Raw genomic sequence first — 57,671 nt, forward strand, 5'->3', positions numbered from 1 at the left:
CCAAAGCAATTTTACGGGATGGCCCTTTGACCTCTTCATGAACATCTTCCTGCTTCTCGGCCACATCCTTGACAAGCACAGCCAGACGGCGCGGTGATGCATAGCTTAGGACGGCACCATGTGTAATTACTGAATCATCCAGCCATTTGCCCAATCGTTCCGCCAACTGCTCCATCGCCCCACGGATAAAACGGGCAGGCATTTCCTCTAAACCGATCTCAAACAATAAATCTTTAGACATGTGCAGCGCCCCCTTTCTCAAGCATTGGGAATCCCAATTTCTCGCGTTCCTCCAAATAAGTTGCCGCAACTTGACGGGCTAGATTACGAATCCGGGTGATGTAACCGGTCCGCTCCGTTACGCTGATTGCCCCTCTGGCATCAAGCAAGTTGAACGCATGCGAGCATTTCAGCACATAATCATATGCCGGGAATACAAGATGCTGATCCATCGCTTTGTTCGCTTCCTGCTCATACATGTTGAACAAGGTGAATAGCATTTTTACGTCCGAGATTTCAAACGTATATTTCGAATGTTCAAATTCGGCCTGGTGGAATACATCTCCATAGCTCGTTCCATCCACCCACTCCAGATCGAACACATTTTCTTTATCCTGGATATATGAAGCAAGCCGCTCCATACCATAAGTAATCTCCACTGCTACAGGATTAGCTTCAATTCCGCCAACCTGCTGGAAATAAGTAAATTGTGTAATTTCCATGCCGTCCAGCCAAACTTCCCAACCAAGCCCCCAAGCGCCAAGGCCCGGATGCTCCCAGTTATCCTCTACAAAGCGAATATCATGCTCCAGCGGATTGATTCCAAGACGCTTCAGGCTTTCCAAATAAATTTCCTGAATATTGTCAGGGGAGGGCTTGATGATGACTTGGAACTGGTGATGCTGATACAGACGGTTCGGATTCTCGCCATATCGTCCGTCCGCCGGACGACGGGATGGCTCTACATAAGCGACTCTCCATGGCTCTGGTCCAATTGAGCGAAGGAAGGTCATCGGATTAAGCGTCCCCGCTCCCTTCTCCACATCATACGGCTGCACGACAATGCAATCTTGCTCCGACCAGAACTGCTGCAGGGTCAGAATCATTTGTTGGAAATTCATGAACCACAACTCCTTTGTTTGTTAAATGCGAAAATATCGGCTGAACAGAACATTATGCCCGGTTGCAAGCTTTGCAGCTTATCCCGATGATCTATTATTCAGCTTCACTCCCGGCGTCCGGAAGAGTACGCAAAAAAGCTCTCTTCCTCCACGCCTGTAACCAGACGTAGGGACGAGAGCTATAGCTTTCCCGCGGTTCCACCCTACTTGATTTGCCAACTTTTTTGAATATTTATCAAAAAGAAAGTTTAGCAAATCCGCTTTTCACGAACAATTCTTCATGCTCCCGGGCTGCCATTTCATGGACTAATCCGACCGGGCTTACACCTTCCCCGGCTCGCTTCATGCAGATGTAGACTCCATTACTTGTCCCGCTCAACACATGAATCTCCATATAGAGATTGCTCAAAAAAGTCACTTTTGATCCTGCGCTTCGATGCTGACCAACCGACCTTTTTAAACTCGTACTAACTGGAGAAATTCTAGTAAATTATAAATAATTACAGATAGAATGTCAAATATTATACTTGTTCAGTTGATCCAGCACCTGCAGCGATTTTAGCTTGAGCCCCAGTTGAATATCTATAAAAGAACGCATCAATTCCTTCAGTTCTTGCCTGGTGTTATCCTTTACACTAATGCTGCCCAGCCTTCTCATATCCATTCTTTCAAACAAAGTCAGCAATTTATAAGTCCCCGCTGTAATTTCCCGCGCCGCTGGATCGTGATGACGGCATCTTCGACATAGTTTGCCTCCCAGCCGCGGACTCATGAAGGTGGATTCATCCTCAGCCCCACAATTGACACAAGCGCTGAAGGAAGGTCCGTATCCCGCGGCCTGAAGAACCTTAATTTCATATAGATGGAGAACGATCTGCGGATCTTTTCCAGTCGACAACGCATCCAGACAGGCCTTCAGTTGTGTGAACCAGAAACGCCCGATTTCTTCATCCTGCAGCGTACGGTCCAGCAATTCACAAGCATAGGAAGCATAGGCCGCCAGGAACAGATCCTCACGCAAAGAAAAGTGAGATTCAATAATCTCACCTTGATTCAGCGTTCCCAAGCCGCCATTTTGACGGAAGAACACATATTCTCCATAAGTAAAAGGCTGCACCATGGCGGCCAAGCGGCTCTTCATCTTCTTAGCTCCGCGCGCAATAACGCCGATTTTTCCATTATTTTCGGTGCAGAGTGTGACGATTTTATTCCCTTCGCCATAATCCATACTGCGGATGACGATTCCTTCTACTCTATACAACATACCTGTTCCCCCAACCGCTCCGGCTCCATAACAGCGTTATTCAGCCGCCGCTTCTTCCTCCTCGAGGCTCAGTTCCTCAATGGTACTGGCTTCCTCACCTATACTTCCACCAGACTCTTTATACAATAAATAAGCATCGACATCTCCCGTCATTGCAAAATACTTCCACGAAAAATCTCGCATTCGTATTCATCCTCTCTTCGGAAACGACGTCTGTATCTACAAAGAATAGGATGTGCTAGATGACATGATCTATGCGTTGCAATTCCTCCCAGCTTAGAGGAAGTTCAAGCAACCCGATTTTGATTACGATGTAATACTGTTGAACTACTCGACATCGAATCTTGAATTCAGCCGGGTCTTCCGGTGCTCACGTACACACTGCGTACGCTCCGCTCCTCTTCCCCTTCACCCGAGTGCCTATTTTACAATGTTTGACTTACGCCAACCGCAAACCCCCAGTTAAGCATCTTTATGGAAGCCGAGATCTTTAAGAACCCGATCCTGGTTTCGCCAGTCTTTCTTCACTTTGACCCAGAGCTCAAGGAAAATCTTCGAGCCAAGCAGGCGTTCAATATCCATTCTTGCCCGTTTGCCAACTTCCTTCAGCATTGAGCCTTGTTTACCGATAATGATCCCTTTCTGTGAATCACGCTCAACAAATATCACAGCCCCTACATAAACAACCCCGTTATCTTGCACACGCATATCTTCAATCGTCACTGCAATGGAATGCGGAACTTCTTCCCGGGTCATATGCAAAATTTTCTCGCGAATCAGTTCAGCACATACAAACTGCTCCGGATGGTCCGTAATTTGATCTTCAGGATAATATTGCGGTCCTTCTGGCAGGTATTTGCCGAGCTGTTCAAGCAGCGTATTCACGTTATTGCCCAGCATCGCCGAAACAGGCACGATTTCAGCAAAGTTGTGCAGCTTGCTATATTCCTCAATCAACGGAAGCAGAACCTCCGGCTCTACACGATCAATCTTGTTCAGCACCAGAATAACGGGTGTTGACAAGCCCTTAAGCTTCTCGATAATAAAGCGATCTCCCCCGCCTAGACCTTCTGCCGCATCGACCAGGAACAGGACGGCCTCCACTTCGCCAAGCGTATTTAACGCTGTTGTATTCATGAAATCTCCAAGCTTCGATTGACGCTTATGAATGCCTGGTGTATCAAGAAATACAATTTGCATTTCATCGGTCGTATAGACTCCGTGAATTTTATTCCGCGTCGTCTGCGGTTTATCGGACATAATCGCGATTTTTTGGCCAATCACCTGGTTCATCAGTGTGGATTTACCGACGTTAGGACGGCCGACAATAGCTACAAACCCCGATTTGAATTTAGATTTAGTCATATATGCAACCCTTTCATTATCCTTTAATCCTGAATTCGCTCCAAAACCTTCAGGAGGTTATTCAACATTCCATCAATTCATAAGTTGCCTCATTCCCCATGCTGCCATGCAGCCCATCAACGGGGAGGCTCAACTCATTCCTAGCCAGCTCATTACAGGCTGATAGAATAATAGTACCGCAACCAGCACAGAGATTATCGCTGCAACCAGCACCGCTGCGGCTGCCGCATCCTTGGCAATCTTGGCCAGCTTGTGCCAGTCCGGGCTGATCAGATCAACCGTCTTCTCAATCGCCGTATTCAGCAGCTCCGTACAGATCACTAGCGCAATCATAACAAGCAATAGAGCGATATCCCTTAACGTGAGTTGAAAAAACAACGCAGCCAGCACCACTAAGATGCCGGCCAGTACGTGAATGCGCAAATTTCGTTCTGTTCGTAAAGAATGGATGATCCCCTCAAATGCACAGCCGAATACATCGCTCCATTTACGCTTTGATCTCATTAGCGGAGCAGTCCTACTTGCGAAAGTGCTGCCTCTTGTTTGCCCATCATTTCCGCTTCGCTAGCTTCATCCTGATGGTCATAGCCAAGCAGATGCAAGAAGCCGTGCACAAACAAGAAGCCAATTTCCCGATGAAGAGAATGACCGTAGTCTTCGCTCTGCTGCTGAGCACGTTCTACAGAGATAATGATGTCGCCAAGCACGTCTGTCATTGCCTCTAGCTGATCCGCTTCTTCATCATCCACTTCATAGACGATCTCCAGCTCATCATCAAGGGATTCCTGCATCGCAAAGGACAATACATCCGTTGGCCGATCTATCCCGCGATAGGTCCGGTTCAGTTCATGAATATTCTCGTCATCGACAAAGGTCAGGGCAACCTCGCCTTCCGTTACCCCTTCGGCTTCGCCTGCTTTTTGCAGCAATTTATCCAATAAAGCAATCAAATCGTCGCTAATGGCCAGCTTGTCCTGCTCGTTGCTCCATTCTAACTTAAGCCCCATTTCCTTCCTGCCCCCTGTTGTTCTCTTCTTCCGCCGCTTTTGTCTTCTTCATCTGCTCCGGATATTCGATCCGGGAATGGAAGATCCCCATCACCGTTTCCTTCAGCGTCTTGGCAATGACATCAAGCTCACGCATCGTCAAATCGCATTCATTGAACTGGTGATCGTCCAGACGGCTCTTAATAATCTTCTCAATCATCGTCTCTACCTGTTCCACCGTAGGCTTGCGCAGCGAACGAACAGCCGCTTCAACACTATCCGCAATTCCTACTACGGCCGCTTCTTTGGATTGAGCCTTAGGACCATGATAACGGAAGTCCTCCTCCGTGAATTCAGGCTTAACACCTTGCTCTTCAGCCAAAGTCAGCGCCTTATGATAGAAATAATGCAGGCAGGTCGTTCCATGATGCTGCTCAGCAATATCACGAATCGGCTTAGGCAGCTTGTATTCCTTCAACATCTCGACCCCATCTGTCGTATGAGCAATAATGATCGACTTGCTCAGTTTCGGATCGATGAAGTCATGTGGATTCTCCATATTGTTCTGATTCTCAATAAAATAGCTTGGGCGTTTCGTCTTGCCGATATCGTGATAATAAGAACCCACGCGGCATAAAAGCCCGTTCGCGCCGATCGCCTCGGCTGCCGCTTCCGATAGATTGCCAACCATGACGCTATGATGGTAGGTTCCCGGCGTCTCAATCAGCAGCTTGCGCAGCAAAGGATGGTTCGGGTTAGACAACTCTACCAGCTTAAGCGCAGACAATATGCCAAAGGTAACCTCGAAGAAAGGCATCAGGCCGATGACAAGAATCGTTGTCAGCAGGCCTCCGGCAACAGCAAAGCCAATCGTATACAGCGTGCTGGATTCGGTCCAGCTGTTATTGTCTAACAGGATCAATGTGAAAGCCGAGAATGACCCGAATAGACAGATCATTATGCCCGCCTTCAGCAGCGTCGATCGCTGGCTGGCTCGATGTATCGCAAAGATCGCCGCAAAGGAAATTACGATCGTAAAGAAACCAAAGTTGAAGTCGAAAATTTGCCCTTTATGCACATTCAAAATTACGCTGGCCAGGGCACTGAACAAAATAGTGCAAATATAGGCAAGCTGTAAATCAAGCAACAATGTAATCAGCATAGCTCCGACAGCAACCGGAGCAAGAAAACCTACGTAAATCCGCTGTTCATTTTGCAAAATAGCAGCTAAATGCATCGAGATGATCGTAATCACAATGATCATGAGCAGCATAACAAACTGAGAATTATTATATTTGAAGCGGCTGGCCCCTTCCGATTGACGGATATACATAATCAGCCCCAGTGCAAGCACAGAAGAGAGCATGACGAGAGCGAATTGCGGCCAATAGTTAACCTCATTTTTAAGCAAGCCGTTCTTCTCAAGCAAATTGTACATTTCTTCTGTGATCTTCTGCCCCTTGGCTACGAGTACATCCCCCTGCTTGATAAAGACCGTTGGGGTATTCTCCCGTGCCTCTACCTTGGCAGCCTTGGTGGCTTCCTCATCATAGAACTTGTTAGGGGTAATCACAAGACGAGCCAGCTCCTGCACAACTTCGCGAGATACCCGTTTGCTCAAGGAGCTCGTGCTGACCATCTCCGCTACCTTCGCCCTGGCTGTCTGCGCATCAACGATCTGGTCGGTCATCAGCCGTGAGACGATCTCTGCGGCTACCGGCTTCATCTCATTAACATCTTCGAGCGTCAAACGCGGTATTTTAATAAAGGTCTCTTCTGAAATTTGATATTGCTGCTCATTAATCCGCTCCGTAGCCTCTTGGAACAGCGTGGCCGTATAGTCGCTCGAATTACGATTATTCTTAATGAAGTTCTGTATGTAATCCTTAACCCGCTGTGGCAGTTCATCATGGTAAATCTGCTTCTTATCTTCAGTCGAAACCTGATCATCCTGATTCAAACGGGCGATTCGGTCCAGAATTTGCCCGATAAGAATCTCGTTGCGCATGGGAAGAATCGTATAGACTTGTCCGACCTTCTCGGCCGCTTCCTCCTGAGCCTTCAGCGTCGCTTTGGTGTCCGGAATTTCCATCGGAGCTAGAATCTCTTTATCACTGGGCAAGCCAACCGCAATATCGTAGGTTTCTGGCAATAGCTTGGACGCCATGCTCACATACAGGATTACAATCAAGAGAACATACAAAATATAGCGCACAGTAGCGCTATATTTCCATCCTGCAGCCTTCGATTGGAACTTGCTCTTTTTTTGCATTTCATTTGAGGTCATAGAGACAGCCCTCCTATACTAGGCCTGATTTTCAGCGGCACGATCATAAGCAACAATAATCTTCTGAACCAGCGAGTGGCGCACCACATCCGACTCCACAAAATCAACAAATCCGATCTCATCAATATTATTCAGAATGGTTCTCGCCTCAATCAGCCCGGATTTCTTGCCTCGCGGAAGATCAATCTGAGTCACATCGCCTGTAATGACCATCTTTGAGCCAAAACCAAGCCGAGTCAGAAACATCTTCATCTGTTCTGGCGTCGTATTTTGGGCCTCGTCCAATATAATAAAAGAATCATCCAGCGTACGACCACGCATATAGGCAAGAGGAGCGATCTCAATCAGTCCCCGTTCCAACGCTTTTGCTGTCTGATCCGGCCCCATGACGTCGTATAACGCATCATACAGCGGACGCAAATAAGGGTCTACCTTCTCCTGTAAATCCCCTGGCAGGAAGCCCAGATTCTCCCCAGCTTCGACCGCAGGACGAGTCAGGATAATACGCTTAACCGAGCCTTCCTTCAGCGCCGAGATGGCCAGTACAACGGCAAGATAGGTTTTGCCTGTGCCCGCCGGGCCGATACCGAATACAATATCGTTCTTCTTGATCGTTGTGACATAATGCTTCTGTCCGATCGTCTTGACGCGTATTGGCTTCCCACGGAAGGTTACAGCGATCTCTCCCTTATATAAATCAAGCAATTGATCAGCCCGGAAATCCTGCGCCAGATCAATCGCATAGAGCACATCTCTTTCGGTCAATATATATCCATTGCGGATAAGTTCAAGCAATACCTCGAATAGCTGTTCAAGCCGTTCAACATCGCCGTTTTGACCGCGGACAGATATTTCCGATTCTCTTAGAACAATGTTTGCTGTAAATCTTTTCTCGATCAACTTCAGGAATGCATCTTGAGGGCCGAATAGTGACAAACCTTCAGACGCATTTTGAAGCGCTATTTTGACACTGACAAGTTGTTCTGACAAATTAGCCTCATTCTCCTTGCTATTGTACGATGGGTAGTTCTTTTGCTATATCCTGATCTACTTCAAAATGCACTTTCATATAAACTTTACCATTCTCAGTCTTCTCATGCAAAATTTTTTGCGATAAAACTACACTTTTTGTCCCGTACTTGCTCATAATATCGCGTTTTGCCGCCTCTATTCCATCATTTTTGGCCTTTTCCTCAGAAATCGCCAATTCAATAAAAGTCGTCTCCATAATCTCCTCGCTCATCCAGCCGATGGGCAGCTTGAAGCTTCTCCAGGTCAGCGGGTCTATTCTCGTCATCGTGTTGGATTTCTCAAAATCGACCTTCCCATATCCGGTAAGCTGAATCGCTGTTTTGCCAAAATATAAATATCCGCGTTCTTTTTTCTCTCCGGTATAAACCTTCTGCTTGCGCAGCAACGGTACTTCGATATTGTATTCATGCCAGACAATACCTCTGACCTCTCCCTTGGCGACAATTCTCTTGCCCCCCTGTTCACCGGAGATAAGAACTTGCCCTTTACGAACGCGGTCATTTTTTCTTACTTCCGGATTGCCCCTCTCCGCATAAATGCGTGTGACAACCGCATCCGACGTGCTGACAAAACTGCGCGGGTTCATCAACTCCTGCTCTTTCGGCTTTGACGCCTCCACGATCTGGATCCTGATCTTTGTTCCTGTGCGCGAGACGCCAACCCAGGATACCCCCGGCAGCTTGCGGGCCAGATCCTTGGAGAGCTCGTCCTGTCTGGGCAGCCGATAAATCCATTGGAAAGGATATACTCCCTCGCTACGAGCAGCAAGCAGGACATCCTCCTTTGGAATTTTGCCATTGCCCTCCACTTCAATATCCCATACCAGAGAAGATAATGCTAGTACAACGCCGATAAAAAGAGCAAATCCGAAGACGAACCATTTGCGTTTCCATAATCTGACCATCATAAAAGGAATGCCTGAGCGCCGCTTCACTCTAAGACGACAGCCTGTCCGCTTCAGAAGCGGACGCAGCTTGAAGAAGTCCGCCAGCTGGATGTTCATCTCCATTGTCCCATCCGGGAGCGGCTTCAGATCCCACACCTGCATCTCTTTCTTCGTTAGCTCATTGACGAGAAGTTCAATCGATTTACCGCGGACGACAATCGTGACTACGCCGCGCAGCTTGGCAAAGACGGGTGATTTCACAGCTTACTCCTCCGTTCCGCGATATTTAATCCCTTCGATTTTCCCTTCGATGACGATTTCCTGTGGCAATATTTCCTTTATGACAAGTCCACTCCCCTCGACCTCAAGAGAACCGTGGCTTAACTCCAATTGAAGCTGTTCCGGAGAGAAGAACACTACCCCGCGATGATTCTCTATGTACAACTGCTTACCTCCGATCAAGGTGAGCCTTGGCAAATTAAAAACAAGATCTCCTGGCAAGTCGAGCGCTTCGACCGTCCATTTGCGAAATTTGCGGACAAACCGGCTCATATGAGGCAATCCTCCTTCCCCTACTGTACAAAATATGCGGGGAGGTGGTGATTTATGAAAACACAAGAAAAAACACCTTCTACGATGTAGAAGGTGTTTACCTCTATTAGCTATTGCAGAGACTGTTGCACTGCCTGATTAACAAGCTTACCGTCAGCCCGGCCTTTGACCTTGGGCATCAGCGCGCTCATCACTTTCCCCATATCAGCTTTTGAAGAAGCACCGGTTTCCTGGATGGTCTGCTGTACAATGACTTTAATTTCTTCTTCAGTTAACTGCTTGGGAAGGTATACGGCAATGATCTCAACTTCCGCTCTGGCACTCGCGGCAAGATCTTCGCGACCTGCTTTTTCAAATTCTTGGAGGGCATCTTTGCGCTGTTTGATCTCACGACTTAGGATATCAAGCACTTCATTATCGTCCAAAGTTCTTTTCAAATCTATCTCAAGATTTTTAATCGTAGAACGTACCATTCGTATGGTGGAGAGTTTGAACTTGTCTTGACTCTTCATCGCTTGCTTCATATCTTCGTTCAATCGCTCGCTAAGATTCATGGTAGCTAATTCCTCCTAAAACTTTCTCTTACGAGCAGCCTCGGACTTTTTCTTGCGCTTTACGCTTGGCTTTTCATAATGCTTGCGTTTCTTCACCTCAGCCAATACGCCATCTTTAGCAATGGAACGTTTAAAGCGACGAAGTGCAGCATCAATTGTCTCGTTTTTGCGAACTTTAGTTTCAGACACCAGTTTTCCCTCCCTCCGACCAGACCGTCCAAGAGCATAACAACACGGTTCATCAAGCTACATTATAGGGGAAAAATAAAGAAGGTGTCAACCTGACACCCTGTTTTCCTATTCATTATTTATTACTTTTTTACCTATGCACACCGATCAGCATGAGGCAAAAACGGCGGTATACCTTAGTTTTTCCACAATTTCAGGCAATTAGACATTCACAAAATTCGTCAATTTGCATGTGAATCCGAAGTTTGTGCAAGCGCCCCCAGCTTCGCTCCGCCTAGCAGGTGATAGTGAATATGATATACAGCCTGTCCGCTATCAGGACCGCAGTTATTGATCAATCTGTAGCCAGTCTCTGCAACACCAAGCTCCTTGGCCATCTGCTGTGCAATGCGATGCAATTCACCAATCATGGCATAATCTTCTGAGCCGACATCGTTCATCGTAGCGATATGCTTCTTCGGAATGATCAGTACATGGACCGGCGCTGCAGGCTGGATATCATGAAATACGAGAAATGTATCGTCTTCATACACTTTTTTCGAAGGGATCTTCCCCTCTACAATGCTACAAAACAAACAATTTTCCATTTTACATTATCCTCCTTCAAAGTAGTGTTCAAGCATGTTCCCTCTAACTTCCTTATAATAGGGCAGTTTAAAAAGACCGCTTGCGATTACGAAGTGAATTAAAGAAGCCACTCGGTAACAAATCCTAAATTCAGCCGGGTCCAGGTAAATAACACGAAGTCACGTTTCCCGGAAACATCTCCGGTGCTCCCGTACCCATTCAAGCAAAGGCTTCCGGGATCGTTTTATCCAAATAACGTGCTGCTCCGCTCCTCACCCTAGTTACGTCCAACTGAAGCGTTTGGTAGAAACGCACATCGGTTATCATACGCTTAAGTCCTGAAAACCGATCTTTCTGAACACATACCTTAATGATACCGAAAAAAGGCAAAAAAAAGAAGCACCCTGTTTCCTCTCAAATAAGGAAACGAATCTACGGACGTATTGGAATCAAAAATGAGCATTTCTGCCACCAATACGTCCGCCGGGGTGCATCTATAAGATGTCGGCTAACTGTAGTATAACAGCCACTTGAAGCTGTATCTGTGATATACGTCACGTTTTATTTTGTAATCAAAAATTATACGAAGTTCCTAATGTCATTCATCCGTTTGAACTTATACGAAGCGAGCAGGAAAAAGACAACGATGAATCCGCCCAGTACTAGCAGATTGAACCCTATGCTCGTGAAGCTGCCGCCTTCTTGCAGCTGGCTGATCGTTTGCAATACCCAGTGCTGAGGGAGAAAATCAGCGATACGCCGTAAGAATGCCGGCATAATATCAATCGGGAAGAAGCATCCGGCAAGCAGGCAGCTCGGTGTTACAATCAGATTCTGCAGAGCCCCGGACATTCCGCTGCTCTTGGAGAAGGCAACGATGGACAACGAGATGCCCACTGAGATAAGAGCGAATAAGGCAAGCAGCCCTACCAGTTGATACAGCGGTATTCCCGTTTCGAACTTGAACACATACCTGATGCACATCACGGTGAATCCAATCTGGATCAGCATGACTATAAAATTGACGATGATATTGGAAATGACATAGGTTCTGGGAGTGATCGGCGAAGACATTATCCGGAAATAGGTACGATCCTCTCGTCCTTTCAAAATCAGCTCAGATAGATTAATAGCCGACATCATCATGAACATGATCAAGAATCCAATCGATTGCGAGGACATCGCAACGGTTGCTGATTTATCGTTCAACGTATTTGCAGTTAAATGGAAGCCCTGGCTCTGATAGTCTTCATAGAGTTGTTGGTATCGGCTTGGATCACCGCCAGAAATTTGCCCGACCGCTGCAAAATTATCAATATAAATATACAGCATCGCTTTCATGTAAGCCGTCACCTGAGCACCCTTCAACGATTGAATGGTGATATGTGCAGGTTCTCCGGCCAATACACTATCTGAATAACCCTTCTGCAGAATCAGACCGCTATCGAGCTTGCCAGCAGCAAGCTGCTTTTGCATTTCGGCCTCCGTCACATTTTTGACTTCAACTTGATCGAGACCCTGTAGAAAAGAGATGGTATTCGCAGCTATCTCTGCCCCATCCTCATTAACTACACCGACATGCAGGCCTCCCTGCCCGTTCCCCGAATAGATTAACAGAGAGAACAGAATGCCAGCCAAGGGCAAACCGAGATACAGAATCAGATTGCTGCGTTTGCGGAAAGTCGTACGCAGCAACGTAATAACGAGCCAGCTAATATCTTTTAGCATAATTATAGTCCCTCCCTACGCCGCATCATGAGCGCCGCAATCGCCAGCATTACAGCCGCGAGTCCGATATTAAGCGCAAACACCGGCCACATCTCCCAAATCTCATTCCTATAGACGATGCCTGTCAGCGCATTATTCGTCCAGCGAACCGGGGATAATCGAATAATGAATGACATAATCTTGGTCATCTCAATCCCTGCTTCATCGAACGGAAAATAGGCCCCTCCGAAGACAGCTCCAAGCTGTGTTACCAACAGAAGTATGGCGCGACTGGCTGTATCCTTAAAGGTATAGCTAACAGCCAGCCCTAGGCTGACAGCCATTATAACCTCAGATAACAACAGGAGGATGACAGCAGGCAAATGATCGCCCCAATAGGCCCCGAAGGCCAATTTGCTAAAGAAGATAATAATCAGAACGCAAAGCATATTCACAACGAGATTGCCAAGGACTTTGCCGATGAAAATTTCTCCTTTATTAATCGGGGCTGCCACGAGCCGAAATGCGGTTCCTTCTCTGACCTCCGCAGCAATCAGCTGACCGGCTGACATCGCCCCCCACAGGGCAACCATCGCGGTCATGGCCATAGCATAATAATCCAGTGCGCCAGGCTTGCGGTCAGGAACCAGCGAAGTCTCCTGGATGTAATCCTGCGCTGCGGAACTGGAACTGACGACACCTATTTTGTCAGGCTCCAGCTTGGCAATCGTACTGACCACCTTGTATTTCTCTGTGAACGCAGTCAGCGTGCCCTGCAAAATTTGATGCTCCAATGTAATGAAGCTGTTGCTGTATAGTTCAATGCCGTCCTTTGTCAGTTCCACATAGTCGGCATAACGGCCCTCCCTTACCTCCTCCTGACCATTCATGCCCGCCTTCAGGTCCTCGAACAGAATCCCTGATTTGGCTGTCTCTGCGGAGAAGGCTGCGAAGCTGCGTGTTAGAGCCTCATTCTCTCCCATGTCCTTAACTAGGACGTGGATTTTATCGATCGATGCTGAGCCGCCCTCAAAAGCATTGCTGAGCGCAAATCCCAAAACCATCATCAGCACAATTGGAAATGCCAGCATAAATATAAGCGTCCAGCGGTCGCGCATATCCTGCAAAAATTCTTTATACGCAATGCGTAAAATGTTCATTGATTTCCCTTCCCCCTTTCGTTAGCTCGCCTTCATGCTTCTTAGTCCCGGAGTGTCCGTCCGGTCAGCGTCAGAAACACCGTCTCCAGATTGGGTTCCTGCTCCTCCACCGAGCGGATATCCGCATCATGATCGATCAATTCCTTCAGAATCAGACCGAGATTATCCACTTCCAGATCGCAGAAGACCCGTACTGTCTGTTCCATCAATTCGACACTTCTTACCCCTGGAATTCTGCGCAGCGTATCAGTGAGGTTGGCGCTGCATTTCTTGAGCTCGATCCGAATCTCTTTAACATCCGTTATGGTCGCTACCAGCTGCTCCTTTGTTCCCTCTGCAATGACTTTACCGTGATCGATAATAGCAACCCGGGTGCAGATCTCTTCGACTTCCTCCATATAATGGCTGGTGTAAATGATTGTACAGCCCATCTCATTCAGCTTGCGTACCGAATTTAAAATATAATTTCGGGAGTGCGGGTCGATTCCGACCGTCGGCTCATCCATAATGATCAGCTTGGGGCGATGTGCGATCGCACAGGCGATATTGAGACGCCGTTTCATCCCGCCGGAGAAGTTCTTCGGATAGCTTTTAATCTTGTCTTCCAGCCCGACGAACTTAAGGGCTTCAAGCGTCCGCTCCTTGAGCTCTGCTCCACGCAATCCGTATAAGCCGGCAAAGAAGCTGACATTCTCATAGGCGGTCATATCCTTGTAAATCGCTAGATCCTGGGGCACGATGCCCAGATTCATCTTGGCGTAGCGGCCATGCTTCATAATGTCCCGCTCCAAAATCCGGATCTCTCCGCTGCTCGGACGCAGCAGGGAAGCCACCAGATTAATCGTTGTACTCTTGCCCGCCCCGTTTGCTCCGAGGAATCCGAATATCTCGCCTTCCCGAACCGCCAGCGACATATTATCAACAGCTATGAACTCACCGAATTTCTTGGTCAATTCGCGAATTTCCAGTACATTCATCCCAGACACTCTCCATTTCGATTCATCATTTCTCATCCGCTTAATGATCCTATTGTAGAGAAAAAGGATGCCCTTATGTCAGTGCATAAGTTCATCCTTTGCATATTAGAAATTTCATGTTTTTAGAGATTGTCCAAAAAGTACGCTTTGGATAAAAAAACCGATCTATCCCCCTCATAAAGGAACAAAAGCGATCCGAAGGCAGTTTTCTTACGATATAGAATCTCATCAGCTACGCTGACAACAAATCATTCTATATCAAGCACGAAGCGAAGGGAATCAAGCAGTACTCGGCATCGAATCTTGAATTCAGCCGGTCGTAGGCGAACTTACAAGTCGCGGTTTCTGCGGGAACAGGCGGTCAGATAGCCCACGTACTCCATACAAGCCAATGCTTCATAGTAATGTTTCCCGCGGGAACATCTTCGGTGCTCATCGTACCTATTGCGGGCGGATGCTTTCGAGGTCGTTTTCTAAGTAAACGTGTTGCTCCACTCCTCAATCCCCAGCTTCATTTGGATATGTACACTTTGGTGCTGAAAGTCAGACTTTTGAACTTATGTTTTCAGGTAACCGGGGATGGGGTGAATATTTTCATGCACACACTCTAACGAAACTACAGATCGTTATTTCCCCATAAAGAGCCACAAACTAAATCTAACGAAACACCATATCGTTATTCGAGAGAAATTCACCCTTTTTGCCGGAAATTCGCCTAAATAACGATACCCTGTTTCGTTACAATTTTGATCTGCCCTTTTCGGTCCATATAACGATATCCAGTTTCGTTAGAGTTGGAGAGGTAGCACTAGCACTCTGCCACTTTACTATTGGTTCGCGTTGGTTTGTGCCTATCCCTTCGCTGCTGGCAAAAACCGCTATATGAGAAAATTCGCCCTAGTTCTCCCCGGTATGCAAAATGAAAGTCTGACTCTTTGGATTCATATTTTCAGTGAGCCTCCCGGGGATGGGGTGAATATTTTCATGTGCACACTCTAACGAAACTACAGATCGCTATTTCCCCATAAAAAGCCACAAACTAAATCTAACGAAACACCATATCGTTATTCGAGAGAAATTCACTCTTTTTGCCGGAAATTCGCCTAAATAACGATACCCTGTTTCGTTACAATTTTGATCCGCCCTTTTCGGTCCATATAACGATATCCAGTTTCGTTAGAGTTGGAGAGGTAGCACTAGCACTTTGCCATTGGTTCCCGTTGGTTAGTGCCTATCACTTCACTACTGGCGAAAACCGCTATATGAGAAAATTAGCCCTAGTTCTCCCCGGTATGCAAAATGAAAGTCTGACTCTTTGGATTCATATTTTCAGTGAACCTCCCGGGGATGGGGTGAATATTTTCATGTGCACACTCTAACGAAACTACAGATCGCTATTTCCCCATAAAAAGCGACGAAATAAATCTAACGAAACACCATATCGTTATTCGAGAGAAATTCACTCTTTTTGCCGGAAATTCGCCTAAATAACGATACCCTGTTTCGTTACAATTTTGATCCGCCCTTTTCGATCCATATAACGATATCCAGTTTCGTTAGAGTTGGAGAGGTAGCACTAGCACTCTGCCACTTTGCCATTGGTTCCCGTTGGTTAGTGCCTATCACTTCACTACTGGCGAAAACCGCTATATGAGAAAATTAGCCCTAGTTCTCCCCGGTAAGCGGAATAAGCGTTGTGACGCTGAAGCCCTTGGTTCCATCGGCAATGATTGTACCGCCTACCGAGGCCGTCCGTTCTTCCATGCCAATCAATCCGAGGCCCTTCACAATTTTCTCTTTACCGCGCCCATTGTCGTTCACAACAACTTTGATCATCTTTCCCAATACGCGAACTTCAACATGAACCGTTGTTGCACCGGCATATTTGGCTGTATTCGTCAATGCTTCTGTCACATTCTCCTGAATGATCTTCCAGTGAAGAGGTGTAATCAGCTCAAGTTGGCCCCCATGTACAACCGAAGTTGCCAGGCTGGAATGACTGCCGAACGCCTCTACTAACGTCTTCAGCCGCTGGATTCCCAGTTGCTGTAGCGCTGGTTTCATGTTTTTCAGCGTATGTCGGATCTGTTCGATCGCCTCTTTGGAGATGCCGATAGCATTCTGCAGCAAAGTCTCAGCGGACTCAGGGTCAGTCTGCAAAATACGTTTGGCCGCCTCCATTTGAATAAGCGCCCCTGTCATCGAGTGGCCCACTCCGTCATGGATTTCTTGGGACAAACGGTTGCGCTCCTCCAGCTTATAGGTATACTCCGATACGCGAATGAACTCTTCATTCTCATGCAGCTTTCTTCGAAGCTGGTCTTGCGAATGCCGCATCTGATCGAGCTGTTCCTCCTGCTTCCTGGCCTTGTTACGCGCTTCACTGATCAGCAGGTAGTTCATCATACTCAGTACAGCTAAAAGACCATACAGCATAAGCAGAGAGCCGCTGATAAGCCATAGCGGTACGAACAGCAAAAGATAATACCATTTCTGCCGCTGATCATCATACGACGCCAATTCAAAGACGCTAAATGGGTATAGCAGCAAAAAATAAGGATTAATATAAAACGCGCAAACTAGTGTATAAGCCATTCCAATCCCGATCACAGCCTGTGTAGCATAACGGTTGCGAATAATCTGAGCTGATAGATCGATCGCAATATAGACCAGAAAATAGAATACCAGCCATCTCGAAGGCTGATCATTCATAAAATACGCCCCAGAAACAACGAATAATAAGACAACCAGCTTATTACCCATATTCCATAGCTCCATCTCTCTAACGTATCCTTCCCGTTAAATAATAGATAGCGATTTGGGTGCGGTGCTCAAGCCCGGTTTTATTCAATAGCGAAGTAATATAATTGGCGACCGTTCCTTCCGAAATGAACAGCTCTTTGGAAATCTCTTTATTGGACAATCCTCTGGCGATGCTGGACATGACCTCTAGTTCACGCTCGGTGAAAAGACTGACATCAATCGGCGGTTCAACCACGACGGGCGTATGATCGCCAAGATTCAGCTTCAGTTTGTCAAGAATGACATTTTGCAAAACGTTGTGACCATGATGGATGCTCTTAATCGCATCACGAATCCGCTCGGGATCGTTGTTTTTCAATAAATAGCCCTTAGCGCCAAAACGAATAGCATCCGTAATATACTCATCGTCGTCAAAGGTAGTCAGAATAAGCGGCTTCGTCTTTGTCGTCTCCGTAAGCAGACGCGTCGCCTCGACGCCATTCATATTCGGCATACGCACATCAAGCAGCGCCACATCCACTTCGTTGGCCTGGCAGAATTCCAACGCCTCGCGGCCGTCCTCTACCGTGGCTAATACTTCGAATTCCTCGAAAGAATTGAGGATTATGCGCATGCCCTCTCTAATAAATGAATTATCATCCGCGATTAATACTTTTATTTTCATACACCGACCCCTTCCAAGCTGCCCTTCTCCTTCACTTGCTCCGTCATATTCTGTGACTACATTCTCTCCACGACAACCTTAGAACCTTCACCGCCGCTCTCCGCCGGTATAACCACAAGCTTGCGCACCAATCGCGCCCGCAGCTCGGCCACATGTGTAATGATTCCGACCGATAGGTGATCATGATGGAGATGCTCCAGCGAAGTGATTACCGTATCCAGTAATTCAGGGTCGAGTGTGCCAAATCCTTCATCCAGGAAAAAGAATTGCAGCGGATATTTGCCGCGAAGCTGAATTTGTGCAGACAACGCCAACGCTAACGCCAACGAGGTCAGGAAGGTCTCACCACCGGACAGCGTCCCTACCGGCCGCTTCACCCCACCATTTGCATCGTCGCAAATGACAAAACCTCCGCCCGAATCTGTCTCCAGAGAATAACGCTGCTTCGTTAGCGAGCGGAGACGCTGGGAGGCTGCATGGCTAACATTCATCAACTGTTCTTCAGCCACATATTCAACGAAGGTGTTGCCGCGAAGCGTTGTTTGCAGTTTGGCCATTAATCCAGCCTGATGCTCAAGCTCCACTCGTCTCCCCTCAAGCTCCTTCCAGCGCACATGCCGCGAAGCCAAATCCTCCAGATCGCGCTCCGAACGCGCCTGACCTTGCAAAGCCGCCTCATCCTGCTGCTTGGCCAGGGACAACGCAAGCTGATAGGTCTCCCATTCTGCCTGATCAACCATCCGTCCATTCATCCTGACGTCCAGTTCCTTCAGGCGGATCTCGTGTTCAAGCTGCTCATCTCTGTGTAACTTAATCCGCTGCGCGCTCGCTTCCGACTGTTCCGCGCTCATTAACGCTTCCGCCGCTTCCTGCTCTGTGGCAAATGGCGATGCAGCCAATTGCTCCGAGCCGCGTGCCGCCCAATATTGCTCCTGCTCCCGGGCAGATACCGCGGCCTGATTCGCTGAAGCAGCAAGCGTCCCTGCTTCATTGCTATGCGCAGAAGTCTCCAATTGCAGCTTGCGTGTATGCTCAGCGGTTTGGCGCAGGGACTCCAGGGAAGTCTCCACTTCAAGCAGCAGTTGGTCTACTTGCTCTGAGCCAATCCAGGTATTCAGCCGCTCCTGCTTCTCTTGCAGCAAAGCCTTTTTCCCTTGCTCCTGCGTCTCTGCCTGCAGCAGCTGTTTGTCAAGCTCCACGCTCTCCTGCACTAAACCGGCAATGCGAGCTGTTCTCTCTTCAATATAAGGAACGCTAACAGCAAGCCTCTCTCTGACATCTGCGAGCTGGCGGTCTTTCGCCTGGATTTGCTCCTGCAGTTGTCCTACGGAATCGAGCGACAATTGTGGATAAGCTTGCTGCCATGCCTCCAGCGTTGTAGTTAATTCCTCAAGGAGCGCTGCGCTCCTTGAACTCGATTGCTCCAGCAATCCGATAGCGGCAGCCGACTCCGATTGCGCGGAACTATGCTGCGGCAGCAGTGCTGTCAGTTCAGCCTTTGCCTTCCGGACATCTCGCTGCAGCTGCTGTAGAAGGCTGCGCAATTGCCCTTGCTTTGCCCCTATTTCAACGATCGACTGCTGAAGCACGTCAAGTGATGCCAAAGCATCGGATTGCTCCAGCTTTTGCCCGGGCTCTCCCTCTTCACTCCGTGCGGATGGCATAGAGGCAGCGGTCTCCTGACGAGCCGTACCTGTCGCTTCGATTATTTCCAGCTCTTCCGCAGCCTGGTTCTTCGCTCCACTGCTGTCTACTCCGAGCTGTTCAATCAGGCTATTCCCCGTGTCCAAATCACGTGACAGCTCATATTGCAGTTCCTGTACTCGTCCCAGCAGCTCGCCAATCTGCGTCAATTCCGCTGCTTCATCTGCGAACGCTTCCTCTGTTAGAACCATACCGGGATGATGCTCCGAGCCGCATACAGGGCACGGTGCTCCTTCTTGCAGCTGCTCCGCCAAACGCAGGGACCAAATATGCAGCTCACGTTCTTTCAGCGATGCCTTCAGCTTCGCCTCAAATTGAGTCAAAAACTGCCGACAAGAGGCTGCTTCCACGCTAAGCTGCTGTAAATGATCGATCTGCTCTGAAGCCTCTTTCGCCAGATCGTGACACCCGATCTCAATCAACTGCTTTGCCTGCACCAGTTCCTGCAGGCGAAGGGCGGCTTGCTCTGCTCTGACACGGTACGCTGCTTCTTCCTGAGCTGCGGCAGCTTGCTGCTGCTGCAATCTGGCGATTTCCTGCGCACTGTGATATGCAGCCTGTATGCGCTCCCGCTCATCAGGCGCCACTTCGTAGCCCGCGCGCTGTTGCTCTAACTCGCGCTGGCGCTGCTGCGCTTTGGCCAGAAGCTGCTCCTCCTTCGCCTGCTCCGTCGCCAACTGTTCCCGCTTACGAGCCGCTGCTTCGCGTGATGCCTGCAGCTGCTTCAGCACGGCAAGCAGCACATCGCACTCCGCTTGCAGGCGCTTGGCCTGCTCCAGCTCGCTCAGCCGCAGCAGCAGCGCCGGCTCCNGCCCAGGCCCTGCTGCTCCGCCTCCAGCTCCTTTAAGGTCTGGTCGGTCTCCTTGACCTTGCGGCTGAGCTTCTGTACAAGCAGGTCTCCATACTGCTCCAGATGGAACAGACGCTGCAGCATCTGGCGGCGGTCAGCCCCTTTCAAAGACAGAAACTCGGCGAATTTCCCTTGGGGGAGTACAACCGCGCGTGTAAAATCATCCATTTTTAAACCGATTTTCTCTTCTACAACCCGGGTAACATCCGCCAATTTATCGGCGATTACCCGGTCTCCAACATCACTGATCTCCACAAAGCGGCTAAGCGTATTGCTGATCGACAGCTCGTTTTGCCGTTTGAAGCGCCGCTCTACCCGGTACCGCTCTACTCCTTGTGCGGATACCAGCTCGAAAGTGAACGAGACAAACAGGCTGTCCTTAGCCTGATTCATAATTCCTTGCGTCCCGCCCGAAGCTCGTCCAACCTTGCCGTACATCGCCAATGTAATGGCATCCAGAAGCGTTGATTTGCCACTGCCGGTCGGGCCAAAAATCCCGAACAAGCCCGTATCGCACAGTTCGGTAAAATCAATCTCCTGCATCTCGCGGTAGCTCTGCAGCCCCGCCAATTTTAGGGCAATCGGCTTCATGCTTGCTCCACCTCCTCGCTATCCTGTTGCTCATCCTCGGCGATGAGCGACAGGAACAGATCGACCAGCTCCGCCTCCGGCTCAGCCCCGCCGCTCTGCCGCTGGTAGAAGCGGCGGAACAGCTCATCCACCGGCATCCCCGCGCGCGAGAAGGTCTGCTCTTCCGTGTCGCGACCCGGATATACCGGACGGATATGTATGATCCCTTCACGCGCTTTGCGAAGCGCCTGGATATCACCCAGCGACATCGCTTCCGTCAAGTTGATCTCAAGATCGATGAACGCATTGGCATCCCTGCCTTCTTCCAGCCAGCGCCGTACTTCGTCCAGTCCGCCGCGGCAGGCCCATCGCACGAGAGGTCGCCCGCTCGTCAAATACAATTCTTGTATTATCGGCTCCTCGCCCGGAGCAATATCCAGCAGCATTACCGATTTGGCTTGCCCCGCTTCCGAGAAGCTGTATGCCAGCGGCGAGCCACTGTAGCGCATCAAACTGCCCGCTTTGACCGCCTGTGGGCGATGCAGATGTCCAAGCGCCGTATACTGCGCTCCAACATCAAGGGCAGAAGGGTCCACCGTATAAGCGCCTCCGACCTGAATCGGTCTCTCGGAATCACTCTCCAGACCACCCAGAACATAAATATGGCTCATCGCCAAATTGACGGTATCCGGACGATAAGCCCCGGCAAGCTGCCTCATTAATTTGCCAACCTTCGCGCTATATGCGAGGCGCAGCTCTGCCTCATCGCTCTCACCGGCCAACAGCTCGGACAGACGCGACTCTGAGGGATATGGCAGGGCGGCGATTGCAGCGATCTCCCCCGTGCGCGGCACCTGTATTTTGACCGCTTCGACGGCCGGCAAACCTACCAAATGGATGCCGCGCCGAGATACTAAAGGCGAGACAGAGGCGACCCGCTCCGGTTGGTCATGGTTGCCGGCGATCACAACGAGCTGCCTTCCATTCTCAGCAAGCCGGGCAGCCGCATCATAGAACAGGGATTCCGCCGCTGCCGGCGGGTTAACACTATCATAGACATCCCCCGCCATCAGTATGACATCGACCTGCTCCGCCTCCGAGATCGCCACCAGCTCGTCCAGAAACTGCTCCTGCTCCGGCAAACGGCTTCTGCCCTCAAGCGTACGTCCCAAGTGCCAATCCCCCGTATGCAAAATACGCACTTATCCATCTCCCCTTCCAACTCTATTACTCTATGAAACTAACAATATTAACGAAATTAGCAGAACTAACGAAACTGGAACACGCTATTTCCACAAAAACAAGACCATTTCACATTTAACGAAACTACGTATCGTTATCTAGACGAAATCCTTGCTTTCTTCCCACTTTTCGAGTCAATAGCGATACCAGGTTTCGTTAGAGTTTTTAGAAGCTTCTATTGACCCTAATAGCGATATCCTGTTTCGCTAGAGTTTGTTTAAGCAACTATTGACCCAAATGACGATACCCTGTTTCGCTAGAGTTTGTTCAAGACCCTACTGACCCTAATAGCGATACCAGGTTTCGTTAGAGTTTGTTTTTTAAGCACCTACTGACCCTGATAGCGATACTCTGTTTCGTTAAAGTTTGTTCAAGCAACTATTGACCCACATAACAATACACCGTCTCGTAAAAGCTTGTTGGAGTCTCTACTAACCCACATAACGATCCCCTGTTTTGTTAAACCTCTGCCTTTGCGCTAAACAACCCCTATGTCCCTCTAAATCTCGAATTAAACAGCGAGATTTACGAATCGGTGTTTCCTGGCGTCCAAACACAATTCCGATTCAAAATGATAGGGGGGCTAGGTAATGGCTGCAGCAATGCCAACCTAAACAGCCTAACCCACTGTAGTCCATTCCCCAAGCTATGCCATTAAAGCCATCAAGGCTATCAAAGCTGAATCACGTCGCCGCTATCGAGGAAATAGAGCCATTTCTCTTCCACCGGGACACCCGTAATATCTTCAATTGCCCTGGCGTACAGGTCCAATTGGAAACGGTAGGACTCCGCCAATGCCTTTACTCCGCCGCGATGCTCCAGCACTTTGTCGCTCTTGTAATCCAGCAAATATTGCTTGCCGTCCGCGTAAAATAAACAGTCAACAACCCCTTGAATCAGAACTGTCTCGCCGTCCAGTCCAGCAAGCGCATATAGCCTATCGGGATCGGACGTTTTATCAGCCTCAGCCGCGCTATCCGCTGAATTTACACTACCGTCAATCAAGCTAGTAGAAGCTATATCCACTATATTTCCGCTAGTTTCGGATAGCGTTGCTGACCCGGCAAACAGCTCAGCTAAAGGTGCCAGAGTTGGATACGCCTCGGCAGCTGACAATCCGTAGCTAAACGGCAGCTCGCGCTTGATCCAGTCCGCACGGTCCAGCAATTTCCCAATCGGGCTATTCCAGAATTCAGCAATGCGAGCTGTATCGATCTCCGCTGCCTGTTCCACCGTCATGATCTTCTTCTCAATTAGTGACTGTAGAAGCTCAGCAACAACTGCCTCGCCCCTTCCTTTGTCAAAGGGCAGGTGCTGCATGACCGTATGATACGCTGTTCCGCGTTCCGTTGCCGTCAATTTGGCCTGCTCCATGAAGCGAGGTCTACGCAGATGCAATTTAAATTCTACCTGCTCCGCACTTTGGGACATTTCCTGCTTCATCTCAGCTGTGGCAAACAAGCTGACCGCACTTTCTTCTTCGGTACGGTGCAATGATTTCATCTCAGTCACCGATGTCTTGGCAGAGATTCTTGTAGCCGCAGTGTGCGGGTATACCCAATTCAACCGGGACTTGATCAGAGTATCAAGCTCATCTCGTCCAAATTCCGCTGCTGCATGTTCACCTTCATCAGCCGGTAGACTATTCAACCCAAATTCCTCGAGAGCTCCCCCCATTCCGGCTGCCGCAGCTTCAATCCGAGCAGCCGGTACGGCTACCTCCTGTGCACTTACCAGTTCAATTGCCCAAGCCGATCTGCTGTCAACAAGAGCTGTGCTCATCAGCTCCGGCAGTCCTCCAAACCTGCGCAGCTCAGCAGCCGCAGCATGACGAATTAACGCCGGTCCAATCCAGTCAAGATAGCAACGGCCTCGTACAAGCACATAATCCGGCAACCGCTCATCCTGTACCTCAAGCACTCCGCCCCAATTCTGGGCGGACTTGACCAAATCCTTGACTGATGAGACAAGAATCAGCTTCTCTTTCGGCCGTGTCAGGGCTACATAGAGCACACGCATCTCTTCTGCCAGCAGTTCCATCTGTGCCCGTCTGCGGATTGCCAAATTGGGCAGTGTTGGATAACTGACTCTGAGCTCACTATCAATATATTTCGGGCCGAAGCCCATCTCTTTATGAATCAGAAAAGGGGCGTTCAAATCCTGGCGATTGAACATTCTGGAGAGTCCGGCCACGAATACAACCGGGAACTCTAATCCTTTACTCTTATGAATCGTCATGATGCTGACCGCATCCTCTTGCCCCTCAGCCGAAGCGGCAGCACCCAAGTCTCCTCCATTATCCTTAAGCCGCTGAATATAGCGAAGGAAGCGGAACAAACCTCGGGATGATGTCGCCGATTCATACTGAGTAGCACGATCATACAGCGCCCGCAAATTAGACTGCCTTTGCGACCCTCCCGGCAAGCCACCTACCCAATCCAAATAACCGGTATCGCGGAAAATCCCCCAGATTAAATCGCTAAGTTCGCCTTCACGGGCACGGTTTCGCCACCCGCTAAGCTGACTTAAAAAACGCTGCAACCTCACACCCAGTGTCAATGAGCTTCCATCTGCAGTCGAACAGGTCTCATTAGCGCGGTCAACCCCAGCTGCACTCACTTCACCCGCTACAATTGCATTCTCTCCCGGGCGAAGATTTGCTGCTGTACCCTCATCCTCCGCCATTACCCATCTGCTTTTCGAATCGTGAGCGGCCAGTTCCGTTTCTCCGGAATGACCTGCTTCGCTCTGAGCAGCGCTCAGAACAGCTTCATAGAAATGGCCGCGCTCGGCTGCAAGGCGTATCTCAGCCAATTCTTCTTCCGAGAAGCCATATAACGGCGAGCGGAGTACAGCAGCCAGCGGTATATCCTGAAGCGGATTGTCGATCACCTGAAGCAACGACAGCATCGTATCGACTTCAGAAGCCTGGAAGTACCCCTGGCTCAACTCTGCCGCGGCCGGTATGCCCTCACGCCGCAGCTCTTCGATCATGACCGGCGCCCAAGACAGTGTCGATCTGAGCAAAATCGTCATATCCCGGTAGGCAACCGGACGCATGGCACGCAACTGCTTATCGTAGATTTGCAGGGGAGGGCGGCCGCCTTCGCCAAGCAGCTTGCGGATTCGTTCTGCAATCGCCCGCGCCTCCAGCTGCACAGCCTCAAGCTCGATGGCTTCCTCCGTCTCACTGCTACCCTCTACGCCATCAGCGCTATCCGCTTCAGTCATAGAAGCCAAGCTATCCTTGCTGCGATCAATCAAGAGCAGCTCAGGACGATATTCATCTCCGTTTTGTTCGCTGTCAGGGAAACCCTCGCCATAAACAAGCTCGGCCCGTTCGTCGTATTCGATCTCCATCGCGCTTTCGTTCATCATCTGTCTGAACAGCATGTTAACCGCATGAACAACTTCCCGGCGGCTGCGGAAGTTCCGGGCCAGGTCGATTCTCAATCCTTGCTCACCGATCTCGTCCCCGTAGCTGCGGTACTTCTGCAGGAATAACCCGGGTTCCGCTAGCCGGAACCGATAGATGCTCTGCTTCACATCGCCGACCATAAAGCGATTGCCGGGAGCAGTCCGGGCGATCAGGGAGATAATATCCTCCTGAACGGTATTCGTATCCTGATATTCATCAAGCAGCACTTCATCATATTGGGCCTGATATTCAAGAGCCGCCGCAGATGGTTGTAAATTTCCCGGAGTTGAGTCCGGATGCCGCAGAATCTGCAGGCAATAATGCTCCAAGTCTGCAAAATCAAGCCAGCCCCTGGCCGTCTTGTCCGTACGATAGCGAGCACCAAACTCGGCAATTAACTCGGCAAGCTCCCTCATTAGAGGCGCAGCTTGATGCAATTCGTCCAGATAAGCCTCTGGGGTTCGTCCAAATAACTGAGTCTGCAGTTCACTGACCAGCTTCTTCGCTTCCTCGCGCAGCGTTTTGGCCCGCTCCTGCAGCAAAGGGTCTGTCTGGTCCTTCTTGCACGGCTTCAGCTTGCCAAAGCTTACGGATTGAAAAATATCATACAGCCCGGCCCACGGGCTTTCCTGAACCGCAGTCAATAAGCTGCCGATCACTTGGATATCATCCGCAAATGTAACCGCATAGGGTTGTGGCCCTCCCGGAGCCTCGGCAATCGTACGAGCCTGCCTTAGCAAATCTGCAGCCCCAATTAACGCGAGCTCCGTATCGCGAACAATGCTCTGGACCCACAAGCTGTTCTCGAGCGCAGCCGCATCCGGAGCAGCAAAAGCATCAGCGGCTTCGAGCAGCCAATGTTCCGGCCAAGAATGACTCTGTGCGAAGTCATAAAGCTTCAATACCAAGGAGAAAACAGCATCATCACTCCGCTCCCCGCCAAACCAGTCGACCAGGCTTAAAAAGCGGTTCCCGTCCGCCGCCGAAGCATACTTGTCCTCAAACAGCTGCTCCAGAACCTCTTGTCTGAGCAGGGCTGTCTCGCTCTCAGCGGCAATTCGAAAGCCCGGATCCAGCGGAATCAGAGTGTAGTAACGCTGAATCACTTCCATACAGAAGGAGTGCAGCGTCGTAATTGAAGCGCGACCAAGCATCGCCAACTGGCGTGTAAGATGTTCATTGCCCGGATCCTGCACCAACTCCTTCTCCAACGCTTCGCGAATCCGCCCTCTCATCTCCGACGCAGCTGCCTTGGTAAATGTAGCAACGAGCAGACGGTCAACATCAAGCGGATGCTCCCGCGAAGACAGCTTGCGGATGATTCTCTCAACCAGCACCGCTGTCTTGCCTGATCCAGCTGCCGCTGCAACGAGAATATCCCCGCCAGTCAGCGTAATTGCACGCCATTGATCATCGCTCCAGAAGCTTCCTTGCGGTTTCGGCATATTCATTCTTGCTCATCCTTTCTGCCCAGCTCATCAAACAGTTCCCAGATCTCATTCTTGCCCGGCTTGCTCAACACTTGATAACCATTATCCTCATGACTGCCTTCAAATCGGCATACCGATCGGTAAGGGCAGTAAGTACATGCCGTCTCGGCGCCTAGCCGATAAGGGGCGATATCTACATTACCATCGGTAATACGCGTACCGATATCCGAAATAATGCCGCGTACAGAACCGAGCAAAGACTGCCACTGTTCCAGCGTAGCTACCGCTGCACTGCTATAAAACCCACCATCTGCTTTAACTGCAACGGGCAGAATATCTGAATATCCTTTTTCCAGTTGATCGTCCATCTTGGAGATCACTTCCCGATCAGCCAGCAGCAAGCCCTTCAGCTTAAACCGCTTCAGCATCTCCAATTGGGCCTGCTCGGGGCTCATACCGTTACTGCTCTGCAGCAGCGGATTGTGAACATGGAAATAGAGCGTGCCCGCAGGCAATGCCGGACGGCCCAGCCAAGCCTCGGCAGAAGATAAGAGCACATCCAAATACGTAAGCATCTGTAGCGATAAGCCGTAATACACTTCATGCAGTCGCAGATCCGTCTGACTTGATTTATAGTCAATCACGCGCAGCAGCAAGCCTTGATCGCTCTCCGCCATATCTACGCGGTCAATTCTGCCCACGATCTCCATAACACAGCCGTTAGGCAACTGAAAAGTCAGCGGCGGTAATGTACGTCCCGGACCAAAGTCCAACTCCAGTCCGATCGGCTCAAAGCTGCCGCGTCGCGATTGCTCCCCCAGAATAATAGAAGCGCGGCCGACGATATTCTTCAGCTTGCGAGTAATATAGCCATAACGATGCGAGCTGAGCAGAATTTCTCCCTGCAGCTTGGGAGCCAGCTTGTCTACTGCGGACTCCGCCTCCTGCAGGCATTCCTCTGTCGTCAGACTTCCCCAGCTCCGATTCTGATCTTTAAAATTGAAGGCCATCATGCTAAGTGCGGCGTGAAACAACTGACCGATGTCCGGTGCCTGTAGTCGGTAAACCTGCCTTTCCTTCAATTTCAAGCCGTAAGCAGCAAAATGTGAGAACGGACAGGCCGAAAACTTCTCCATTCTGGACACGCTTGTCCGCAGTTTTTTGCCGTACAGTTTATGACTGGTTGCAGGGGTAAGTCTGTTAGCAAGGTTGCGATAATTCAAGGAGCCAAGCAGAAACTCCGTTGTATCCTGCCACTCTTCCTGGGTTCGATACCATTCGAGTACCCGCCACCATACCGGAGACACTGTCAAGCCCGACCTCCAACTCCGCAGTTGCGCGATCAGATTGGTTAAGGTTGGAAGAGGCCGGTGTATATGCTCAAGCTGGCTGTCCAGCGATTCGCTTACATCCGTCCCTCGGTTGAGATACCCCTCCTGCAAAGCCGGAAAGATCCGTTTCATCTGGCGTATAACCTCGGATGGAAGCAGCGGCTTGCCCTCCTCATCCGCGATAGGATAACTTAGCCATAAAGAATGGCTGGCAGCAGTGATAGCTCCATAGATTAGAAACCTCTCATCAAGCAGCCTACGCGTCATTCCAGGAGCCAGTTCAAGTCCAATTTCACTTAGCCGTAGACGTTCTTGGTCGCTAAGCACCCCTTCCTCCTGCAAGTTTGAAGGCATGATTCCTTCATTAATGCCAAGCAGGAAAGCGTGTCTAACATGGCTCGTCTGAGTCCGATCCGTGCTCCCAACCAATACCTGATCCAGAGCAGGCGGAACCAGGCCCAGCTTCAGATCCTTGAGCCCTGTCTCCAAAATGCCGGAGAACATCTCCAGCTCCAGTTCCTCATCGCCCATCATCTCTACGATCTGGTCAAGCAGTCCAAGAACAGCATCCCAAAGCTGACGATGCTCCAACGCAAGCTGCGGTTGACCTTGTACAAGCGCGGTATGCGCCATCGTATCGAGCCGCTGCGGCGCTTCGATCTGCTCAAGCAGATGATAGACAGCTGCGCACATCTCACGTACATTTGCCGAATGTTTGAGCCGTCTTTCAAAAGCAGACAACGGTGTACTAATCAGACTCCTGCACTGTTCCAGACGACGAAGCTGTCTATGATCTGACATTCCCTCGCCATTTGGATCCTGAGTCAGTTCCAGCGATAGGCTAGGGGCATTCTTCCACGGTCGTCCATCATACCAGCGATAGCCCTGAATGCCACTGGCAAGCGCATAGTTCTCCAGTACATCCATATCCTCGCGTGTGAGACTTCCGTCCAGGGGGAGCAGAAACTCGCTTTTGACGCAGCGGAACACATCTTCATAGCGCCAGAATCGCAGCACCACATCCAGCGCACCACGAATAAACTCCATTAACGGATGATAGAGAATGCTTGCTTTTTTATCCATAAAAAAAGGTATTCCGTAATCTGCGAACACAGGACGAATCACATGCTCATAATCCTGCAAATTCCGCACAAAAATAGCCATATCACGCCACCGGGCATCCTCTTCCCGGGCCAGCCTGACCATCTCGCGCGCCGCTCCTTCTACCTCGGCTAATCTATTTGCAGCTCCGTGCATATGGAGCGATTTAGACATATCATTGGGCGCAGCATCCCCTTGCCACGGTATACGACGTTCATACGCATACTCCAGATGGGAGAGCGTCTCGCTCCCTTTAAATCTAGGAAAAGGTCTGGCATCCAGCAGCACAGTATCCTTAACTTCAATACCTGCTGTTAATGCCATATCGCGCAGCTTCATATATGTAACCGCCGTCGGATAGAACAAATTAAGCTCATGCGGCGGAAATCCGTCATCATAAGCACGATCGAGGGTCAAGGCTACCGTCACACTGGCGGCCGTCTTCATTAACGCCATAAGCGCTAAATATTCCTGCGGGGTGAAGGTCTGGAAACCGTCGATCCAAATATTTGCATCGCGCAGATAGGTCGATGTCCCAGCTCCTTCTGCAAGCTTGAACACATGGTCCTCAGCATCAATATAAAATCGAGCCAACTCTGTATCGAATTCCCGAAAAATCATGCTAAGATCGCTCATCTTGTCTTTTAACAAAGATGAGGTTTTGGAGGAGCTTTCCAACAGATCGATATGTTCCTCCAGGCACGAAAAGTCAGCATTATGCTTCTTCAACTCGGTATATAAATCATTCATACGCTCGATTAGCCCAAGTTGATCGGCTGACTTTCCGAACAACTTCAATTCGTCCTGATGGCGTCTGACTATTTTGTAGAGCAGCATTTTCTTGCCTTCCTCACTGATCGGCACAAGCGCGGAGCCGCCCGTCTCTTGCATTACCCGTAAGGCAAGACGGCGAAAGCCCAGTACCTGGGACCGCACCGTCCCAGGTATACCAGGTGTAGTTAGAATAGCTTGTTCAATCTGGAAGGTCCCCTGTTCGGGAGCTAGCAAAATCAGCGGCGAGCCCGTCGGATTGGAGCGCATTTCTGCGGTGACTGTATCCAGGATCATGCTGCTCTTGCCGCTGCCCGAGCGGCCGATAATGAATTGAAGCGACATATGGTTTCCTCCTAACGCAACTTGGAGTCTATTTTAACGTGTAATAGCCAATTTATTCGTATGATTCAGTATATCATATCAAAAGAAAATAAGAATGTACGTTCCTAGATATAGGCAATTGAAGTTTATGGACAATATCTCCCTTGTCCTCACTCCATCTCACAGAAAAGCCTGTAAATATGCAGGAATTCCGCTAATCCGGCAACCTGCAATAGTCCATCTCTGTAATAATACAATTTTTTCCTCCGTATAGCTCGATTCCCTGGCATATGGTGAATAATTCTGCATATTTGCAGGAATCTCCTTAGTTCACGCGGCTTAAGATAAAAAATCTGCATTACAGATTTCGATCCAAACGAACCCACAAAAAAACGATGGTCCCCGGTTCAGGTCCGGGAAACCATCGTCAAAACTACTCTATATATGAAATGATTCTTTCATTTCTTATTCTGCTTTTACAAGAATCTTCACTTGATTTTTCTCTTTCAGAAGTGCTTCAAAACCTTCTTCAATCACATCATCCAGCTTAATCCGCTTGGTTACAAGCTTATCGGCCGAGAAGTAGCCTTGACCCATCAAGCTGATTACGGCTGGGAACACGTTGCGGTAGCCGATGATACCTTTGATGCTGCGTTCCTTCATAACTACATGGTTAGGATGAAGTGCCGCTTCTTTCTCGAAGATGCTGACGATCATCAATTCGCCGCCAATTCTTGTCGAGTTCAGCGCTTGAGTGAATACTGGAGGAACCCCTGTAACTTCGAATGCAACGTCCACACCGCCATCGGTGCGTTTGTGAAGCTCTTCAACTACATCATATTCTTTAGGATCGATGACGATCGCACCAAGCTCCGTTGCTTTTTGCTTACGTTCGGGAGAAAGCTCGACAGCATAGATCTCCGATGCGCCGGAAGCTTTCAGAGCTTCGATAACGAGCAAACCGATTGGGCCAGCGCCAAACACAACCGCTTTGTCACCGACTTTAAGTTTGCTCTGACGGACAGCATGAAGCGCTACAGCAGAAGGTTCTACTAAAGCGCCTTGCTCATAGGAAATATTGTCGGGAATTTTATGAACCATCGCTTCGTCTGCAGCTACATATTCAGAGAAACCGCCCCCGCCACCTGCAAGACCCAGGAAGCCCATGGTCGAACACAGGTTGTAGTAACCGGCTTTACAAGCTTCGCAATGACCACATGCATAAATGGGTTCAACCGTAACACGATCGCCAGCTTTAAACTTCGTTACTCCTTCACCGACTTCAACAACTTGTCCGGAAAATTCATGCCCCATTACGACAGGAGCTTTCTCTCCGGTGATTGGATGTGGTGTACCTTCTGGAATAAAGATTGGCCCTGCTGTATATTCATGTAGGTCGCTGCCGCAAATACCACACCATTCGACCTTAATTTTCACTTTCCCCGGTTTAGCAGCCGGTTCTTCAATATTCTCTAAGCGCAGGTCTCTTTGACCATGCCATCTTAGTGCTTTCATCTATTCCATCCCCTTAGATGTATTAAAAATAAAATAAAATTCAGCATAATATCCGGAAATTTATATGTCTTTTTCGGAAACGTTTCCTTAACAAACTCTAGCACTTTGCTAACGTCGTGTCAACGGACATATTATTTTTATCTATGATAATACTCACATTATTAAGGGTATGTTATAATGATTTTGTGGATAATAGGTTAACATTTGTGGAAATGATTTCGAAAATGGCAAGGATGGGATCCTATTTGGAGAAAAATAAAGTTACGATTGAGGTCGTGGCCGCAAAAGCTGGAGTCGGAATCGCGACTGTCTCTAGGGCTATTAATAATATGGGCGGAATTAGTCCAAAGACGAAGGCCAAGGTGCTGGCAGCCGTAGAGGAACTAGGCTTTGTGCCGAATTCAAATGCGCAGAATTTGAAGCTTCGCCAAACGAAGCAGATTGCGCTGGCAGTGCCTGATATTCGCAACGCTTTTATTCCGGAGATTGCCTACTCGGTAGAACAAGCCGCCAAATATTTCGATTACCGTGTCGTACAAATTAATACATTAGGCAATGTGAGATCAGAGCTGGAGGTATTGCGTGATATTAAGAAGCTCCACGTGGATGGGCTTATTATTTTGCCGCTGGCCTACCCCAAGACACTCAAGGACCTCATTAACAAGTCCAAATTGCCCATTTCCATTATCAATTACGGCAAAAAGTTAGATTCGGATACAAAAGCGGATATCGTCAGCCTCTCCACCCAGGAAGGCAAGCTGGCTATGGAGCATCTGATCAGCATTGGACGAACAAGAATTGGTTACGCGGGTGCGCGGAAGGAGATTATCGAGGAGCGATTTTTCGCGTATGAGGATGCGCTTGATCATGTGGACCCCTCGCTCGTCTATTTCGGTGAGGATTTCTCGCTTCAGACTGGAGCCAGGGCGGCCGATCATTTCGTGAATTTGGCCCATATGCCGGATGCGATCTATGCCGGTAACGACATGGTCGCGATCGGGCTGCTGAACCGTTTCAAAGAGCTCGGTATTCGAGTGCCTGAAGATATCGCTATCGTCGGGATCGATAACAATATTTTATGCACGATAACGACACCCAAGCTAAGCTCCGTCTCCATTATGGGCTCGGAAGTGGCCAAGGTGGCGACCGAGCTGCTGCTTCAGCGTATCCAGGAGCAAAAAATTGGGCTGTATGAGCGGGTTCAGTTTGAACCGCGCCTCTTCGTCAGGGAGTCCAGTTTGGCCCCGACTCGCACTACCCAGTATATTGAATAGCTACAGTTGTCATAAAATTAAGGGGCTGCCGCTAAGTTGAATTTTCGACTTAAGGAAGCCCTTATTTGCGTGCTCAGCAATATGGGAATTCTCATGGTTTCGACCTTTTGACTTTGGAATTTTGCCCTGATCATTCGGACATTCTTGTCCGTTAGCGTCGATCCCCCTGTACTCTACCCTTGTAACGGACATAAATGTCCGTTACAAGCGAGAATGCCGCTGGGGACCGCATTTGGCTTCTAATGGTCAAAAATGAACGTCAGGGAAGCGAGTTGTTTTCTCCTTGCTCTAAAAGTTCATTTTTGACCGTTTGATAAAGGCGGATAAGGGCGAAGACTTCGCGAGCTCAAGTGGCTATGGCAGCCAAAAATAGGAAATATCCCAACCCAGTAGAGATGACTCCTTTTACTGCATGATGACTATTGTACTCCCGCAAACAGTTCGCTATAAAGGCTAATAAACCTCCTCAGTCCTTCACGTAACTGCTGTTCATTCAAGTAGGAATAACTCATGCGGATCCGTGTGTTCATCTCCCTCAGCGGATCACAAATCGAACCCGGCACAAAGGTAATCGATTGCTCCCGGGAGCTTTGAAGCAATCTATCCATGAGGGTTGATTCCGGTAGCTGGATCCATAAGTTAAAACCACCAGCCGGACTGTTCCACTGCCAACCGGTAGCCGACAGCTCCTCCTCCATGATTTCCTTGCGTATCGCAAGCGCGATCCGCAGCTTTTCCAGATGCTGTTGCATTCGTTCCGAGAAGAAGTAATGCAGGAAGATCTTCTGATTTAGCAGCGGCGTGCCACTGTCGGACAAGGATTTGGCCTTAAGCAGATAATTCATGATTCCCGGTCGGCAGGCAACCATAGCTATGCTCAGACCCGGAGCGATATACTTACTGAAGCTGCGGATATAGATCACATATCCGGCAGTGTCATAAGTGAATAACGGGGCAGGCGGAGCTTTTGCAAAATAAATATCCGGATTCGGATCATCCTCAATTAACAGGCATTGATACTCCGCCGCCAGGTCAACCAGACTCTTTCGCTGCTCCGCAGGTACAGTGTATCCCGTCGGATTTTGAAAGGTTGGATTCATGTAAAACAGACGCGGTTTGTATTTTTGCATGAGCTGCTCCACCTGCTCCAGACAGTACCCGTGAGGGGTAATCTCAATTGGAATAAGCTCAGCTCCCTGCCTCCGGAATACGTCGATCGCCGGGCTGTAGGTTGGACGTTCCAGCAGCACAACATCCCGCGGCCGCACGAGTACTCTGGCGAGCAGATCAATGGCTTCCTGCGAACCGGAACTGATCAGAATCTCCTGACTTCCTAAATCACAACGATAACGCTCCGTAAAATAACGGCTTAACGCCTCACGCAGCTCCAAATCTCCTTGAGTGGTCGAGTAGGTTCCCAGCACCTTCGGATACAGATCGAACACTCTTTTTACATAGGCAGAAAGGTAGCGATTAGGCAGAAGATTTGGATCCAACAACGCTTTCGAGAACTGATAGGAGGCCTGCACCTGGTGGATCTCGGAAAGGTAACTATCATGAACATAAGCTGAAATGATCGGGTCCTGCTGCGCGCCGGGCGGCAGCTCATTGCCGGGCTGGACATAATATCCGGATTTATCCTTCACATACACCATATTATTCTGTTTTAACAATTGATAAGCCTTGAAGACAGTCAGGCGATGTACTGCAAATTCCGTTGCCAATGCCCGAACGGAGGGAAGCTTCTCATTCGCCTTCCACTCCCCGCGTTTGATCCGCTCCAATAGAAAGTCATATATTTGCTCAAACAGTTTATCCGAGTTTGCATTCGGAGTAATATGTTTGCCCATAAGCGGTCCTCCTTCCTCCCCTACTCTTATTACACATGGTCATTATTATGATACCTGTTAGCGGTCAGATCTGTTCTATCCAATGTCATCTGTTCTATTACCTTCATCTTATTATAAAACAATACTAAGGAGGAATAGACATGGTATTAATAAACTACTTGCTAATGTGTCTTATTTTTGGAACGACCTTTCTGGCCATTAAACTGGGAATTGATGCTGGAGCGCCGCCCTTTTTCTCGGCAGGCCTTCGCTTTCTGGCCGCGGGCGGCATTCTGCTCTCATCCATGGTAGCTAGACGAAAGGCAAGCTTCTCCCTTCTGCTGCGCAAAGAGATGTTACTAACCGGGGCAGCTTTAACCTTCGGCGTATTTGCCACCCTATACTGGGCCGAGCAGTATTTGAGCTCAGGGATTGCGGCGATTTTGTCGGCCACCGCTCCATTAATGATTTTGCTGCTGCAGGCCTTTCTTACCCGGCAACGTTTGTCCTTAAGTTCGGTCATAGGCTGTCTCCTGGGGACGGTCGGCATTGTACTGCTGCTCCTGCCAGGCATTACAGTAAGCTTCAGCAAGCTATGGGTGCTTGGGTGTGCAGCTGTCCTCCTAGGCCAGGTATTCTATTCAGCCGGCACCGTCTATTCACGCCGTGTTGTGCAGCAATTTCGCGATGAATCTCCCATCGCGCTGAACGCAGCCCAAATGATATACGGGGGTTCATTATTGCTCATTTTGTCTCTATTCACGGAGAAGGTAGATTTCACGGTAATGTTTACCCCGCATGCGGTTTTACCGCTTTTATACTTAATCGTCTTTGGTTCAATGACCGGACATACTATCTTCTATTGGTTAATTGCCAAGACGAATCCCGTATTCCCGTCGACCTGGCTGTATATTTCGCCGCTTATCGCTTTATGTGTTGGCGCTATTCTATATGGCGAACCGATATCGCTTGTATCCGGATTAGGCGGCTTCACGATTATCGTCGGGATTATTGTGATTAATCTGGATAACTTGAAAGTCAGAGCCGTGCAAATGCGCAGATAGCCAAAAAAACCGGGAGACTCTGCTACACGAGTCTTCCGGTTTTTCATATAGTACTGACACTCCCCTTCCCGGACAGAGCAATACTGCTTATCCTGAAGGAGGGCTTAAAAGGTTTTGCTGCGGACTTCGAAGATCGCAAATTTGAGATAATGCCCTTCATCAACGCCAAGGATTTGCGGATGGTCTTTGCCCGCAGCGCGCCACTCGACGAGCCGCAATATTTTGCCGGCATCAGCAGCTGCATCCTGGATCGTCTGGAGAAATAAATCCGGACGCATATGGTAAGAACAGCTGGCCGTAACCAGATAGCCACCCTCATTTACCAGCTTCAGCCCTTGCAGATTAATCTCCTTATACCCGCGGCAAGCGCCTTTCACTGCCGATCTCGTCTTGGCAAATGCCGGAGGATCGAGAATAACGACATCCCAGGTCCTTCCGCCTCCTGCCGTCATTGGCACGGAAGTGTCTACCTTGCCTTCCTTCAAGGCGCGGCGGGTTCGCTCATCCATCCCTTTGGCCTGACTGCGCAAGTAATCAAAGGCATCAGCGACAACAAATTCAACACGATCCGTAAATCCGTTCAGTTCGACATTCACTCTTGCGCTTTCAATCGCGTGCTCAGAAATATCGAGACAGGTTACTTTTTTGGCACCGTATTTGCATGCATGAAGTGTAAAGCTTCCGGTATGAGAGAAGCACTCCAGTACAGAAGCTCCATCCCAATACGGGAAGGTTACTACTTTGCCTTTGGAGTTAACCGGCAGAAGTTTAGGCTCTTCTCCAAGCTCGACAATCTCCTTCAGCTCAATCCCGTTCCGTCTTCCCCATCCGGTCATTATCGGCTTAATCGAAGCCCGATTCTCACGCTGATCGAAGAAATATCCCGTCTTCTGCCCTTGCTCGATATCCACCTTAATCTTTAGGCCATTCTCGAGGATCGTTACATAACGAGGCGCATCTCCATATAACGGACCCTTCACCTGCTCAAGGCCTTCCATCTCCCGTACGGATACATCGCTTCGTTCGTATATAGCAGTCGGCCCCAGCACCTTGACCAGCGCCTCAACAATCGCCTCCCGGCAATGATCCATGCCAAGCGTCAACAGCTGCACGACAAGCACATCCGCGAAGCGATCTACGATCAGACCCGGCAGGAAGTCCGCTTCACCATAGACAAGTCGGTAAGAATCTCCATCTACAAATCTCTGTCTATGGTTCAAGCATTCGCTGAATCGCGCGGCGAAGAAATCGACATCCATCCTCTCCAGCGGCAGGTAGGATACAGCACGCACCGTAATTTGTGAAGCTGGATTGTAGTAGCCGGAAGCGAGGAACTTGCGGCGGTGGTCATAAATTTGCACCAGACTGCCCGGCAGTGGCTCCCCCTCCACAAGCTCGATTTCATTTTTATACACCCAAGGATGTCCTTGCTCCAAGCGCTTTTTACGGCTTTTGTGTAATATAACGGATGCCATCTGCGTCCACTCCTTCATTGATTTCAAATCATTATGTCTGGCTCTCTAGCCAATAATCAGACCTTTACAGTTATCCCCTCAGGGGCATGGATGTCCCAGCGTCGGCATATAAGTAACTTGTACACCTGTTGTTCGCTTTTCAACACCGAAGCGTATGCTTCGATATGCGTTTTTTGCAAAAACGCTTCAGTTGGATAAAGCCAGGGACTGAGGAGCACAGCTATACGTTTTCGCAGAAAACGACCTCAGAAGCATTTGCTTGTTGTGGGTACGTGAGCACCTGAAATGTTTCCGGAGGAAGCATGACTTCGTAAGCATTTGCTTAGGTCCCGGCCGAATCCAAATTTCGATGCCGAGTCTACTCCCAGGTATACCTCGTGCTCAAAAGCGGACTTTTTGAACTACCTCTAAAGGGGGAAGCCGGATGGTACATGATCTAATACTCCCAGTCACTCTAGGACTCGCCCTCTTCCTGTTCGGAATGAAGCTGATGGAAGCGGCGCTCCATGCCTGGGCCGGTCCAAGGCTGATCAAGCTGCTGCATACATCAACGAAGACGCCATGGGCCGGACTCTTGTCGAGCACCTTCATTACCGCAGTTCTCCAAAGCAGCACAGCCATGACCGTAATGACGATCGGGCTGGTTAACGCGGGGCTGCTGTCTTATGCCCGAACGCTCGGCATCATCCTTGGTGGTAATATCGGCACATGCCTAACCACCGAGCTGATCGCGCTTGATATTTCCAGCTACGGGCTTCCGCTTCTGACGCTATCTCTGCTGCTATGGGCAGCTGCGGTGATGGGCGAGGAATACAGCCCGGGCGGGTATGCCAGCCGCAGGCTTCATTTTCTGCGTCCGCTGCAATATGGTTCACTGGCGCTGGCAGGCTTCAGCCTGATTATGATCGCGATACGCTGGATGCAATCGATTGGCCCACAGCTTGAGGCTTACGGAATTATCGACCGTCTGCTGGACCATGCCGGGGACAGCCTGATATGGGGCGCGCTCGCAGGGGCTGCGGTAACCGCTCTGATCCATAGCAGTGCGGCAGCGATTGCCATGACAATGGGTCTTGTCTCCAGCGGTGCACTGCCTGTTCCATTAGGGATTGCCATGGTGATTGGCTCCAATGTAGGCACCTGTGTTACCGCTTTGATCGCTTCTATCGGCGGCACCAAGTCGGGTAAATTCGTGGCCTTGTCCCATGTCATCCTTAACTTGGCTGGAGCATTATTATTTCTGCCCTTCGTATCTCTGCTGCAGACAGCAGTCTCCTGGGTAACCAACGATGCCGCCGTACAAATCGCCCATTCTCAGACCTTGTTCAATGTAATCAGTTCATTGCTTGCCCTGCCATTTTGTTACTTACCGCTATGGAGCAGGCTTGACTCTAAGGCATAGAGTGGCTGGATTATACCCCTGATACACCAAGCAGCTTTAATGCCTTTTCCAATATAAAATCGTTGTTATCGTAGCCCAATTTCCGCTGCTTCTCCCAAGCATCCAGCGGATCATACCAAGCGACACTGCGAATTTCCTCAAGCTGAGGCCGAAGATCGCCGCCCTTGCTCTCGACCAGGTAATAATGAACCTCTTTGTCCACGGGTCCCCAGGTGGGGTGGGAATAAGTATACGCGATAATGTCGATTAACTGATCGATCCGGCCAATGATGCCAGTCTCTTCGCGAATTTCACGGAGTGCTGTCTGTTCCACGGTCTCGCCTCTTTCCCGTTTGCCCTTGGCGAACGATAGCTTGCCATAGCGATCGGTAATAAGCTGAATTTGCAAATGTCCGCCGCTCGTTCTATATACGACACCCCCAGCGGATATCTGTTTATATGACATCACTGAACCTCCTTTACTCCAACTCCACAGAAGAATATTTTACGGTATGAACCCTCTCTAAATTAACAACAAGGATTTCTTCCCTGCCCAAACAGGGAGAAATCCTTGTGTTCATGTAATATAAGTAGAACAGGCACAGCTAAGCCAGAGCTTGAATCGAATCGTCGAGGACACGTACCAGCACGCCTTCGCTTGTGTTGGCGTCCGCTTTGGTTAACTTAACCCGGCATAGCTTACCGATCATATCCTGCGAACCCGGGAAGCGGATTTGCAAATAATTATCGGCGAACCCTGTTAAATGCCCATCTGCAGCCAAAGCCTCCAAATCCCGTTCAGGGATGACATCAAGAACTTGACCTGTAAAATTCTCAGCATAGGCTAGCTGCATGGTCTCCGACAACTCGATCAGTTCCTGTACCCGGGCGTGCTTAATCTCTTCATCAACTTGATCTTCCATCTTTGCAGCCGGTGTACCTGTCCGGGTAGAATACGGGAATACGTGCATTTCCGAGAAGCCGATACGCTTCAACGTCTCGTAACCGTCGCGGAACATTTCCTCTGTCTCACCAGGGAAACCTACAATTACATCTGTAGTAATCGCTACGTCCGGCATAAACTCGCGGATCCGTTTAATCTTTTGTTCGAATTCCGCCACTGTATATTTGCGGCGCATCCGCTTCAATACGTCGTCGTTGCCGGCCTGGATCGGAATATGGAAATGCCGGCACATCTTCTCGGAACCCTCCAGTACCTCCAGCATCCGCTCATCGATCTGACTCACTTCGATCGAACTAATCCGAATTCGGCCAAGCCCTTCGATCTTATCCAGATCCCACAGCAAATCAGGCAGTTTGTAGTCCTCCAGATCATCACCATATCCGCCGGTATGAATCCCGGTTAATACGATCTCATTATATCCGGCTGCGACCAGCTGACGCGCTTGATTAACAACGCTTTGCGGATCACGGCTGCGGGATAAGCCACGAGCCCAAGGAATAATGCAGAAGGTGCAGAAATTGTTGCAGCCCTCCTGGATCTTCAGAAAAGCACGGGTATGGTCGGCAAAGCTCGGAACATCCAGCTCCTCAAATTCACGAGTCTTCATAATATTGCGCACTGCATTAATCGGCTCCCGCTGTGCTCTGATCTGATTCACATAAGGGATAATCTTCTCGCGGTCCTGATTGCCGATCACAAGATCGACGCCGGGAATATCCATAATCTCTGCAGGAGAAGTTTGGGCATAACATCCGGTGACCGCGATAATCGCGTTCGGATTGCGCCGTACGGCACGCCGAATAATCTGTCTGCTCTTCTTGTCGCCCGTATTGGTGACAGTACAAGTATTGATCAGATACACGTCCGCCGTCTGTTCAAAGTCGACTTGCTCATAGCCCTCATTTTTGAACATTTGCCAGATCGCTTCTGTATCATAAAAGTTCACTTTACAACCCAAGGTATAAAATGCAACGGATGGCATTCTCAAGCTCCTCCCATTTCTCCAGATTCATACATGATGCATGTCAGGGCGGCCATTGCCGCCGTCTCCGTCCGCAGTATACGACGTCCAAGGCCGATAGATGCTGCTCCTGCTTCAACAGCCGCCGTCACCTCAGCCTCCGAGAAGCCGCCTTCCGGCCCGACTACAACTGCTATTCTATAAGTGTTACCTGTCTCAAGCCCCGCGACAAAAGGCCGCAGTGCACCGCGCAGCCCCTGACCATCCTCTTGCTCGTAACACAAGCACACCAGGTCAAAATCTGCGAGAGCAGCGAGTAATTCCTTCCAGGATACAGATGCCATAACGGCAGGAATTGTACTGCGATGGGCCTGTTCTGCGGCCTCCTTCGCGATTTTGCGCCAGCGCTGAATGCGCTTTTCTTCTTTTTTCATATCATATTGGACCACCGTGCGCTCCGAAATAAATGGCAGAAAAGCCGCCGCACCAATCTCGGTGCATTTCTGAATCACGGTTTCCATCTTGTCGCCTTTCGGCAAACTCTGAGCAATCGTGACTTGAAGCCATGGCTCCCCAGCAGGCTCTAGCTGGCTAACGATCTCAGCTTCGACCTCGCCTGGTTCAATCGAGATAATCTTAACTAACGCTTCCCGGGATACCCCATCGCTAACGATGAATTCGTCTCCGGGCTTGGAACGCATTACCTTCCCGATATGCCGGGCATCGTCGCCAGTGATAACAACCTGCTGCTCGCCGAACTGCTCAGACTCAATGAAATAACGCTGCATTCCTTATCATTCCTCAGCTTAATATGCGTGGTTCATAAACCCCTTCAAATTACCATTGTCCATCATACAACTTTTAATACAAGCTTTCCAGTCTATAATGAAGCCCTCCAGCACACTGTAAGCTCGATATCGAACCTGCTTCATGCTTGGCATCTCAATCCAAATTGAACCTTTTGGTCCATTTCTATTACCGATAGAAGAGCATATTGAAGAAAGATATAATATTCCCCGACCACGAATACGCCAAATTATAGAGTGGTGCGATCGTGTAACGCTGCATAAAGGGAACAACAAGTATAACTAAAAAGATAATAATAGACCAGCTCTCAAACTGCTGCAGCATGCCAAGCATCCGGCGTGGCACTATATCCTCCAGGATACGATAGCCATCCAGCGGAGGCAGTGGAATCAGATTGAACAAGAACAGGAAGAAGTTCATATAGATGAACATTCCGAAAAAAGTATGAAGAGCGATCGAAATTTTGCTGTTTCCGTCCATTAACAGATGAGGGATAACCCCAAATCGAAGCAGCACCACGTAAATAAAAGCGCCGAGAATCCCGAGCAGCAAATTGCTAAGCGGGCCAGCGATTGAGACGACAACCCCCATCGTACGCGGCTTGCTGAAGTTGTCCCGATTGACGGGAACCGGTCTTGCCCAGCCGAATCCGGCGATCAGGAGCAATATAATCCCCAACAGGTCGAAATGCACCGCAGGGTTCAAGGTGACTCTACCCAGCAATTTTGCCGTAGGATCACCGAATTTATTAGCGAAATAAGCATGTGAAAATTCATGTACCGTAAACGCAATTAATAAAGTGATAAGAAAGAAAGGAAGCTGGTCTAGCGGGACACGTAAAATCTGATTCAGAAAATCCATAAATCTACCTCTTTCTCGCGACAAATGCGACCCAGTCTTCTTCCCGCGCCGTTTTCTCAATGTCGAATCCAGCCGTTACGAGCGCCTCCTGTACAATTTGCTCTTTATTCTTGTAAATTCCTGATGCAATATAATAGCCGCCTGGCTGCAGGGCTTCGTATACATCTTCAATGAAGAGCAGTATAATCTCGGCCAAAATATTCGCAACCACAACACGAACCGGCAGCTTAACGTCCAGCTTGAACTGCTCGCCCTGCTTCAGAACTGAGAGCAGATCACTCTCGACAACTTGAATGCGTTCCTCAAGCTGATTCAGCTTTGTATTCTCCATCGCGCTTGTTACTGCAATCGGATCAAGGTCCAAGGCCAGCACTCGGGAAGCCCCTAACTGACAAGCCCCAATCGCTAAAATACCAGAGCCTGTTCCCACATCAATCACCTCGTCCCCTTCCTGGATTACTCCTTCCAAGGTACGCAAGCATAGTGAAGTGGTTGGATGTGTGCCTGTTCCAAAGGCCATTCCTGGATCAAGTTCAATAATCTTCTCATCTGAGGATTGTGGTTTATACTCTTCCCAGGTCGGTTTAATCGTCAGCTTATCCGACACGCGCAGCGGCTTGAAATACTGCTTCCAGTTGTTCGCCCAATCATCCTCATGTACATCTCTGACTGTAATTTCGGCCTTGCCCGGATCAATCTTAAAAGCACGAAGCTCTTCCGTACGTTCCTTCACTTGCTTTATAACCTCATCCATGTCAGAGCCCTGTGCAAAGTAACCGCTCAGCTTCGCTTCACCTTCAGGAATATCATTAGGCGGAATCTCGAACCATTGCCCAAGCGATGTATCTCTAGGCTTGCTGTTGTCAACATGCTCCTCAATCGTCACCCCGCCGGCCCCGGCCTCATGCAGAAAGTTAGAGACCATTTCCACAGCTTCCTCAGTAGTATGTATAGTAAGTTCTTTCCAGATCATCGTATGATTTCCTCCTTAGCATTCATGCATAAGATTTATTGTACTATAGAATGTGGCAAGTTGACAAAAAAGCCGCTTACGCGGCTTTTCGGATAGTATTCTATGGACGTTATGGATTCAATTTCTTGCGATGCTGCATCCGTGCATCCGCTCGTTCACTCCGCTCCAACGCTTCCCAATCTTCCTGATCGGCCTGCTCTTCGGAGAATTCCACATTTTCATAATGACCTTCCGCTCCTGCAGAAGCAGGACTCTTCCTATGATTATGACCCGATTGCGAGTGATTCAAATCCAATCCCTCCTTCTCGTGAATTCTCATATGGCTTTTTATCATACTTGGTCAGCCTTCCTCTTGCGTTAGATCAAGCCTCCGGCTTCCTCAACAATACGAAGGGCCTGGTGATGTATGCTCTCATCCACAACGGCCGTAAGCAGAATATCATGGCCTGTAGGACCTCCCTGCCCGCCATGGCTCATCCCGCTATTGGAGGGATCAGCGGCGTATAGCACCCCACTGGAGTGGGCTAGATCAGAGCCATGTGTCATCGCCGGCATCCCCGTGCGGTCTGCCAAGGATTGAAACAGACCCGAGTTCTGTTCAGAGTAGCGGCTGAACCGATCGACCGATACTTCAAGCGCCCTTAAAGCATTCAATTTTCGGGCAACGCCCTCCGCTTCTTCCGGACTCTTGAAATAGGCCAAAATATTTTTCTCACCCATACCAATACCTGCCTCTCCTTCCGGCTGATCCGGCAAATCAGGAACCCTGCAAATCAATGCAGTTTCCTTGAAGTTTTATCATGTATTTCGCGAATCTTTTTTATGCAAATATTAATTAAAATTTGAAACCCATGTCCCATTCTCACGTATTACTTAAATATCTAGTTTACAGGAGGGTATCTACTAAACATGTTGAAGAAAATGATGATGATCGTGATGGCGTTTACGCTGCTAATTGCCTTCACAAGTCCTGACTCGGCCGATGCAAGACGTGGTGGCGGTTTCAAATCGGGACCAAGAACTTATTCGCCAACACCCAAAAAGGCAACAACCAATAATTATAAGAAGTCAGACACGACGACCAATAATAAAATGTCGGGCACTACAAACGGAATGAACAGCAACCGCGGATTTTTTAGCGGCGGCAGCTTTATGAAAGGACTGATGGTAGGCGGCCTGGCCGGAATGCTGTTTGGCGGCGTATTCGGCAACATGGGCTTCCTTGGCAACATGCTGGGTATGGCGGTTAACCTTCTGGCCATCTACTTCATCATTATGATTGTGGTCTCCTTATTCCAGCGTTTCAGGAAGAAGCCTCAACACCCGGGCGGACCCGATGATTATGATCGTGGAGGAAGGTACTAATTACATGGTTCTCAGCATGGATGAAATTATCAATGCCGTTTGCCTCCATACCGCCGAAAGAACCGGCGTTCGTCCCACCGACGTTCAAGTCGAACTCAGCTGGGATGAGGAGTACGGATACAGCGGAGAGATTTGGGTGAACGGCCGCAGCCGGTATATCGTCGAGTTGAATATTATCGAAGCGATCATGCAATATGTATATCGTGAATATGGAATTCGCGCTTTCCGCGATGACATTAAGCTGGACCTGGAAGAAGAGATTACAGCGATAATCCAGGAAGCTACGTATTAAGACCAAATCCCAAAAGCACTAAGACAATCTTAGTGCTTTTTTATATCCGGAAATATGATTAACAAAAAATATTTATAGTTAATTTACCGCTTAAAGAGAATTCTTCTTCAAAAAGTTATTATTGATATGAGAGTAGCCACAAAAAGGAGATGGACTATGGACGCTAATACTCGTGTCGTTTCGGAAGAGGAACCCTTCGCTAGAGTCTCGGAAAGATGGGCTGACCCCAACGATAAGAACGATTTCCTATATCCATCCCCTCTTATCTGAAGATGTACTTGTCTGTTCCTAAGAAAAAGGACTCTCCTACAGCCATTTGAAAATGGTCTGCAAGAAAGCCCCCTTGTACTTTTATATGAAAGGATCAGTCTCCACGAAATGCCTTCTTCATGCGATCAAAAAAGGACTGCTCATTCTCATGCGTCTGCTCTCCGCTAAGCGATGCGAATTGACGCAGCAACTCCTTCTGTTCGTCGTTCAGCTTGCTTGGAGTAATGACCACGACTTTGACATGCTGATCGCCCTGGCCGACTCCACGCAATCTAGGAACACCTTTGCCTTTTAGACGGAAGAAAGTCCCTGTCTGCGTGCCGGCAGGTATTTTCAGCTTCACTTTCTCGCTCAAGGTCGGAATCTCAATCTCATCGCCGAGGGCGGCCTGAGCAAAAGTAAGCGGTACTTCGCAATAAATGTCGTCGCCTTCACGCTCGAAGAAATCATGCGATTTCACATGAATGATAATGTACAAATCGCCGGCAGGGCCTCCGCGAAGCCCGCCTTCCCCTTCACCGGTCATGCGCATTTGTGAACCGTCATCCACACCCGCAGGTATACGGATATGAATCTTGCGCTGCTTCTTCACTTGCCCATTGCCGCCACAGGTTGGGCATTTCTCCTTAATGATCTTGCCCTTGCCGCCGCAGTTGCTGCATGCACGGCGATTGACCATGCGGCCAAACGGCGTGTTTTGTACCACTTCCTGCTGGCCGCTGCCATGGCAGACGGAGCAGGTCTCTGGCTTGGTTCCCGGCTTAGCCCCGGAGCCAAAGCAAGTGTCGCAGCTCTCCGTTCTTGGAATGCGTATATCCATCTCCTTGCCGAAGACGGCTTCCTTGAACTCGATCGTCAGATTGTATTGCAGATCATTTCCTCGCTGCGGCGCATTCGGATCACGGCGGCCTCCGCCGCCAAAGAACATATCAAAGATATCGCCAAAGCCACCGAAATCGCCGCCTTGGAAGCCTCCGCCCATCCCCTGGTTCGGATCAACATGTCCATATTGATCATAACGCGCCCGTTTGCCGCTATCACTCAGAACATCGTAGGCTTCCTTGACCTCTTTAAATTTATCCTCCGCATCGCTCGCCTTGTTTACGTCCGGATGATATTGGCGTGCCAGCTTGCGATATGCTTTCTTGATCTCATCCTCATTGGCGCTCTTGGACACACCAAGCACTTCATAATAATCTCGCTTCTCAGCCATCCTTCCACCCCCGTTATCGCTTGATTGGCGTGCCGAAAGTTCATCTTCCCTTAATCCGGCAAAAGGAAAGTCAAAGCGCGTCAAATGCCCGACACTTTGACCTTCCCATTCACCAAAGCCTATTTCATATCAAAATCGACCTATGAGCAGGCATGATTCTTATTGCTTATCGTCGTCCACAACTTCATAGTCTGCATCCACGACATTATCCTTCTTCGCACCGCCAGCTTGCCCTGCATCAGCATCGGCACCTGCTTGCGCCTGTGCTTGCTCGTACAGCTTCACGGACAGCTGTTGAACGATTTCTGTCAATTTCTCAGTAGCCGCTTTGATTGTATCTACATCGTCGCTTTCAACAGCTTTCTTCAGCTCTTCTTTGGCTGCTTCCGCTTTTTCTTTCTCGCCGGCATCGACCTTATCGCCAAGCTCTTTAATGGTCTTGTCAACGCTGTAGATCAATTGGTCAGCCGCATTTTTCGCTTCAACGAGCTCTTTGCGCTTCTTATCTTCTTCCGCATGCAGCTCGGCATCTTTCATCATACGATCGATTTCTTCATCATTCAAGCCGCTGGAGGAAGTGATCGTAATCTTCTGGCTCTTGCCAGTGCCTTTATCCGTTGCGGATACATTAACGATGCCATTGGCATCGATGTCGAAGCTAACTTCGATTTGCGGCACACCGCGTGGAGCAAGCGGAATATCGCCCAGCATAAAGCGTCCCAGCGTCTTGTTGCCAGCGGCCATTTCACGTTCCCCTTGCAGAACGTGAATTTCTACGCTCGGCTGGTTATCCGCATAAGTTGAGAATACCTGCGATTTACTGGTTGGAATCGTTGTATTACGCTCGATCATCTTCGTAAATACGCCACCAGCTGTCTCAATACCGAGGGACAGCGGAGTAACGTCGAGAAGTACTACGTCCTTCACGTCACCGGTCAATACACCAGCTTGAACCGCAGCGCCAAGGGCAACTACTTCATCCGGGTTAACGCCTTTATGAGGCTCTTTGCCGGTTACTTTCTTAATCGCTTCCTGTACTGCAGGAATACGAGTCGATCCACCAACAAGAACTACCTTGTCGAGATCCGCAGGAGTCAAGCCTGCATCGCTCAGCGCACGGCGAGTTGGGCCCATCGTACGTTCAACAAGCTCTTCCGTCAATTCTTCGAACTTAGCACGAGTCAGATTCAACTCCAAGTGTTGAGGCACGCCATCAACAACAGTGATGAACGGCAAGGAGATAGTCGTTGTAAGTACGCCGGACAATTCCTTCTTCGCTTTCTCCGCAGCGTCCTTCAAACGTTGTACTGCCGCTTTGTCCTTGCTCAGGTCGATGCCTTGATCCTTCTTGAATTCAGCAACCAGATAATCGATGATCGCTTGGTCAAAGTCATCGCCGCCCAGATTATTGTCACCACTCGTCGCTTTAACTTCGAAGAAGCCGTCGCCAAGCTCAAGGATGGATACGTCGAACGTACCGCCGCCAAGGTCATAGACGAGGATCGTATGATCTTCCGCTTTTTCCATACCATAAGCAAGCGCAGCTGCAGTAGGCTCGTTGACGATCCGAAGCACTTCGAGACCCGCAATTTTACCGGCATCTTTAGTCGCTTGACGCTGGCTATCGTTAAAATATGCAGGAACCGTAATAACCGCTTGGGTTACCGGCTGTCCCAGATAAGCCTCCGCATCGGATTTCAGCTTCTGCAAAATGATGGCCGAGATTTCTTGTGGGGTGTAGTCTTTACCATCAATGCTTACTTTATGGTTTGAACCCATATGTCTTTTAATAGAATTGATCGTACGGTCGGGATTTGTGATGGCTTGACGTTTTGCAGTCTCGCCGACGATCCGCTCGCCATCTTTCTTGAAACCTACTACGGAAGGGGTTGTACGCGCACCTTCAGGGTTAGGAATAACAACGGCTTCGCCGCCTTCCATAACTGCTACGCAGGAGTTTGTTGTACCAAGGTCAATACCAATAACTTTACTCATGGGGATATCCTCCTTAAATAGTTCATATCGTAAAAACAGCTTTGCAAATTTAGCAGCTCAATCTTAGCCGCCAGAATGGGTACCCATAGCGATTAACCGCTAACCTTAACCATGGCTGGGCGCAGCACTTTATCCTTGAGCAGATATCCACTCTGAACTTCCTCAACGACGATGCCAGCTTCGTATTCATCCGAATCCACCTGCATGATGGCTTGATGGTATTCTGGATTAAACACTTCGCCGACAGTCTCCATTTTCTTCAACCCTTCGGACTGAAGTACGTTCTCAAATTGGCGGATAATCATCTCAACGCCTTTGGAATATGCGACAACTGCTTCATTGTCACTTACTGTTCCCAAAGCTCTCTCGAAGTTATCGATAACAGGAAGAAGCTCGGAGATCAGCTTGGCTGAAGCATATTTAGCCAGTTCTTCCTTCTCCTTCAGCGTACGGCGGCGGAAATTATCATAATCAGCCTGAACGCGCAAGATCCGCTGCTGCTGCTCTTCCAGTTCAGCCCGAAGGTTATCAAGCTCTACGTTTGCTTCCTCATTCGCAGCGTCGGTTGGCACCGCTTCGGCTTCCGGTGCTGTCTGACCCTCCGCCTCATGACTTTGATCTTGATTCACATCCACGCCATGATTCAATTCTTCCTCTTGATTCGTTGCATCTTGAACAGGCTGTTGTTCCTTCAAGATGTCACCTCCTTGACTTACATTCGCTAATAGTTACTTGTCATGCTTTTTGGTAAAAAACTGGGTCAAATTCTTGGACAATATATCCAAAATCGGTATCACCCGAGCATAATCCATCCGGGTAGGTCCCAATATACCAATCGTTCCAACAGATTCACCTTCGATCGCATAGGTTGCAGTAATCAAACTGCAATTAGCAAAGGCATCATGATTAATCTCGGAACCAATGCGCACTTGAATGCCGGTGCCTATAGAAGCAGAAGCCAGCATCTTCATTAATGTCGGTGTCTGCTCGAACAGATCAAGGATGTCTTTGATTTTGTCAACATCCCGGAACTCCGGTTGTGTCAGCATGTTCGTAGCTCCGCTAAGGAATAGACGTTGGCCATCCTGCCCGTTGTCGAAGGCTTCATCAAGCACCTTCGTCAGCTCTTCAAAATGCGTCACATAGCGCTGCATTTCCTGGCCAAGCTCATTATACAGAGCAGACTTCAACTTATAGATCGGAACTCCCGCCAATTTGTAATTCAGCAAATTGACGACCTTCTCCATCTCCGAGACTGAGACGCCGGACGGAATCTTCACCGTCTTGTTCTCTACCTGTCCCGTGCTCGTCACAATAATCGCTACCGCCGTATCATCGGACAATGGGAGCAGTTGAAAATGACGCAAAGACGTATGAAAAACTTCCGGCCCAAGCAGGATGGAAGTGTAATTCGTCATATGGGAAAGAATCGTTCCGGCATGCTGGACAACCTGTTCAAGTGCATTTAGTTTTTCCGCAAAGAACATTTTCATTGTAGCGAGTTCTTCAGGAGCAAGCAAATCTAATGGGGACAAGTGGTCCACATAATACCGATAACCCTTATGGGACGGAATACGTCCGGCCGAGGTATGCGGCTGTTCAAGAAACCCCAGCTCCTCAAGATCTGCCATCTCGTTACGGATCGTAGCGGGACTGTACCCGACATCGCCACGTTTGGAGATGCTTCGGGACCCCACTGGTTCCGCAGAGCGAATATAGTCGTCTACTATAGCATTCAAAATCATTCTCTGGCGTTCCGTCAACATGGAAATCCCTCCTAGATCCAAGATTTTGATCAGGCCGTTAGCACTCGGTCGAGTCGAGTGCTAAACCCTATTACAAAAATACCAAACCAACCTGACGATTGTCAAGTCAGTCCAGTATCTTGAGTACTGCTATTTCATCGCAAGCATGCTGCTTGGAACAGTTCACGCAATCCGTCCATACTTTCTCCGGGAAGATCTCTTTCTCTACAACATCGAAGCCATTTTTCAAAAAGAAGGAAACCTCATAAGTCAGCGCCATAACCTTCGGTATCCCTTGCGCTCTCGCTTCTTCCACCAATTGCTTAACAAGCATGGAGCCAAGCCCCTGCCCTTTATAGCCTTCGGCGATGCCGAGCGAACGGATCTCCACCAGCTCGTCGCCCAATTTGCAAAGTGATCCGCAACCTACGACAGCTCCATCCACCTCAGTTACCACAAAGTCATTAATCAGCCGTTCCAGCACTTTACGGGAGCGCGGCAGCATAATTCCTTTCCGTGCATAATCATCAATCAGTAAGTATAATTGCTCTACATCCTCAAGTGTTGCTCTTCTGCTTACCGCAACGGCTGGCATAGCTTCTCCCCCTCAAATCCCAACTTCCAATATTTAATACGAATAAATATACATGATGACGTATAAAACTGCAAGAGGGAAAATTCGTTCTATTCTGTGGGCTCTGAGCAATAGCCCATATATAATGAAAGAACAAAGGAAATCGCCAAAATGACGAGATCTTTGTTCTTCATTTGAGCTAATATTTATTTAGGCTCTGTGAGAGTGTCGATAAACTCGGCAAATACCTCATTGCCGAATAAAATCCCTTTTTCACTAAGCCGGTAACCCCCCTCATCCTCATGGCGCTCAAGCAATCCGGATTCGACCATCTTGCGTAAATGACTGCCGAACATATCCTCAAGCTTGACTACAAATTGGGCCTCAAAATCGGCATTACGAATCCCATCCAGCATACGCAGACCAACCATCATGAAGTCCTCCATCGCTTCCTCGCGAGGAACCGTAAACTGATCCAGACGTGGGAGCCGCGTATTCGCCGCTTCTACGTAGGGGTTAACTCCTTTGATGTTAATATGACGCTGGTGGCCTACATATCCGTGCGCTCCAGCCCCAAAGCCATAGTAATCCTCATTTCGCCAATATGTGATGTTATGGCGGCTCTCATAGCCCGGCTTGGCAAAATTGCTGATCTCATACTGCTTATATCCCGCTTCCTTCATCCGCTCCATCAGCAGTAAATACATCTTCAATTCAGCCTCTTCATCCGGAAGCGGAAGTTGATTCTTCTGATACAGCGTATGGAACAGGGTATTCTCTTCTACCTTCAGGCTGTAGATCGAGTAATGCGGCAGCCCAAGCGCGAGCGCCTTTTGTACACTGTATTCAAGCATCTCCACGGTCTGATTCGGCAGGCCAAACATCAGATCGATCGAGAGATTATGCAGTCCTGCCTTATGGGCATTCTCCAGGCTGCGGTACACATCATCAGTATTGTGAATACGGCCGATTCCGGACAATAGCTCATTCTGGAACGCCTGAACCCCGAAGCTGACCCGATTCACACCGCCCTCACGCATGACCTTTAGCTTCTCCAAATCGGTCGTCCCTGGATTGGCTTCCATCGAGAACTCGATATCCGGTGCAAAGTTTGGAAAATGCTTGCGCACAGAAGCGAGGAAGAACTCCATCTCCTGCGGGTTCAATACGGTAGGCGTGCCTCCACCCACGAAAATGCTGCGAATTTCCTCCGGAGGTGTATGGCTGACGGTAAGCTCCATCTCATGGTCCAATGCCCGCAAATAGTCCATCACCGGTTGGTCCTTCAGCACATACGAATTGAAATCGCAATAGAAGCATTTATTTGTGCAGAAGGGAATATGAATATAAACCGCCTTGGGAGCGGATGATTTCACTTCAATGTCCTGTTCAGGCATTCCTTGTCCTTCATTATTTATTCTATGGTTCACGGCAATGCCTCCTAAATAGTATATGGTTCGAAAAGTCCGCTTTTAATAAGAAATCTGATCCAAGCCATTCAAGGCTGATCGACTGTGATTCAAAGGCAGCTCTGTCTTTATGCTCGCTTATAAGTCAAAAGGAAAGCCCGAAGGCTTCCCCCTATTGAAGTTGAAGATATCTCTTCTATTTATCATCAATCTTGAGTACAGCCATAAACGCTTCCTGCGGTACTTCAACACTGCCGACCTGCTTCATCCGCTTCTTGCCTTCCTTCTGCTTCTCGAGCAGCTTCCGCTTCCGCGAGATGTCACCGCCGTAACACTTGGCAAGCACGTTCTTGCGCATGGCCTTAACAGTCTCCCGGGCGATAATCTTTGTTCCTACTGAAGCCTGGATCGGCACCTCGAACATCTGGCGCGGGATCAGCTCGCGCAGCTTCTCGCAGATGATCCGGCCGCGATGATACGCCTTCTCGCGGTGAACGATAAAGGACAGAGCATCGACCTGCTCGCCGTTAAGCAGAATATCCATCTTCACCAGATTGGATTTGCGGTAGCCGGAAATTTCGTAATCGAAGGAGGCGTAGCCTTTCGTGCTCGATTTCAACTGATCAAAGAAATCATAGACGATCTCCGAGAGCGGAATTTGGTACGTAATCGTCACACGGGTCGTATCAAGATACTCCATGTTGACGAATTCACCGCGCTTGGTTTGGCAGAGCTCCATCACGGTACCGACAAAATCATTAGGTACAATGATCGCCGCTTTGACGTAAGGCTCTTCCACATATTCAATCTTGCCGATCTCCGGATAATTAGACGGGTTGTCAATCGTAATCATCTCGCCATTAGTCAGCGTGATATGATAGATAACGCTTGGTGCCGTCGTAATCAGCGGAATATTGAACTCACGTTCGATCCGTTCCTGGATAACATCCATATGAAGCAAACCGAGGAATCCGCAACGGAAGCCGAAGCCGAGGGCACTGGAAGTCTCCGGCTCGAAGCTAAGCGATGCATCGTTCAGCTGCAGCTTCTCCAAGGCCTCACGAAGATCGTTATAATCCGAGGATTCGATCGGATAGAGACCGCAGAACACCATCGGATTAATCTTGCGATAGCCTGGCAGCGGCTCTAAAGTCGGATTCTTGGCATCTGTTACCGTATCACCGACCCGAGTATCTCCGACATGCTTGATCCCGGCGACGATAAATCCAACATCGCCAACGTTTAATTCATCAACAATGGTCATCCGCGGCTTGAAGGCACCCACTTCGATAACCTCAAACACCTTTTCGGTAGCCATCATTTTAATTTTGGAACCCGCCTTGATTTGACCGTCCACAACACGCACATAGACGATAACGCCCTTGTACGGGTCATAATGCGAGTCAAAAATCAGCGCCTTCAGCGGCTGATCCGGCTCGCCGGTTGGTGCCGGCACCTTCTGTACGACCTGCTCCAGAATCTCCTTGATCCCGATGCCTGCTTTTGCAGAAGCATGAACCGCCTCACTGGCATCGAGCCCGATTACCTCTTCAATCTCTTCTTTCACACGTTCCGGATCCGCACTTGGCAGGTCAATCTTGTTGATAACCGGAAGTATCTCCAGATCGTTATCAAGCGCTAAGTACACGTTAGCAAGCGTCTGCGCTTCAATTCCCTGCGCCGCATCTACGACGAGCAGAGCGCCTTCACAAGCCGCGAGGCTGCGCGATACTTCATACGTAAAGTCCACATGTCCCGGGGTGTCAATCAGGTTAAGAATGTATTCCTCACCATCATCGGCCTTATAGGACAGCCGAACCGCTTGCAGCTTAATCGTGATGCCGCGTTCCCGTTCCAGATCCATATTATCGAGCACCTGCTCCTGCATTTCGCGGGAGGTGAGCGCGCCGGTATATTCGAGAATCCGGTCAGCTAATGTCGATTTCCCATGGTCTATATGTGCAATGATACTGAAATTACGAATTTTTTGTTGTCGAAGCTTAATATCTGTCATCCTTACCCCCACCACAAAATCCTTTGAGTACAATCAATTCATTATATCAGTTGCAAGGACGGACAGCAATTAGACAATTGTAAAAGCTGCATTTACATAAATAACCGGCTATAACCTGCCGATTTCAGCATCATCCGCGATATTTTCATGGGTAGCAATCACGTAGTCGGCAATTTCCTGGATCGTTGTATACGCCACAGCGACATAAGTATCAGCCGCACCACTAGTATATGGCAATCCTCCCCGTTGCGGCGTCCTGCAGCGTTGCGCACGGGAAGACAACATTAGGAACGAACCCCCGCTCTAGCGTCCAACTCTAACGAAACTGGGTATCGCTATTTGGGCCAAAACGCTTACTAAATATTTGTAACGAAACTGAGGAGCGTTATTTGGACATTTTCGGAGCTAAACACCCGATTTTCTCCCAAATAACGATCTGTAGTTTCGTTAGATTTTTTAAGTCACTTTTTTTGAGGCAATAACGTTCGTCAGTTTCGTTAGAGTTACCCAGCCGCCGGGATGACGACGATGTTTTGTATCCGGCATGATGCCCAATTACACATGTGTCGATCCTCCCAACTTCTATGTCGATCCTCCCAACTTTATGAGTTCACCAAATAATTCTGGTCCTTATACTTTAATAACCTCCCCCGAGGCAATCACATTCCCCGGTTCCTAGAAATGCAGCACAGCGATTCGACAACCAACAGATACTAACAAATATTTGAAGGAGCGAGCAAGAATTATTGTTGAAATAAGCGGGGAGTCGTTTTATATTAGCTATGAGGTGTTTAGTTTGTTATATTGTTATATAACAAATGATAACAAACGCTGTTTTCAGAGTGCTTTTTATGCAACAAAACGATTCTGTTTTATTAACCTTTGCCGAAAACGTCCTTGAGATTAAGATTCCCACAAAGGAGGTGTTATGAAATGATCAGCTTCGAGCAGTGGAGCAAGGAATTGCAGCAGGAATTGCAAGCCAACATCCTGAACTTCTGGACCGAGCACAGCATCGATCACGTCAATGGAGGCTTCTACGGCGCTATTGAACAGCCTATGAAGCTAATCCCTGAAGCTGACAAAGGGCTTGTCTTGAACACGCGCATCCTATGGACTTTCGCTGCAGCCTACCGTGCCCTGCAGGTCCCCCATTACCTCGAGATAGCCGATAGAGCTTATCAATATTTGAGTGAATATTTTCTTGACCCCGATTATGGCGGGTTCTTCTGGATGGTCGATTATCAGGGCCGCCCCAGTAACGATAAGAAGCAGATCTATGGGCAAGCTTTTGCCATATACGCCCTGTCCGAATACTATTTGGCAACGAAACATCAAACCGCTCTGGACTTATCTATCACCACCTATCAGCTCTTGGAGAAGCACAGTTATGACAGCGTATACAAAGGTTATGTCGAAGCTCTGGCCCGTGATTGGAAAGCGACGGATAACCTGAGTCTTAGCCGCAAAGATTTGAATGAGAAAAAATCGATGAATACCCATCTTCACATCCTGGAGGCCTACACCAATCTGTATAGAATATGGCCATCGCCCGAGCTTACCGTAAGCTTGACCGAGCTGATCCAGGTCACAATGCAGCATATTATCGATTTGCAGCAAACGCGCTTCAATCTTTTCTTCGATGAGAGCTGGAACGTTAAGGGCGATCATATCTCTTACGGCCACGATATCGAAGGGAGCTGGCTGCTTGTCGAGGCGGCGGAAGTGCTAGGCAATGATGAATTGTTAAAAGAGGTCCAGCGGACCGCTGTCGCCATGGCTGCTGCCGTGCTGGAAACAGGTGTGGACGCTGACGGAGGAATCTGGAACGAAGCAGGTCCAAACGGATTGATTGACGCTAACAAAGATTGGTGGCCGCAGGCTGAAGCGATGGTTGGATTTTTCAACGCCTATCAATTAAGCGGAGAGCAGAGCTTCGAGCAAGCAGCGCTGCGTTCCTGGCAGTTCATTCAGAAAAACCTTATTGATCACACCTATGGCGAATGGTATTGGGGAGTTAGCCCAGATGGATGTCCTCTCCCCCATGGACCTAAGGTCAGCGCGTGGAAATGCCCTTACCATAACAGCAGAGCATGTCTGGAAATGTTAAAGCGAGTGAAAGATCAAGCATTAAATGAACGCTGCACACCCATTTCATAAGTTTAATTGGTTCCATCACATAAGCCCTGGAGGGAATACTATGAGTCTATTCGAAGACCGGAAGCAAGCCATTACAGAACGTTATGAACATCTGATTACCCGCCCTAATGAGAAAATCCCTTACGGAAATGGAGTCTATGATCGCTATAAATATCCGGTACTAACAGCAGAGCACGCACCACTTATCTGGAAATATGATTTCAATCCGGCCACCAATCCATTTTTCGCTGAGAGACTTGGGATTAACGCCGTTCTTAACCCTGGTGCTATCTATCTGAAGGATAAGTATTACCTCGTAGCACGCGTGGAAGGCTATGATCGCAAATCTTTCTTTGCTGTTGCCGAGAGTGATAACGGCATCGACAACTTCCGATTTTGGAATCATCCGGTTGTCATGCCGGAGACCGAAGATCCCGATACGAACGTCTATGATATGCGTCTAGTCCAGCATGAGGATGGCTGGATTTATGGCCTATTCTGTACCGAGCGCAAAGATCCTGACGCTCCCGCCGGAGACCTCTCCAGTGCGGTTGCGCAATGCGGAATCGCCCGTACCAGGGATCTGATCACCTGGGAGCGGCTGGATGATCTGAAATCCAAATCTCCACAACAGAGAAATGTTGTATTGCATCCGGAATTCATCGATGGAAAATACGCCTTTTATACCCGGCCACAGGACGGCTTCATCAGCGCCGGATCTGGCGGGGGCATCGGT

Annotated in this window: 47 protein-coding genes and 2 pseudogenes (2 of these 49 only partly in view); 7 read left to right on the forward strand and 42 right to left on the reverse strand. The window is 49.0% G+C overall.

From position 1 onward, the window contains the following. The 25 genes and pseudogenes from glyS to BN1360_RS22610 form a co-directional block, all read right to left on the reverse strand. Positions 1 to 241: the beginning of a glycine--tRNA ligase subunit beta gene (glyS, locus tag BN1360_RS22490; protein ID WP_068782084.1), read on the reverse strand. The gene continues 1,838 nt to the left of window position 1, outside the view; 241 of the gene's 2,079 nt are visible here — the first part of the coding sequence; it begins with the start codon at positions 239 to 241; its stop codon lies beyond the left edge, outside the window. Further along, positions 234 to 1,121 (reverse strand): glycine--tRNA ligase subunit alpha, encoded by an 888-nt coding sequence (gene glyQ / locus BN1360_RS22495; RefSeq protein WP_068782085.1) that lies wholly within the window; start codon positions 1,119 to 1,121, stop codon positions 234 to 236. The genes glyS and glyQ overlap by 8 nt, the downstream gene beginning before the upstream one ends. 235 nt (positions 1,122 to 1,356) lie before the next feature. After that, positions 1,357 to 1,530 (reverse strand): hypothetical protein, encoded by a 174-nt coding sequence (locus tag BN1360_RS22500; protein ID WP_229521077.1) that lies wholly within the window; start codon positions 1,528 to 1,530, stop codon positions 1,357 to 1,359. 105 nt (positions 1,531 to 1,635) lie between these two features. Then, on the reverse strand, positions 1,636 to 2,385 hold the full coding sequence (gene recO, locus BN1360_RS22505) for a DNA repair protein RecO (protein ID WP_068782086.1): 750 nt from the start codon (positions 2,383 to 2,385) through the stop codon (positions 1,636 to 1,638). A 36-nt stretch (positions 2,386 to 2,421) separates the two neighbouring features. Beyond that, entirely contained in the window at positions 2,422 to 2,568 is a 147-nt protein-coding gene (locus tag BN1360_RS22510) for a YqzL family protein (RefSeq protein ID WP_082790171.1), read from the reverse strand. Positions 2,569 to 2,847: 279 nt separating this feature from the next. Next, positions 2,848 to 3,750, reverse strand: a complete 903-nt coding sequence (era, locus tag BN1360_RS22515) for a GTPase Era (RefSeq protein WP_068782087.1) — start codon at positions 3,748 to 3,750, stop codon at positions 2,848 to 2,850. A 129-nt stretch (positions 3,751 to 3,879) separates the two neighbouring features. Further along, complete coding sequence (locus tag BN1360_RS22520) at positions 3,880 to 4,254, reverse strand: diacylglycerol kinase family protein (RefSeq protein ID WP_068782088.1); 375 nt, start codon at positions 4,252 to 4,254, stop codon at positions 3,880 to 3,882. Beyond that, positions 4,254 to 4,757 carry an rRNA maturation RNase YbeY gene (gene ybeY, locus BN1360_RS22525; protein ID WP_068782089.1) on the reverse strand — a complete coding sequence of 168 codons (504 nt, stop codon included), beginning with the start codon at positions 4,755 to 4,757 and terminating at the stop codon, positions 4,254 to 4,256. The genes BN1360_RS22520 and ybeY overlap by 1 nt, the downstream gene beginning before the upstream one ends. Next, the gene (locus BN1360_RS22530) at positions 4,747 to 7,023 is read right to left on the reverse strand and encodes an HD family phosphohydrolase (protein WP_068782090.1); all 2,277 of its coding nucleotides are present in this window, start codon (positions 7,021 to 7,023) and stop codon (positions 4,747 to 4,749) included. The genes ybeY and BN1360_RS22530 overlap by 11 nt, the downstream gene beginning before the upstream one ends. Before the next feature lie 18 nt (positions 7,024 to 7,041). Beyond that, positions 7,042 to 8,013 (reverse strand): PhoH family protein, encoded by a 972-nt coding sequence (locus BN1360_RS22535; RefSeq protein ID WP_068782091.1) that lies wholly within the window; start codon positions 8,011 to 8,013, stop codon positions 7,042 to 7,044. Positions 8,014 to 8,032: 19 nt separating this feature from the next. After that, the gene (yqfD, locus tag BN1360_RS22540) at positions 8,033 to 9,202 is read right to left on the reverse strand and encodes a sporulation protein YqfD (protein ID WP_068782092.1); all 1,170 of its coding nucleotides are present in this window, start codon (positions 9,200 to 9,202) and stop codon (positions 8,033 to 8,035) included. 3 nt (positions 9,203 to 9,205) lie between these two features. After that, positions 9,206 to 9,493 (reverse strand): sporulation protein YqfC, encoded by a 288-nt coding sequence (yqfC, locus tag BN1360_RS22545; RefSeq protein ID WP_068782093.1) that lies wholly within the window; start codon positions 9,491 to 9,493, stop codon positions 9,206 to 9,208. A 110-nt stretch (positions 9,494 to 9,603) separates the two neighbouring features. Continuing rightward, complete coding sequence (locus BN1360_RS22550; protein WP_068782094.1) at positions 9,604 to 10,047, reverse strand: GatB/YqeY domain-containing protein; 444 nt, start codon at positions 10,045 to 10,047, stop codon at positions 9,604 to 9,606. Between the two features lie 15 nt (positions 10,048 to 10,062). Beyond that, positions 10,063 to 10,236 carry a 30S ribosomal protein S21 gene (gene rpsU / locus BN1360_RS22555; RefSeq protein ID WP_005547957.1) on the reverse strand — a complete coding sequence of 58 codons (174 nt, stop codon included), beginning with the start codon at positions 10,234 to 10,236 and terminating at the stop codon, positions 10,063 to 10,065. A gap of 221 nt (positions 10,237 to 10,457) precedes the next feature. After that, positions 10,458 to 10,823: a histidine triad nucleotide-binding protein gene (locus BN1360_RS22560; protein WP_068782095.1), complete on the reverse strand. Its 366-nt coding sequence runs from the start codon at positions 10,821 to 10,823 to the stop codon at positions 10,458 to 10,460. Between the two features lie 559 nt (positions 10,824 to 11,382). Further along, complete coding sequence (locus BN1360_RS22565; RefSeq protein ID WP_068782096.1) at positions 11,383 to 12,531, reverse strand: ABC transporter permease; 1,149 nt, start codon at positions 12,529 to 12,531, stop codon at positions 11,383 to 11,385. A gap of 2 nt (positions 12,532 to 12,533) precedes the next feature. Further along, complete coding sequence (locus BN1360_RS22570; RefSeq protein ID WP_068782097.1) at positions 12,534 to 13,670, reverse strand: ABC transporter permease; 1,137 nt, start codon at positions 13,668 to 13,670, stop codon at positions 12,534 to 12,536. A 41-nt stretch (positions 13,671 to 13,711) separates the two neighbouring features. Beyond that, entirely contained in the window at positions 13,712 to 14,647 is a 936-nt protein-coding gene (locus BN1360_RS22575; protein ID WP_068782098.1) for an ABC transporter ATP-binding protein, read from the reverse strand. Positions 14,648 to 16,312: 1,665 nt separating this feature from the next. After that, positions 16,313 to 17,410 (reverse strand): sensor histidine kinase, encoded by a 1,098-nt coding sequence (locus tag BN1360_RS22580; protein WP_195714295.1) that lies wholly within the window; start codon positions 17,408 to 17,410, stop codon positions 16,313 to 16,315. A gap of 19 nt (positions 17,411 to 17,429) precedes the next feature. Next, a complete protein-coding gene (locus tag BN1360_RS22585; RefSeq protein WP_068782100.1) occupies positions 17,430 to 18,074 on the reverse strand; it encodes a response regulator transcription factor in 645 nt (214 codons plus the stop codon). Between the two features lie 56 nt (positions 18,075 to 18,130). After that, positions 18,131 to 21,219: pseudogene (locus BN1360_RS22590) on the reverse strand (AAA family ATPase). Then, on the reverse strand, positions 21,216 to 22,400 hold the full coding sequence (locus tag BN1360_RS22595; protein ID WP_068782103.1) for an exonuclease SbcCD subunit D: 1,185 nt from the start codon (positions 22,398 to 22,400) through the stop codon (positions 21,216 to 21,218). The pseudogene BN1360_RS22590 and the gene BN1360_RS22595 overlap by 4 nt, the downstream one beginning before the upstream one ends. 712 nt (positions 22,401 to 23,112) lie before the next feature. Continuing rightward, a complete protein-coding gene (addA, locus tag BN1360_RS22600) occupies positions 23,113 to 27,309 on the reverse strand; it encodes a helicase-exonuclease AddAB subunit AddA (protein WP_068782104.1) in 4,197 nt (1,398 codons plus the stop codon). Continuing rightward, positions 27,306 to 30,836 (reverse strand): helicase-exonuclease AddAB subunit AddB, encoded by a 3,531-nt coding sequence (addB, locus tag BN1360_RS22605; protein WP_068782105.1) that lies wholly within the window; start codon positions 30,834 to 30,836, stop codon positions 27,306 to 27,308. The genes addA and addB overlap by 4 nt, the downstream gene beginning before the upstream one ends. A gap of 444 nt (positions 30,837 to 31,280) precedes the next feature. Then, positions 31,281 to 32,330 (reverse strand): 2,3-butanediol dehydrogenase, encoded by a 1,050-nt coding sequence (locus tag BN1360_RS22610; protein WP_068782106.1) that lies wholly within the window; start codon positions 32,328 to 32,330, stop codon positions 31,281 to 31,283. A 233-nt stretch (positions 32,331 to 32,563) separates the two neighbouring features. Between BN1360_RS22610 and BN1360_RS22615 the strand changes: the two genes are divergently transcribed. Further along, on the forward strand, positions 32,564 to 33,604 hold the full coding sequence (locus BN1360_RS22615; RefSeq protein WP_068782527.1) for a LacI family DNA-binding transcriptional regulator: 1,041 nt from the start codon (positions 32,564 to 32,566) through the stop codon (positions 33,602 to 33,604). 419 nt (positions 33,605 to 34,023) lie between these two features. On the opposite strand, the gene BN1360_RS22620 is transcribed toward BN1360_RS22615, so the two are convergent. Then, a complete protein-coding gene (locus BN1360_RS22620; RefSeq protein ID WP_068782107.1) occupies positions 34,024 to 35,454 on the reverse strand; it encodes an aminotransferase-like domain-containing protein in 1,431 nt (476 codons plus the stop codon). A 140-nt stretch (positions 35,455 to 35,594) separates the two neighbouring features. Here BN1360_RS22620 and BN1360_RS22625 point away from each other — a divergent pair, with 140 nt between their 5' ends. Then, a complete protein-coding gene (locus tag BN1360_RS22625; protein WP_068782108.1) occupies positions 35,595 to 36,497 on the forward strand; it encodes a DMT family transporter in 903 nt (300 codons plus the stop codon). 104 nt (positions 36,498 to 36,601) lie between these two features. Here the strand turns inward: BN1360_RS22625 and BN1360_RS22630 are convergent, their stop codons facing one another. Next, a complete protein-coding gene (locus BN1360_RS22630) occupies positions 36,602 to 37,972 on the reverse strand; it encodes a class I SAM-dependent rRNA methyltransferase (RefSeq protein ID WP_068782109.1) in 1,371 nt (456 codons plus the stop codon). 424 nt (positions 37,973 to 38,396) lie between these two features. Here BN1360_RS22630 and BN1360_RS22635 point away from each other — a divergent pair, with 424 nt between their 5' ends. Beyond that, a complete protein-coding gene (locus tag BN1360_RS22635) occupies positions 38,397 to 39,374 on the forward strand; it encodes a Na/Pi cotransporter family protein (RefSeq protein WP_068782110.1) in 978 nt (325 codons plus the stop codon). Between the two features lie 10 nt (positions 39,375 to 39,384). Here BN1360_RS22635 and BN1360_RS22640 read toward each other — a convergent pair whose 3' ends face one another. The 7 genes from BN1360_RS22640 to BN1360_RS22670 all read right to left on the reverse strand — a co-directional run bounded on the left by BN1360_RS22640 (position 39,385) and on the right by BN1360_RS22670 (position 44,639). After that, on the reverse strand, positions 39,385 to 39,819 hold the full coding sequence (locus BN1360_RS22640) for an NUDIX hydrolase (RefSeq protein WP_068782111.1): 435 nt from the start codon (positions 39,817 to 39,819) through the stop codon (positions 39,385 to 39,387). 139 nt (positions 39,820 to 39,958) lie between these two features. Beyond that, entirely contained in the window at positions 39,959 to 41,299 is a 1,341-nt protein-coding gene (gene mtaB / locus BN1360_RS22645) for a tRNA (N(6)-L-threonylcarbamoyladenosine(37)-C(2))-methylthiotransferase MtaB (RefSeq protein WP_068782112.1), read from the reverse strand. A 2-nt stretch (positions 41,300 to 41,301) separates the two neighbouring features. After that, positions 41,302 to 42,066: an RsmE family RNA methyltransferase gene (locus tag BN1360_RS22650; RefSeq protein WP_068782113.1), complete on the reverse strand. Its 765-nt coding sequence runs from the start codon at positions 42,064 to 42,066 to the stop codon at positions 41,302 to 41,304. 187 nt (positions 42,067 to 42,253) lie between these two features. Continuing rightward, positions 42,254 to 42,946, reverse strand: a complete 693-nt coding sequence (locus BN1360_RS22655) for a site-2 protease family protein (RefSeq protein WP_068782114.1) — start codon at positions 42,944 to 42,946, stop codon at positions 42,254 to 42,256. Between the two features lie 4 nt (positions 42,947 to 42,950). Then, complete coding sequence (gene prmA, locus BN1360_RS22660) at positions 42,951 to 43,919, reverse strand: 50S ribosomal protein L11 methyltransferase (RefSeq protein WP_068782115.1); 969 nt, start codon at positions 43,917 to 43,919, stop codon at positions 42,951 to 42,953. 109 nt (positions 43,920 to 44,028) lie between these two features. Beyond that, positions 44,029 to 44,208 (reverse strand): YfhD family protein, encoded by a 180-nt coding sequence (locus BN1360_RS22665; RefSeq protein ID WP_229521078.1) that lies wholly within the window; start codon positions 44,206 to 44,208, stop codon positions 44,029 to 44,031. Positions 44,209 to 44,276: 68 nt separating this feature from the next. After that, positions 44,277 to 44,639: a hypothetical protein gene (locus tag BN1360_RS22670; RefSeq protein ID WP_068782528.1), complete on the reverse strand. Its 363-nt coding sequence runs from the start codon at positions 44,637 to 44,639 to the stop codon at positions 44,277 to 44,279. A gap of 189 nt (positions 44,640 to 44,828) precedes the next feature. Here BN1360_RS22670 and BN1360_RS22675 point away from each other — a divergent pair, with 189 nt between their 5' ends. Both BN1360_RS22675 and BN1360_RS22680 read left to right on the forward strand, forming a co-directional pair. Continuing rightward, positions 44,829 to 45,284 (forward strand): hypothetical protein, encoded by a 456-nt coding sequence (locus tag BN1360_RS22675; protein ID WP_068782117.1) that lies wholly within the window; start codon positions 44,829 to 44,831, stop codon positions 45,282 to 45,284. Positions 45,285 to 45,288: 4 nt separating this feature from the next. Continuing rightward, entirely contained in the window at positions 45,289 to 45,576 is a 288-nt protein-coding gene (locus BN1360_RS22680) for a YxcD family protein (RefSeq protein ID WP_068782118.1), read from the forward strand. A 364-nt stretch (positions 45,577 to 45,940) separates the two neighbouring features. Here the strand turns inward: BN1360_RS22680 and dnaJ are convergent, their stop codons facing one another. From dnaJ to BN1360_RS22720, 8 genes and pseudogenes are all read right to left on the reverse strand, one after another. Beyond that, a complete protein-coding gene (gene dnaJ / locus BN1360_RS22685; RefSeq protein ID WP_068782119.1) occupies positions 45,941 to 47,059 on the reverse strand; it encodes a molecular chaperone DnaJ in 1,119 nt (372 codons plus the stop codon). A gap of 159 nt (positions 47,060 to 47,218) precedes the next feature. Continuing rightward, positions 47,219 to 49,054 carry a molecular chaperone DnaK gene (gene dnaK, locus BN1360_RS22690; RefSeq protein ID WP_068782120.1) on the reverse strand — a complete coding sequence of 612 codons (1,836 nt, stop codon included), beginning with the start codon at positions 49,052 to 49,054 and terminating at the stop codon, positions 47,219 to 47,221. A gap of 92 nt (positions 49,055 to 49,146) precedes the next feature. Then, complete coding sequence (gene grpE, locus BN1360_RS22695; RefSeq protein ID WP_082790172.1) at positions 49,147 to 49,749, reverse strand: nucleotide exchange factor GrpE; 603 nt, start codon at positions 49,747 to 49,749, stop codon at positions 49,147 to 49,149. 33 nt (positions 49,750 to 49,782) lie between these two features. Beyond that, positions 49,783 to 50,820 (reverse strand): heat-inducible transcriptional repressor HrcA, encoded by a 1,038-nt coding sequence (hrcA, locus tag BN1360_RS22700; protein ID WP_068782121.1) that lies wholly within the window; start codon positions 50,818 to 50,820, stop codon positions 49,783 to 49,785. Positions 50,821 to 50,926: 106 nt separating this feature from the next. Further along, entirely contained in the window at positions 50,927 to 51,394 is a 468-nt protein-coding gene (locus BN1360_RS22705; protein WP_068782122.1) for an N-acetyltransferase, read from the reverse strand. Positions 51,395 to 51,579: 185 nt separating this feature from the next. Beyond that, the gene (gene hemW / locus BN1360_RS22710) at positions 51,580 to 52,770 is read right to left on the reverse strand and encodes a radical SAM family heme chaperone HemW (protein WP_068782530.1); all 1,191 of its coding nucleotides are present in this window, start codon (positions 52,768 to 52,770) and stop codon (positions 51,580 to 51,582) included. 208 nt (positions 52,771 to 52,978) lie between these two features. Continuing rightward, positions 52,979 to 54,796, reverse strand: coding sequence for a translation elongation factor 4 (gene lepA, locus BN1360_RS22715; protein ID WP_068782123.1), 1,818 nt, complete (start codon positions 54,794 to 54,796; stop codon positions 52,979 to 52,981). Positions 54,797 to 54,904: 108 nt separating this feature from the next. Next, positions 54,905 to 55,109 (reverse strand): annotated as a pseudogene (locus BN1360_RS22720) (glycoside hydrolase family 130 protein); the annotation flags it as partial. A 620-nt stretch (positions 55,110 to 55,729) separates the two neighbouring features. On the opposite strand from BN1360_RS22720, the gene BN1360_RS22725 reads away from it, so the two are divergent. Both BN1360_RS22725 and BN1360_RS22730 read left to right on the forward strand, forming a co-directional pair. Next, entirely contained in the window at positions 55,730 to 56,956 is a 1,227-nt protein-coding gene (locus BN1360_RS22725; RefSeq protein ID WP_068782124.1) for an AGE family epimerase/isomerase, read from the forward strand. 40 nt (positions 56,957 to 56,996) lie between these two features. After that, positions 56,997 to 57,671, forward strand: partial view of a glycoside hydrolase family 130 protein gene (locus tag BN1360_RS22730; protein WP_068782125.1) — the 5' portion only. Its footprint extends 510 nt past the window's final position; the window shows 675 of its 1,185 coding nt (coding positions 1–675); it begins with the start codon at positions 56,997 to 56,999; its stop codon lies off the right edge, out of view.

It is taken from the genome of Paenibacillus sp. GM2, from assembly GCF_900069005.2.
Taxonomy (GTDB): Bacteria; Bacillota; Bacilli; order Paenibacillales; family Paenibacillaceae; genus Fontibacillus.

Coding starts and splice junctions, on each gene's coding strand:
- glyQ (WP_068782085.1), bottom strand. CDS start 1,121: ATGAATTTCCAACAAATGATTCTGACCCTGCAGCAGTTCTGGTCGGAG.
- recO (WP_068782086.1), bottom strand. CDS start 2,385: ATGTTGTATAGAGTAGAAGGAATCGTCATCCGCAGTATGGATTATGGC.
- BN1360_RS22510 (WP_082790171.1), bottom strand. CDS start 2,568: ATGCGAGATTTTTCGTGGAAGTATTTTGCAATGACGGGAGATGTCGAT.
- era (WP_068782087.1), bottom strand. CDS start 3,750: ATGACTAAATCTAAATTCAAATCGGGGTTTGTAGCTATTGTCGGCCGT.
- BN1360_RS22520 (WP_068782088.1), bottom strand. CDS start 4,254: ATGAGATCAAAGCGTAAATGGAGCGATGTATTCGGCTGTGCATTTGAG.
- ybeY (WP_068782089.1), bottom strand. CDS start 4,757: ATGGGGCTTAAGTTAGAATGGAGCAACGAGCAGGACAAGCTGGCCATT.
- BN1360_RS22530 (WP_068782090.1), bottom strand. CDS start 7,023: ATGACCTCAAATGAAATGCAAAAAAAGAGCAAGTTCCAATCGAAGGCT.
- yqfC (WP_068782093.1), bottom strand. CDS start 9,493: ATGAGCCGGTTTGTCCGCAAATTTCGCAAATGGACGGTCGAAGCGCTC.
- BN1360_RS22550 (WP_068782094.1), bottom strand. CDS start 10,047: ATGAATCTTAGCGAGCGATTGAACGAAGATATGAAGCAAGCGATGAAG.
- BN1360_RS22560 (WP_068782095.1), bottom strand. CDS start 10,823: ATGGAAAATTGTTTGTTTTGTAGCATTGTAGAGGGGAAGATCCCTTCG.
- BN1360_RS22565 (WP_068782096.1), bottom strand. CDS start 12,531: ATGCTAAAAGATATTAGCTGGCTCGTTATTACGTTGCTGCGTACGACT.
- BN1360_RS22570 (WP_068782097.1), bottom strand. CDS start 13,670: ATGAACATTTTACGCATTGCGTATAAAGAATTTTTGCAGGATATGCGC.
- BN1360_RS22575 (WP_068782098.1), bottom strand. CDS start 14,647: ATGAATGTACTGGAAATTCGCGAATTGACCAAGAAATTCGGTGAGTTC.
- BN1360_RS22580 (WP_195714295.1), bottom strand. CDS start 17,410: ATGGGTAATAAGCTGGTTGTCTTATTATTCGTTGTTTCTGGGGCGTAT.
- BN1360_RS22585 (WP_068782100.1), bottom strand. CDS start 18,074: ATGAAAATAAAAGTATTAATCGCGGATGATAATTCATTTATTAGAGAG.
- addA (WP_068782104.1), bottom strand. CDS start 27,309: ATGAATATGCCGAAACCGCAAGGAAGCTTCTGGAGCGATGATCAATGG.
- addB (WP_068782105.1), bottom strand. CDS start 30,836: ATGTCGCTTCAATTCATTATCGGCCGCTCGGGCAGCGGCAAGAGCAGC.
- BN1360_RS22610 (WP_068782106.1), bottom strand. CDS start 32,330: ATGAAAGCACTAAGATGGCATGGTCAAAGAGACCTGCGCTTAGAGAAT.
- BN1360_RS22615 (WP_068782527.1), top strand. CDS start 32,564: ATGGGATCCTATTTGGAGAAAAATAAAGTTACGATTGAGGTCGTGGCC.
- BN1360_RS22620 (WP_068782107.1), bottom strand. CDS start 35,454: ATGGGCAAACATATTACTCCGAATGCAAACTCGGATAAACTGTTTGAG.
- BN1360_RS22625 (WP_068782108.1), top strand. CDS start 35,595: ATGGTATTAATAAACTACTTGCTAATGTGTCTTATTTTTGGAACGACC.
- BN1360_RS22630 (WP_068782109.1), bottom strand. CDS start 37,972: ATGGCATCCGTTATATTACACAAAAGCCGTAAAAAGCGCTTGGAGCAA.
- BN1360_RS22635 (WP_068782110.1), top strand. CDS start 38,397: ATGGTACATGATCTAATACTCCCAGTCACTCTAGGACTCGCCCTCTTC.
- BN1360_RS22640 (WP_068782111.1), bottom strand. CDS start 39,819: ATGTCATATAAACAGATATCCGCTGGGGGTGTCGTATATAGAACGAGC.
- mtaB (WP_068782112.1), bottom strand. CDS start 41,299: ATGCCATCCGTTGCATTTTATACCTTGGGTTGTAAAGTGAACTTTTAT.
- BN1360_RS22650 (WP_068782113.1), bottom strand. CDS start 42,066: ATGCAGCGTTATTTCATTGAGTCTGAGCAGTTCGGCGAGCAGCAGGTT.
- BN1360_RS22655 (WP_068782114.1), bottom strand. CDS start 42,946: ATGGATTTTCTGAATCAGATTTTACGTGTCCCGCTAGACCAGCTTCCT.
- prmA (WP_068782115.1), bottom strand. CDS start 43,919: ATGATCTGGAAAGAACTTACTATACATACTACTGAGGAAGCTGTGGAA.
- BN1360_RS22670 (WP_068782528.1), bottom strand. CDS start 44,639: ATGGGTGAGAAAAATATTTTGGCCTATTTCAAGAGTCCGGAAGAAGCG.
- BN1360_RS22675 (WP_068782117.1), top strand. CDS start 44,829: ATGTTGAAGAAAATGATGATGATCGTGATGGCGTTTACGCTGCTAATT.
- BN1360_RS22680 (WP_068782118.1), top strand. CDS start 45,289: ATGGTTCTCAGCATGGATGAAATTATCAATGCCGTTTGCCTCCATACC.
- dnaJ (WP_068782119.1), bottom strand. CDS start 47,059: ATGGCTGAGAAGCGAGATTATTATGAAGTGCTTGGTGTGTCCAAGAGC.
- dnaK (WP_068782120.1), bottom strand. CDS start 49,054: ATGAGTAAAGTTATTGGTATTGACCTTGGTACAACAAACTCCTGCGTA.
- hrcA (WP_068782121.1), bottom strand. CDS start 50,820: ATGTTGACGGAACGCCAGAGAATGATTTTGAATGCTATAGTAGACGAC.
- BN1360_RS22705 (WP_068782122.1), bottom strand. CDS start 51,394: ATGCCAGCCGTTGCGGTAAGCAGAAGAGCAACACTTGAGGATGTAGAG.
- hemW (WP_068782530.1), bottom strand. CDS start 52,770: ATGCCTGAACAGGACATTGAAGTGAAATCATCCGCTCCCAAGGCGGTT.
- lepA (WP_068782123.1), bottom strand. CDS start 54,796: ATGACAGATATTAAGCTTCGACAACAAAAAATTCGTAATTTCAGTATC.
- BN1360_RS22725 (WP_068782124.1), top strand. CDS start 55,730: ATGATCAGCTTCGAGCAGTGGAGCAAGGAATTGCAGCAGGAATTGCAA.